Origin of the sequence: Pseudarthrobacter sp. B4EP4b, assembly GCF_006680095.1 — a bacterium.
Lineage (GTDB): Bacteria > Actinomycetota > Actinomycetes > Actinomycetales > Micrococcaceae > Arthrobacter.
On record NZ_VHIJ01000030.1, the window covers coordinates 1 to 57214 of the forward strand.

General features: G+C 65.0%; 51 protein-coding genes, 1 tRNA gene and 1 pseudogene (1 of these 53 cut by a window edge). 18 read left to right on the forward strand and 35 right to left on the reverse strand.

Features of this window, described 5'->3' with window-relative positions; genetic code table 11:
* The first annotated feature begins 248 nt into the window (after window positions 1-248).
* Window positions 249-1769 carry a sodium:solute symporter gene (locus FNL14_RS10580; protein WP_142059865.1) on the forward strand — a complete coding sequence of 507 codons (1521 nt, stop codon included), beginning with the start codon at window positions 249-251 and terminating at the stop codon, window positions 1767-1769.
* Window positions 1770-1888: 119 nt separating this feature from the next.
* Here FNL14_RS10580 and FNL14_RS10585 read toward each other — a convergent pair whose 3' ends face one another.
* Window positions 1889-2113 carry a hypothetical protein gene (locus tag FNL14_RS10585; protein ID WP_142059867.1) on the reverse strand — a complete coding sequence of 75 codons (225 nt, stop codon included), beginning with the start codon at window positions 2111-2113 and terminating at the stop codon, window positions 1889-1891.
* A gap of 256 nt (window positions 2114-2369) precedes the next feature.
* On the opposite strand from FNL14_RS10585, the gene FNL14_RS10590 reads away from it, so the two are divergent.
* Complete coding sequence (locus tag FNL14_RS10590) at window positions 2370-3503, forward strand: VIT1/CCC1 transporter family protein (RefSeq protein ID WP_142059869.1); 1134 nt, start codon at window positions 2370-2372, stop codon at window positions 3501-3503.
* Between the two features lie 135 nt (window positions 3504-3638).
* A complete protein-coding gene (locus tag FNL14_RS10595) occupies window positions 3639-4481 on the forward strand; it encodes a matrixin family metalloprotease (protein ID WP_142059871.1) in 843 nt (280 codons plus the stop codon).
* Between the two features lie 37 nt (window positions 4482-4518).
* Here the strand turns inward: FNL14_RS10595 and FNL14_RS10600 are convergent, their stop codons facing one another.
* On the reverse strand, window positions 4519-5652 hold the full coding sequence (locus FNL14_RS10600) for an LOG family protein (protein WP_142059873.1): 1134 nt from the start codon (window positions 5650-5652) through the stop codon (window positions 4519-4521).
* A gap of 114 nt (window positions 5653-5766) precedes the next feature.
* Window positions 5767-7182 carry a sugar porter family MFS transporter gene (locus tag FNL14_RS10605; protein WP_142059875.1) on the reverse strand — a complete coding sequence of 472 codons (1416 nt, stop codon included), beginning with the start codon at window positions 7180-7182 and terminating at the stop codon, window positions 5767-5769.
* A gap of 285 nt (window positions 7183-7467) precedes the next feature.
* Between FNL14_RS10605 and FNL14_RS10610 the strand changes: the two genes are divergently transcribed.
* The 3 genes from FNL14_RS10610 to FNL14_RS10620 are packed head-to-tail and all read left to right on the forward strand — an operon-like array spanning window position 7468 to window position 10173.
* On the forward strand, window positions 7468-8208 hold the full coding sequence (locus tag FNL14_RS10610) for a GntR family transcriptional regulator (protein WP_091417333.1): 741 nt from the start codon (window positions 7468-7470) through the stop codon (window positions 8206-8208).
* A 17-nt stretch (window positions 8209-8225) separates the two neighbouring features.
* On the forward strand, window positions 8226-9119 hold the full coding sequence (iolB, locus tag FNL14_RS10615; protein ID WP_142059877.1) for a 5-deoxy-glucuronate isomerase: 894 nt from the start codon (window positions 8226-8228) through the stop codon (window positions 9117-9119).
* Between the two features lie 43 nt (window positions 9120-9162).
* Window positions 9163-10173 (forward strand): LacI family DNA-binding transcriptional regulator, encoded by a 1011-nt coding sequence (locus FNL14_RS10620; protein ID WP_091417328.1) that lies wholly within the window; start codon window positions 9163-9165, stop codon window positions 10171-10173.
* On the opposite strand, the gene FNL14_RS10625 is transcribed toward FNL14_RS10620, so the two are convergent.
* Window positions 10108-11328, reverse strand: coding sequence for an MFS transporter (locus tag FNL14_RS10625; protein WP_142059879.1), 1221 nt, complete (start codon window positions 11326-11328; stop codon window positions 10108-10110). The two genes, FNL14_RS10620 and FNL14_RS10625, sit on opposite strands and share 66 nt — an antisense overlap.
* A 175-nt stretch (window positions 11329-11503) precedes the next feature.
* Between FNL14_RS10625 and FNL14_RS10630 the strand changes: the two genes are divergently transcribed.
* Window positions 11504-11953 carry a MarR family winged helix-turn-helix transcriptional regulator gene (locus tag FNL14_RS10630; protein ID WP_091417323.1) on the forward strand — a complete coding sequence of 150 codons (450 nt, stop codon included), beginning with the start codon at window positions 11504-11506 and terminating at the stop codon, window positions 11951-11953.
* Between the two features lie 11 nt (window positions 11954-11964).
* On the opposite strand, the gene FNL14_RS10635 is transcribed toward FNL14_RS10630, so the two are convergent.
* The 17 genes and pseudogenes from FNL14_RS10635 to FNL14_RS10715 all read right to left on the reverse strand — a co-directional run bounded on the left by FNL14_RS10635 (window position 11965) and on the right by FNL14_RS10715 (window position 30908).
* Window positions 11965-13008, reverse strand: a complete 1044-nt coding sequence (locus FNL14_RS10635; protein WP_142059881.1) for a Gfo/Idh/MocA family oxidoreductase — start codon at window positions 13006-13008, stop codon at window positions 11965-11967.
* Window positions 13005-13790 carry a TIM barrel protein gene (locus FNL14_RS10640; protein ID WP_142059883.1) on the reverse strand — a complete coding sequence of 262 codons (786 nt, stop codon included), beginning with the start codon at window positions 13788-13790 and terminating at the stop codon, window positions 13005-13007. Before FNL14_RS10640 ends, FNL14_RS10635 begins: the two co-directional genes overlap by 4 nt.
* Window positions 13790-14878 (reverse strand): Gfo/Idh/MocA family oxidoreductase, encoded by a 1089-nt coding sequence (locus FNL14_RS10645; protein WP_142059885.1) that lies wholly within the window; start codon window positions 14876-14878, stop codon window positions 13790-13792. The genes FNL14_RS10640 and FNL14_RS10645 overlap by 1 nt, the downstream gene beginning before the upstream one ends.
* 37 nt (window positions 14879-14915) lie before the next feature.
* Window positions 14916-15938 carry a Gfo/Idh/MocA family protein gene (locus FNL14_RS10650; protein ID WP_181762603.1) on the reverse strand — a complete coding sequence of 341 codons (1023 nt, stop codon included), beginning with the start codon at window positions 15936-15938 and terminating at the stop codon, window positions 14916-14918.
* Between the two features lie 17 nt (window positions 15939-15955).
* Window positions 15956-16954, reverse strand: coding sequence for a Gfo/Idh/MocA family oxidoreductase (locus FNL14_RS10655; RefSeq protein ID WP_091417311.1), 999 nt, complete (start codon window positions 16952-16954; stop codon window positions 15956-15958).
* A 99-nt stretch (window positions 16955-17053) separates the two neighbouring features.
* A complete protein-coding gene (locus FNL14_RS10660; RefSeq protein WP_091417309.1) occupies window positions 17054-17989 on the reverse strand; it encodes an ATP-binding cassette domain-containing protein in 936 nt (311 codons plus the stop codon).
* Window positions 17990-17998: 9 nt separating this feature from the next.
* Window positions 17999-19042: an ABC transporter permease gene (locus FNL14_RS10665; protein WP_050056213.1), complete on the reverse strand. Its 1044-nt coding sequence runs from the start codon at window positions 19040-19042 to the stop codon at window positions 17999-18001.
* A 62-nt stretch (window positions 19043-19104) separates the two neighbouring features.
* Window positions 19105-20102 (reverse strand): annotated as a pseudogene (locus tag FNL14_RS10670) (substrate-binding domain-containing protein).
* Between the two features lie 295 nt (window positions 20103-20397).
* Window positions 20398-21813 (reverse strand): sugar porter family MFS transporter, encoded by a 1416-nt coding sequence (locus FNL14_RS10675; protein WP_142059889.1) that lies wholly within the window; start codon window positions 21811-21813, stop codon window positions 20398-20400.
* Entirely contained in the window at window positions 21810-22685 is an 876-nt protein-coding gene (locus tag FNL14_RS10680; RefSeq protein WP_142059891.1) for a sugar phosphate isomerase/epimerase, read from the reverse strand. Before FNL14_RS10680 ends, FNL14_RS10675 begins: the two co-directional genes overlap by 4 nt.
* Window positions 22686-22789: 104 nt before the next feature.
* Entirely contained in the window at window positions 22790-23803 is a 1014-nt protein-coding gene (locus FNL14_RS10685; protein ID WP_142059893.1) for a Gfo/Idh/MocA family protein, read from the reverse strand.
* A gap of 31 nt (window positions 23804-23834) precedes the next feature.
* Window positions 23835-24746: a sugar phosphate isomerase/epimerase gene (locus tag FNL14_RS10690; RefSeq protein ID WP_142059895.1), complete on the reverse strand. Its 912-nt coding sequence runs from the start codon at window positions 24744-24746 to the stop codon at window positions 23835-23837.
* A gap of 67 nt (window positions 24747-24813) precedes the next feature.
* Window positions 24814-26328 carry a CoA-acylating methylmalonate-semialdehyde dehydrogenase gene (locus tag FNL14_RS10695; protein ID WP_142059897.1) on the reverse strand — a complete coding sequence of 505 codons (1515 nt, stop codon included), beginning with the start codon at window positions 26326-26328 and terminating at the stop codon, window positions 24814-24816.
* Window positions 26329-26363: 35 nt separating this feature from the next.
* A complete protein-coding gene (iolD, locus tag FNL14_RS10700; protein ID WP_142059899.1) occupies window positions 26364-28313 on the reverse strand; it encodes a 3D-(3,5/4)-trihydroxycyclohexane-1,2-dione acylhydrolase (decyclizing) in 1950 nt (649 codons plus the stop codon).
* 29 nt (window positions 28314-28342) lie between these two features.
* Window positions 28343-29281 (reverse strand): deoxyribose-phosphate aldolase, encoded by a 939-nt coding sequence (locus tag FNL14_RS10705; protein ID WP_142059901.1) that lies wholly within the window; start codon window positions 29279-29281, stop codon window positions 28343-28345.
* Window positions 29278-30312, reverse strand: coding sequence for a 5-dehydro-2-deoxygluconokinase (gene iolC, locus FNL14_RS10710; protein WP_142059902.1), 1035 nt, complete (start codon window positions 30310-30312; stop codon window positions 29278-29280). Before iolC ends, FNL14_RS10705 begins: the two co-directional genes overlap by 4 nt.
* A 191-nt stretch (window positions 30313-30503) precedes the next feature.
* Window positions 30504-30908 carry a tautomerase family protein gene (locus FNL14_RS10715; RefSeq protein WP_142059904.1) on the reverse strand — a complete coding sequence of 135 codons (405 nt, stop codon included), beginning with the start codon at window positions 30906-30908 and terminating at the stop codon, window positions 30504-30506.
* A 152-nt stretch (window positions 30909-31060) separates the two neighbouring features.
* On the opposite strand from FNL14_RS10715, the gene FNL14_RS10720 reads away from it, so the two are divergent.
* The gene (locus FNL14_RS10720; RefSeq protein WP_142059906.1) at window positions 31061-31420 is read left to right on the forward strand and encodes a helix-turn-helix transcriptional regulator; all 360 of its coding nucleotides are present in this window, start codon (window positions 31061-31063) and stop codon (window positions 31418-31420) included.
* Window positions 31417-31899 (forward strand): SRPBCC family protein, encoded by a 483-nt coding sequence (locus FNL14_RS10725; protein ID WP_142059908.1) that lies wholly within the window; start codon window positions 31417-31419, stop codon window positions 31897-31899. The genes FNL14_RS10720 and FNL14_RS10725 overlap by 4 nt, the downstream gene beginning before the upstream one ends.
* Before the next feature lie 146 nt (window positions 31900-32045).
* Here FNL14_RS10725 and sucD read toward each other — a convergent pair whose 3' ends face one another.
* From sucD to FNL14_RS10755, 6 genes are all read right to left on the reverse strand, one after another.
* A complete protein-coding gene (gene sucD / locus FNL14_RS10730) occupies window positions 32046-32948 on the reverse strand; it encodes a succinate--CoA ligase subunit alpha (protein WP_091417276.1) in 903 nt (300 codons plus the stop codon).
* A 12-nt stretch (window positions 32949-32960) separates the two neighbouring features.
* Complete coding sequence (sucC, locus tag FNL14_RS10735) at window positions 32961-34130, reverse strand: ADP-forming succinate--CoA ligase subunit beta (protein WP_050056227.1); 1170 nt, start codon at window positions 34128-34130, stop codon at window positions 32961-32963.
* A gap of 222 nt (window positions 34131-34352) precedes the next feature.
* Entirely contained in the window at window positions 34353-35060 is a 708-nt protein-coding gene (locus tag FNL14_RS10740; RefSeq protein ID WP_142059910.1) for a hypothetical protein, read from the reverse strand.
* 19 nt (window positions 35061-35079) lie between these two features.
* Entirely contained in the window at window positions 35080-36387 is a 1308-nt protein-coding gene (locus FNL14_RS10745) for a glycosyltransferase (protein ID WP_142059912.1), read from the reverse strand.
* A 105-nt stretch (window positions 36388-36492) separates the two neighbouring features.
* Window positions 36493-38985 carry a DNA helicase PcrA gene (gene pcrA / locus FNL14_RS10750; RefSeq protein WP_142059914.1) on the reverse strand — a complete coding sequence of 831 codons (2493 nt, stop codon included), beginning with the start codon at window positions 38983-38985 and terminating at the stop codon, window positions 36493-36495.
* A 91-nt stretch (window positions 38986-39076) separates the two neighbouring features.
* Complete coding sequence (locus FNL14_RS10755) at window positions 39077-39907, reverse strand: inositol monophosphatase family protein (RefSeq protein ID WP_142059916.1); 831 nt, start codon at window positions 39905-39907, stop codon at window positions 39077-39079.
* Between the two features lie 32 nt (window positions 39908-39939).
* Between FNL14_RS10755 and FNL14_RS10760 the strand changes: the two genes are divergently transcribed.
* The 4 genes from FNL14_RS10760 to FNL14_RS10775 all read left to right on the forward strand — a co-directional run bounded on the left by FNL14_RS10760 (window position 39940) and on the right by FNL14_RS10775 (window position 43380).
* Window positions 39940-40572 (forward strand): hypothetical protein, encoded by a 633-nt coding sequence (locus FNL14_RS10760; RefSeq protein WP_142059918.1) that lies wholly within the window; start codon window positions 39940-39942, stop codon window positions 40570-40572.
* 107 nt (window positions 40573-40679) lie between these two features.
* Window positions 40680-41492, forward strand: a complete 813-nt coding sequence (locus tag FNL14_RS10765; RefSeq protein ID WP_142059920.1) for a hypothetical protein — start codon at window positions 40680-40682, stop codon at window positions 41490-41492.
* Between the two features lie 2 nt (window positions 41493-41494).
* Entirely contained in the window at window positions 41495-42961 is a 1467-nt protein-coding gene (locus FNL14_RS10770; protein WP_142059922.1) for a hypothetical protein, read from the forward strand.
* Between the two features lie 128 nt (window positions 42962-43089).
* A complete protein-coding gene (locus tag FNL14_RS10775; protein ID WP_255470787.1) occupies window positions 43090-43380 on the forward strand; it encodes a hypothetical protein in 291 nt (96 codons plus the stop codon).
* On the opposite strand, the gene FNL14_RS10780 is transcribed toward FNL14_RS10775, so the two are convergent.
* The gene (locus FNL14_RS10780; RefSeq protein ID WP_142059924.1) at window positions 43342-44130 is read right to left on the reverse strand and encodes a DUF998 domain-containing protein; all 789 of its coding nucleotides are present in this window, start codon (window positions 44128-44130) and stop codon (window positions 43342-43344) included. The genes FNL14_RS10775 and FNL14_RS10780 overlap by 39 nt on opposite strands.
* A gap of 84 nt (window positions 44131-44214) precedes the next feature.
* Between FNL14_RS10780 and FNL14_RS10785 the strand changes: the two genes are divergently transcribed.
* The 3 genes from FNL14_RS10785 to FNL14_RS10795 all read left to right on the forward strand — a co-directional run bounded on the left by FNL14_RS10785 (window position 44215) and on the right by FNL14_RS10795 (window position 45196).
* Window positions 44215-44287 (forward strand) — tRNA-Arg (locus FNL14_RS10785).
* Window position 44288: 1 nt separating this feature from the next.
* Window positions 44289-44783: a DUF6314 family protein gene (locus tag FNL14_RS10790; RefSeq protein WP_181762601.1), complete on the forward strand. Its 495-nt coding sequence runs from the start codon at window positions 44289-44291 to the stop codon at window positions 44781-44783.
* On the forward strand, window positions 44780-45196 hold the full coding sequence (locus FNL14_RS10795) for an NUDIX domain-containing protein (RefSeq protein ID WP_142059926.1): 417 nt from the start codon (window positions 44780-44782) through the stop codon (window positions 45194-45196). Before FNL14_RS10790 ends, FNL14_RS10795 begins: the two co-directional genes overlap by 4 nt.
* A gap of 42 nt (window positions 45197-45238) precedes the next feature.
* Here the strand turns inward: FNL14_RS10795 and FNL14_RS10800 are convergent, their stop codons facing one another.
* Both FNL14_RS10800 and FNL14_RS10805 read right to left on the reverse strand, forming a co-directional pair.
* Window positions 45239-47152, reverse strand: a complete 1914-nt coding sequence (locus FNL14_RS10800) for an ABC transporter ATP-binding protein (protein ID WP_142059928.1) — start codon at window positions 47150-47152, stop codon at window positions 45239-45241.
* A complete protein-coding gene (locus FNL14_RS10805; protein ID WP_142059930.1) occupies window positions 47149-48792 on the reverse strand; it encodes an ABC-F family ATP-binding cassette domain-containing protein in 1644 nt (547 codons plus the stop codon). The genes FNL14_RS10800 and FNL14_RS10805 overlap by 4 nt, the downstream gene beginning before the upstream one ends.
* 246 nt (window positions 48793-49038) lie before the next feature.
* On the opposite strand from FNL14_RS10805, the gene FNL14_RS10810 reads away from it, so the two are divergent.
* Both FNL14_RS10810 and FNL14_RS10815 read left to right on the forward strand, forming a co-directional pair.
* Window positions 49039-49776, forward strand: a complete 738-nt coding sequence (locus FNL14_RS10810) for a hypothetical protein (protein WP_142059932.1) — start codon at window positions 49039-49041, stop codon at window positions 49774-49776.
* Entirely contained in the window at window positions 49773-50510 is a 738-nt protein-coding gene (locus FNL14_RS10815; RefSeq protein ID WP_142059933.1) for a hypothetical protein, read from the forward strand. The genes FNL14_RS10810 and FNL14_RS10815 overlap by 4 nt, the downstream gene beginning before the upstream one ends.
* Window positions 50511-50764: 254 nt before the next feature.
* Here the strand turns inward: FNL14_RS10815 and FNL14_RS10820 are convergent, their stop codons facing one another.
* The 5 genes from FNL14_RS10820 to FNL14_RS10835 form a co-directional block, all read right to left on the reverse strand.
* The gene (locus FNL14_RS10820; RefSeq protein ID WP_142059935.1) at window positions 50765-53806 is read right to left on the reverse strand and encodes a glycoside hydrolase family 38 C-terminal domain-containing protein; all 3042 of its coding nucleotides are present in this window, start codon (window positions 53804-53806) and stop codon (window positions 50765-50767) included.
* A gap of 143 nt (window positions 53807-53949) precedes the next feature.
* On the reverse strand, window positions 53950-54837 hold the full coding sequence (gene fdhD / locus FNL14_RS10825) for a formate dehydrogenase accessory sulfurtransferase FdhD (RefSeq protein ID WP_142059937.1): 888 nt from the start codon (window positions 54835-54837) through the stop codon (window positions 53950-53952).
* A gap of 76 nt (window positions 54838-54913) precedes the next feature.
* Window positions 54914-56293 (reverse strand): molybdopterin molybdotransferase MoeA, encoded by a 1380-nt coding sequence (locus FNL14_RS10830; RefSeq protein WP_142059939.1) that lies wholly within the window; start codon window positions 56291-56293, stop codon window positions 54914-54916.
* A complete protein-coding gene (locus tag FNL14_RS23610) occupies window positions 56290-56583 on the reverse strand; it encodes a DUF6457 domain-containing protein (protein WP_170850692.1) in 294 nt (97 codons plus the stop codon). The genes FNL14_RS10830 and FNL14_RS23610 overlap by 4 nt, the downstream gene beginning before the upstream one ends.
* A gap of 15 nt (window positions 56584-56598) precedes the next feature.
* Window positions 56599-57214: the 3' portion of a molybdenum cofactor guanylyltransferase gene (locus tag FNL14_RS10835; RefSeq protein WP_255470788.1), read on the reverse strand. 32 nt of this gene lie beyond the right edge of the window; 616 of the gene's 648 nt are visible here — the last part of the coding sequence; the start codon falls outside the window, past its right edge — the gene reads right to left on this strand; its stop codon occupies window positions 56599-56601.

Genomic DNA, 57214 nt, shown 5'->3' on the forward strand with positions numbered 1-57214 from the left:
GCTCTGGAGCAATACTAATGGCCAGCCGCTTCTGTGACGCTCCCATGGCGGGCGTGCCCCGGCGAGCAGCAGCGCGTGCGCCAGTGCGCCCTTGACTGTTACCACGGTCACAGCCTACTCTTTGGAAACATCTGTTGCCTATCGGGCAATAATCGAGAACCTGCTCCCACCCCACCCCGTGCAGCGGTTTCCTCCCGTTCCCCCTTCCGGAAGCCTCCCCGGCTGCCGCACAGTCCAAGGAGTCCAACGTGGATTCAAGTGTCATCAACATCGCCATTGTGGTGGTGTATCTTCTCGCAATGCTGGCCTTCGGCTGGTGGGGCAAGTCCCGCACCAGGAACAACAGTGACTTCCTGGTGGCCGGCCGCCGCCTCGGCCCCTTCCTCTACACGGGCACCATGGCCGCCGTCGTCCTGGGCGGAGCCTCAACCGTCGGCGGCGTCGGCCTCGGGTACAAGTTCGGCATCTCGGGCATGTGGCTGGTGGTCGCCATCGGCGCCGGCGTCCTGCTCCTCAGCCTGCTCTTCGCCGGAACCATCCAGAAGCTGAAGGTCTACACCGTCTCGCAAATGCTCACCCTGCGGTACGGCAGCAGGGCCACGGAGGCCTCCGGCATCGTGATGCTCGCGTACACGCTGATGCTGTGCGCCACGTCCACCGGCGCCTACGCCACTATCTTTGTGGTGCTCTTCGACTGGAACCGGGCCATGGCCATCGCCGTCGGCGGCGCAATTGTGCTGGTCTACTCAACCATTGGCGGCATGTGGTCCATCACCCTGGCGGACCAGGTGCAGTTCGTCATCAAGACCGTGGGCATCTTCTTCCTGATGCTCCCCTTCACCCTGAACGCTGCCGGCGGCTTCGACGGCATCCGCAGCCGCGTGGATGAGAGCTTCTTCCAGATCGACGGCATCGGCCTGCAGACCATCATCACCTACTTCGTGGTGTACACCCTGGGCCTGCTCATCGGCCAGGACATCTGGCAGCGGGTCTTCACGGCCAAGACCCCGGGTGTGGCCCGCTGGGGCGGCGCCACCGCCGGCATCTACTGCATCCTCTACGGTGTGGCCGGCGCCTTGATCGGCATGGCCGCCAGCGTTGCCCTGTCCGACATCAAGATTGCCGCCAAGGACGACGTCTACGCAGAGGTAGCCCAGAACCTGCTGCCCCTGGGGATCGGCGGCCTGGTGCTTGCGGCAGCGGTGGCCGCCATGATGTCCACGGCATCGGGCGCCCTGATCGCCGCCGCAACAGTGGCCCGCGCCGACGTCCTGCCGTTCGTGGCCAGCTGGTTCGGCAAGGACATCAGCACCGAGGACAGTGACAATCCCGAGCACGACGTCAAAGCCAACCGCATCTGGGTCCTGGTCCTTGGCGTCATCGCCATAGTCATCGCCATCATCACCAAGGATGTGGTCGCCGCCCTGACCATTGCCTATGACATCCTGGTGGGCGGTCTCCTGGTGGCCATCCTCGGCGGCCTGGTGTGGAAGCGCGGCACCGGTATCGCCGCAGCAGCCTCCATGGCCGTGGGTTCCGTGGTGACGCTGGGCACCATGATCGTCCTGGAAATCAACGCCAAAGCCCCCTTGGACGGCATCTACGCCAACGAGCCCATCTACTACGGCCTGCTGGCCTCCGGGGTGGTGTACGTAGCGGTTTCCCTGCTGACCAAGCCCACCGATCCCCAGGTGATGCGGAACTGGCAGCGCCGCGTTTCCGGCCAGGCGGCCGAAGAGGCGTCCCCCGAAGCAGTTCCCACCGCGTAGCCGCACCTACCTTAAAACGCGTCCGACGGCGGCACCTCCTTTCGCTTTCCAGCGAAGGGAAGTGCCGCCGTCGTCCGTTTATGTTCTGTTCCGCGTGCCCTGTCCCGTCCGTATCCGGGCTATTCGGCTTCGCGGACCTCGTCATCATCCAGCGGGACCACCCGGTCCTCGGCATCTATCACCACAGGGGGCGCCTGGACCACGGGTTCTTCCGCATCCAGGAATTCATCCTCGGTGTCCCAGTCCTCTTCGCTGACGGGGACGTCCTCGGCGTAGTCGTACGCGGGATCGGCTTCTACGGAATCAAGGTGGGGCATGTCCGGGTGCTGTCCGGTGGTGTTCATTGTGCAACCTCCGTTTGTTCGTACCTGACGTGCTCTTTTAGCGGGTGCCGGCAGGGCGCCACACTTTCATCACAGCACCGCCCGGTGCCATGGTCAAGGGTGTGTTACCGGCCGCCCGAACCCCCAAAAACCAGCCAAAATTTAAGGGACGCCGAAACTCCGGAGTGAGGGATGCCAGCCGAAAAACCGCGGAATTCCGCGGTAAGCTGGCGTGTCAATGGGGCCACATCATGCCCGTCCAGCCCAGGAGTTTTCCGTGTCGCAGCACGCCCGTCCCAACCACCCGAACACCCCCGCGAGGGAAGAGTCGCGGCCGTCGCCGTCGGACATCCGCCGCTGGCGCCAGTACCTTGCCGACGAACGCGCCGAGGCTGCCGTCTACCGGGACCTGGCCCAAAACCGGCAGGGCGAGGAGCGGGAAATCCTGCTGGCCCTTGCCGAAGCCGAGGGCCGGCACGAGGACCACTGGCTCCGCCTCCTGGGTGAGCACGCAGGCAAACCGCGTCCGGCGTCCATCCGCAGCCAATTGCTGGGTTTCCTGGCCCGGCACTTCGGCTCGGTCTTCGTCCTTGCCCTGGCCCAGCGGGCAGAAGGCCGCTCCCCCTACGCCAAGGACCCCAACGCCACCGAGGCAATGGCCGCCGACGAACAAATCCACGAAGAAGTGGTCCGCGGCCTCGCCACCCGCGGGCGCAACCGCCTGGCAGGCACCTTCCGCGCCGCCGTCTTCGGTGCAAACGACGGCCTGGTCAGCAACCTCTCCCTGGTGATGGGCATGGCGGCGTCCGGTGTGGCCAGCACCGTGGTCCTCCTCAGCGGCATCGCCGGCCTTCTTGCCGGCGCCATGTCGATGGGCGCCGGCGAATTCATCTCCGTCCGCTCCCAGCGCGAGCTCCTCGCAGCCACCCGTCCCACCCAAATTACGCTGGCAGCGGCGCCGAAGCTGGACCTCGAGCACAACGAACTGCTCCTCGTTTACCTGGCCAGGGGTATGTCCCAGGAAGCCGCGCAGCACCGGGTAGCCGAACGCATGGGCCTGCTGTCCTGCGACTGCGACCCCAGCCTCTCCCTCCAGCCGGAGCTGCCCGAGGCCGAGGACGAGCACGAGGCCGTGGGCACCGCCTGGGGAGCAGCACTGTCCAGCTTCTGCTTCTTTGCCTCCGGCGCCATCGTGCCCATCCTGCCGTTCCTGTTCGGCCTGACCGGACTCCCGGCGCTGGTGGTTGCCGGCGTACTGGTGGGCCTTGCCCTCCTGGTCACCGGCGGCATTGTCGGTTTGCTCTCCGGCACCTCACCCCTGACCCGGGGACTGCGGCAACTTGCGATCGGCCTGGGCGCCGCCGCGGTTACCTATCTTCTGGGCCTCGTCTTCGGCACAGTTGTTGGCTAGCACCCCGGCCCGTTGGCAGTAGGCTCCATACACGATAGAGCTCACTGAGCAGATGGGGGTGCAGTAGTGGAGGACCAGCCGCGACATGGCGGGAGGCGGGCGCGTGCGGGAAGTACCCGTGCAGCCGCCCGGTTCGTGCTGACGGGTGCATTGTTCTCCGCAGCACTCTTCGGCACCGCACTGGTGCTGGACAATCCGCGGTTCAGGGATCTCCTTGATATCCGTCTTGGCCAGGGAGGCCAGCAGGAGGGGCCACGGGCGCCATCTGCCGGCGAGGCCGAAGCCAATGCGCCGGCCGAGGCGCGGACTCAGGCTCCGCCCCCGGGATTCGAGGAAGCGGATGCGCCCTTGGCTGAGCCCGTGCCCCCGCAGACAGGGAGCGATTCCTACAAGTTCCTCGCCGTCAACGGCGATGGCAGTCCGGTGGGCTACTCCCCCTGCCGGCCGCTGCACTATGTGGTCAACGATGACCTGGCCCCGGCCGGCGCACAGCAGCTGGTATCCGATGCCATCAACGCTATCTCCGCAGCCACGGGCATCACGTTTGTCTATGACGGCACCACCAGCGAGCAGCCGTCGCCGCAGCGTCCCCCGTACCAGCCGGATGCCTATGGCCAGCGCTGGGCGCCGCTGCTCATCGCGTGGACCACCCCGGACGTTGCACCGCAGCTCAAGGGAAAGGTCATCGGAACCGGTGGCAGCACGCATTACAGCTACGACGACGGTGCCAAGACTTTTGTGACCGGCGGCCTGGACCTGGATGCACCCCAGATCGGTACCGAACTCCTGAACCCCGACGGCCATCTGTACGCGACGGCCGTGATCCTGCACGAACTCAGCCACGTGATGGGGCTGGATCATGTGGAGGATCCTACCCAGCTGATGTATCCGGAGATCGGCACTCCCGAGGGGTTGTCCGCCGGGGACCTCAACGGCCTGTACGAGTTGAGCAAGGCGCAGTGCCGGAAGGACCTGTAACCGGTCCGGGGCGCTCTGCTGGCAGCCGGTGAACTGGTCAGCGGCGCAGGACGGCCGCCGCCTCCTCCACTGAGTCCACCAGGAAGATCCGCTCTTCCATGCACCGTCCCGCTGCCAGGCTGCGCAGCATGGGCCATGCCGGGTACTCATGCTCCCAGTGACGCTTGCCCACGAGCACCATCGGGGTAACCTTCGCGTCCGCGGCGTAGTAGTTCTCGCACGCATCCTGGAAGATCTCCTGGATTGTTCCGGCCGCGCCGGGCAGGAACACGATGCCGCCGTGGCACAGCTCCAGCAGGATGGCCTCCCGGATGGCGTTCGCGAAGTACTTGGCGATGTGCGTGGCGAAATAGTTGGGCGGCTCGTGGCCGTAGAACCAGGTGGGGATTCCGAGGGACGGGGTGCCGTCCGGAAAGAGTTCGACGACGGCGGCCGCCGCACGCGCCCACGCTGACACGGAGGGACGGAAGCCAGGGACGGAGGCGAGTGTCCGCAGCGCACCATGCAGCGCGCCGTCGTCGGCCTGGCTGAGGTAGGCGCCCAGGTTGGCAGCCTCCATGGCACCGGGCCCGCCGCCCGTCGCCACCACGTGGCCGTCCCGTGCCAGCAGCCTGCCCAGCAGTGCCGCCTGCGCGTAGTCGGTGCTGCCCCGCTGGGCGGCGTGCCCGCCCATCACACCCACCATTTTCCGGCCGGCCCACGCATTCGAGCGGTGAAGCTCGTCCAGCGCATCGCCGATGGCGTGGTCGTGGAGGGCCGAGGCCAGGGTGGCATCGAGCCGGTGCCGCAGCCCGGGCTGGATGCTCCACTGGTAGATCCGCGCGTCGGGCAGTTCCTCGTAGGGAGAATTTTCCAGGCCTGCGTACAGCTCCTGCGGCGAGTAGAGCCCTGCCCGGTACGGGTTGAAGGGTACGCCTTCGAGGCGCGGAAAGATCAGGGCGCCCCGGCGGCGGAGCGCGTCTTCCATCCCCTCATCAAATATGCAGCCCAGGAAGATGGCGCCTTCAACGCGGATCCGGTCCAGCGCCGTGGACCGTCCGCGGAGATCAAGGGACTGGGCGTGCCAGCCGTCCATCTCTTCGGCTCCGGCACTGACCAGCCGGTCGAAGCTGGCCAGATCCTCCACGTCGAGGCTGCGGGGACTGGGCCCGAGTTTTCCGGACAGATTCACGGCCGGCCCTTCATGGTGCTCATCCACCAAGCGTAGGTCACCTGCACAGGCAACGCGGGGTCAGTCCGCGCCCCTCCGGAGCTCCGGGATGGGCCGGAACTGACCCCGCGTTGCTTATGCCGGCAGGCGGACCGGCTCGTCAGTTCCGCGGAAGTGGGCCTCGAGCTCTTCGAGGGAACGGCCCTTGGTTTCGGGAACGCACTTGATAACAAAGGCGAGCGAGGCCAGGTTGACCAGGACAAACAATCCGAAGGTGCCTGTGGACCCCAGCGCACCCACCACGATCGGGAACAGGAAGGAGATGGCCGCATTGACCGTCCAGAGCGCAAAGACCGCGATTCCCATGGCGAAGCCGCGGATGGCCAGCGGGAACATTTCGGAGAGGAGCAGCCACACGCAAGTGCCAATGAAGCACTGGACGAACGCAACGAACAGCATCATGGCGGCGAGGATGGTGTAGCTGGCAAGGTCGGACTGGGGCAGCAGGAAGACGAGCGCCAGCAGTGCCTGCGAGGCCACCACGCCGGAGAAACCGATGACCAGCATCCTTCGCCGGCCAATGAAACCCAGCAGCCAGATGCCCAGGACGGTCATCAAGACTGAGGTCAACCCGACGCCGATGGTGGCCACGAGCGAAGCGCTGACACCGAGGCCGCTCTTTTCCAGGATGGTGGGAGCGTAGTAGTTGACGGTGTTGATGCCGGTGGCCTGCTGGACGGTGGCGAGTCCGATGCCGATCCACAGCAGCCGGCGCATCCACGGGTTGTTGCGGAGGTCGCGCCAGGCGTGGCCACGCTCCTTTTGGGCCGTCTGTGCCGCTTGGGCGATCTCTTCGAACTCCCGGGCTGCTTCCTCCGGGTTCCGGCTCAGGTTGAGCACGCGGCGGCTGTCCTCGAGCCGGCCGCGGATGGCGTACCAGCGCGGCGACTCGGGGAGCATCAGCATGCCTGCGAGCAGGGCCAGCGCCGGGAGCGATGCGATGCCCAGCATGGTGCGCCAGACTTCGGTGTCGTGGATCAGGGCGTCCAGGAGGGCGTTGATGGCGAAGGCCAGCATTTGGCCGGTCACGATCATCAGTTCGTTGATGGTCACCATCCGGCCGCGGAGGTGGGCCGGTGCCATCTCCGCCAGGTAAAGGGGGCAGGTGACGGCGGCCGCGCCAACGCCCAGGCCCAGCAGGATCCGGGCGGCAATCATAAAGGAAACGTTAGGTGCGGTGGCGCAGCCGATGGCTCCGAGCAGGAACAGCAGGGCGCACACCAGCAGGGAACCGCGCCGGCCGAGCTTGTCAGCCATCCGGCCGCCCGCGAGGGCGCCTGCTGCCGCACCGGGAAACAGCAGCGCGCTCACTACTGTTGCTTCCTCGACGGCGTTCATGTTCAGGGAGTCGTTCATGTACAGCAGCGCGCCGGAGATAACACCGGTGTCGTAGCCAAACAGCAGGCCGCCGAGGGTGGAAATGACAGTGAGCCGGGCGAGGTACCCGCGGTGCTGGCCGGGGACGCCTTGGGACGGTTTTTGCAACAGCATTGTTGCCTCTCAGGTTCTCAGGGGGACCGTAAGGACGACCGGTGAATGTGATGGGTGGCACTAACGTTAGAGCGCTCTAACGGCATCGTCAATAGAAAGACTTAATGTCAGAACATTTGCTTTCGCGGCGCTCCTGCCCCTTGAGGGCGCGTCAAGGCCTTTGACCGGCAATTCCAGCCTGCTACGATCGAGGAGGAACTATGTCCTATCAAGAGAACATATAGTGGCAAAGCAGCCGGCGCTCACAGGCCCGAACGGACTGCCACCAGGAACAGGAACGTAAAAGTGGCGAACAACCTGGGTCTCAGCATCGATCGCTCCTCCCCCGTCCCCCTTTACCACCAAGTGGTGCAGGGCATCGAGGCCGCCATTTACAGTGGAGTCCTGGAACCTGGAAGCCGGCTGGACAACGAGATCGATCTTGCAGCCCAGCTGAACCTGTCCCGCCCCACCATGCGCAAGGCTATGGACGAGCTGGTTCGGTCCGGCCTGCTGGTGCGCAAACGCGGGGTGGGAACCCAGGTGGTGTCCAGCCAGGTGCGGCGTCCCCTGGAGCTCTCCAGCCTCTATGACGACCTCACCAACAACGGCAAGAAACCCACCACGGAAGTCCTGAGCTTCTCCCATATCGAAGCCGACGACGCCATCCTTGCCACACTCCAGCTCCCCGCAGGCTCGAAGGTGTACCACTTCACCCGGCTTCGGAAAGTGGGGGGCAAACCGCTCGCCCTGATGGAGAACTGGGTGCGCGACGATATTACGGAGATGGATCAGGCCACGCTCACCGCGGAAGGCCTCTATGCGATCCTCCGCCGAGGCGGCGTCAACTTCCGGCTCGCCAACCAGCGGATCGGGGCCATGACGGCCAATGAGTACCAGGCGTCCATGCTGGAGACCGGCGAAGGGTCGGCCCTGGTCACGATGGAGCGTACCGCCACGGATGACACCGGCCGCCGCGTGGAGACAGGCCACCACGTGTACCGCGCCGATTCCTACAGCTTTGAAATGACTCTCGTACAGCGATAATCAAAGGAGCCAACTCCATGACCAACTGGGTCTACCCCCTGGGCGCCGCCGCCGACGGCAAGTGGGATGTCTCGATCGGAACGTCCGACTCCACCCTTACCGTCGACGGCTGGGCGCATACCGGACTGAAGGTCGCCACCCTCACCGCCGGGGCCGCCGTCGAACTTCCCACCGCGGATGAAGAACGAATCGTAGTCCCCCTCAACGGATCCTTCACCGCCACGGTGGACGGGGCGGAATACCAGCTGACCGGCCGCGCGTCAGTGTTCAACGGCCCCACGGATGTCCTCTACTCCGGCACCGGGAGGGCTGTGACCATCAGTTCAGCCGACGGCGGCCGGGTGGCTGTTGCCACCGCCCCGGCCCATGCCTCCTACCCCACCCGGCTGGTGACGGCTGGCGAAACCCCGGTGGAGCTCCGCGGAGCCGGCAACTGCTCCCGGCAGGTGCACAACTTCGGCACGCCGGCCGCACTGGAGGCCGACCGGTTCATCGTCTGCGAGGTCCTGACCCCGGCCGGCAACTGGTCCTCCTATCCCCCGCACAAGCATGACGAGGAGAAGGACGGCGAGACGCACCTCGAGGAGATCTACTACTTCGAGACGCAGGTGGCCGCCGGCTCGCCGGCGCCCGCAGACGCCGACGCCATCGGCTACCAGCGCGTCTACGCCTCCGACGAGCGTCCCATCGATGTCTCCGCCGAGGTCCGCACGGGTGACGTGGTCCTTGTCCCTTACGGCTGGCACGGCCCCGCAATGGCGGCGCCCGGCTACGACCTGTACTACCTGAACGTCATGGCCGGCCCGGGTCCCGTGCGCGACTGGCTGATCAGCGATGACCCCCACCACGGTTGGGTCCGCCAAAGCTGGGATGGCCAGGAGATCGACCCGCGGCTGCCGTTCGGCGCCTGAGCCCCGTCCGCGCGGCAGCGGCAGACTGGCATAGTGGAGTCTTGTGAAACAGAGCCCCGTTGCGAACCGCTCCGTCACCATGGAGGATGTGGCGCGTGAAGCCGGGGTGAGCCGCGCCCTGGTGTCCCTGGTGATGCGGGACTCCCCCAAAGTCTCATCCGCCAAGCGGACGGCGGTCCTGGAAAGCGCCGCCGCCCTGGGCTACTCGCCGAACCGGCTCGCCAGCCGCCTCGCTAGCCGGCGCACGAACACCCTGGGCGTGCTGTTCCTGGACCTGCACAACTCGGTCTTCGCAGACATCTACGACGGCATCACCGAAGGACTCGCGGGCAGCGGCAACCAGGTGATGGTCGCCGTCGGCTCCGCCGACCCCGGCACCGAGCTGGAAGCTGTGAGGTCGTTCGTGGACTTGCGTGTGGACGGCGTCATCCTGGCCGGCTGCACCGGCTCCTCCGCCGAACTGGCGGCGGCACTTCGCGGGACTCCCGCCGTCGTCATCACGCGGGAACTGGAGGTCGACGGCGTTGATTCAGTCCTGTGCGACGACTTCCGGTCCGGGGTGCTGGCGGTGGAGCACCTCCACGAGCTGGGGCACCGGCGCATCGCGCACGTGGACATCTCGGACTGGCTGCCCTACACCGCCCGCCGGGAAGGCTACCTGGCGGCGATGAAAAAGTTCGGCCTGGAGCCTCTGCTGGTGCACAGCGACATGACGGAGCGGGGCGGCCGGGCGGTGATGGAGAACTTCCTGGCCTCTGGCGCCACCCTTCCCACGGCGATTTTCGCCCACAACGACCTCACCGCCATTGGCATCATGGAAGCGCTGGCCGCCCATGGCCTGCTGGTCCCGGACGATGTGGCCATCGTGGGCTGCGACAACATTGAGGTGGCGGCATCCCCGCTGATAGGGCTGACGTCCATCGACCAGCACGCAGGTGAACTGGGCAGGATGGCGGCGGGGCTCATGCTGGAACGGGTGGCCGGAACGTCAGGACCGGCCGTGACCCGCAAGCTCGAGCCCACCCTGATGGTCCGCCGTTCCTCCGGCGCCTAGCGTGTTTTTGGGCTTGGCAGCAGCTGCCGCGAACGCCATCACCGCCAGGCCCAGCAGCGTGATGCCGGCGCCGGCCCAAATGGGTGAGGTGTAGCCCAGGCCTGCGGAAATGGTGACGCCGCCGAGCCATGCGCCCAGTGCATTGCCCACGTTGAAGGCCCCAATGTTGGCGCCGGAAGCCAGGGTGGGGGCGCTGCTCGCGTAGGTCATCACCCGCATTTGCAGGCCCGGAACAGTGGCGAAGCCGAAGCCGCCCATCAACACCAGGGATGCCACCGTGAGCACCTGGCTAGTTGCGGTGAGGGCAAAGAGGACGAGGATAGCGGACAGGACGGCGAGCACCACCAGCAGGGTGCGGTCGATGTTCCGGTCTGCGGCCTTCCCGCCAAGAGTGTTACCCGCGAAGAGGCCCACACCGAAGACGATCAGCAGCCATGGCACCGTGGTGGGGGCGAAGCCGGTGACCTCGGTCAGGGTGTAGGCGATGTAGGTGAAGGCGCCGAACATTCCACCGAATCCCAGGATGGTGACCGCAAAGGAGAGCCATACCTGGCCCGATCTGAAGGCCCGGAGTTCGCGGCGCAGTCCCCCGGCTTCGGCTTTGCCGCCGGCCGCCCTGGGGACGAGTGCCAGGATCCCGGCGAGCGCAGCCACGCCGATGACCGTAATTGCCCAGAAGGTGGCCCGCCAGCCGGCGGCCTGGCCAAGGAGGGTGCCGAACGGGACGCCCAGGACGTTGGCTGCGGTGAGGCCGGTGAACATCAGTGCGATGGCTCCTGCTCTTTTGTTGGGCGGGACCATGCCTGCGGCCACGACGGAGCCGATGCCGAAGAACGCTCCGTGTGCGAGCGCGGCGATAACGCGCCCGGCCATCATGGGCCAGTAGCCGGCCGCAGTGGCGGAGAGCAGGTTGCCGGCAATAAACAGGACAAGCAGCGCGGCCAGCACGGGCTTGCGGTCAAGCCGGGTCACAGCTGCCGTGAGCCCGAGGGCGCCGGCCACTACGGCCAAGGCGTAGCCGGAGATGAACCAGCCCGCCTGCGCCTCGGTGACCTGGAAGTTGGCAGCCACTTCGGGCAGGAGGCCCATGATGACGAATTCGGTGAGTCCGATGCCAAACCCGCCAAGGGCGAGGGCTATCAGTCCGACGGGCATGCCGGTGCTCCTTTGGGTTGTGTGGGGTGCGGTGGGCGCCTAAAATAGTTGCAGACGCGGTATTTATTGTTGCACATGCAAATATCCCGCGCAAGCAACTATCTCGTGTGCACTCTCGGGCAGGTTGGCTGCCGTACCCCACGGCCGCCCGGCTGTCCCCCTTAAGGAGCAATGTATGGGCATCAAGGACGACGCCGTTGAGGTCCGCGCGCAAGGCTGGCGCACTTTGGCCGCCCTCCACGGGCTGATCGAAACCGAGCTGGAGCGCGCGCTCCAGGCGGAATCAAAGCTGTCCGTGGTGGAGTACACCGTCCTGGATGCCCTCAGCCGCCAGGACGGGTGGCACATGCGGATGCAGCAGCTCGCCCGCGCTTCGGCACTGAGCCCCAGCGCCACCACGCGCCTGGTGAACCGGCTGGAGGACCGCGGCCTCCTGACCAGGATCCTGTGCGCCGATGACCGCCGCGGCATCTACACCGAACTGACACCCGCCGGCCTCAGCCTCCTGGCGGAAGCCAGGCCGGTGCACAACGCCACCCTCGAACGTGCCTTGGGAGAGGCGCGCGACATTCCGGAACTGGCTCCCCTGGTGGACGCGCTCCCCAGGCTGCACGCAGTGTCCTGACCTGCTGTGGCCTAAGACGCCGGGCTGGTCACAGCTCCTGCCACCCGAACCGGAAGGCCGCTGGCCAGGGACTCCTGCGCGGCGTCGGCCACCCGGGACGCGGCCACGGCGTCCTCGGGCGTGCACGGGTTATCCCGCTGGCCAAGGACAAGCTCAACAAAAGCGGCCATCTCGGAACGGTATGCCTGGTCGAAACGCTCAGCAAACGTCCTGTGCGCCTGACCCGAGGGAAAAACGACTGCCGGCTCCGCCGATGCCATGGCGGTCTTATCGTCAAGGCCCACCATGAGCGACCGGAAGGAACCCTGGATTTCCAGCCGCACATCGTGGCCGGCCCCGTTGTACCGCGTCGCCGAGACTGTTCCGACCGTGCCGTCGTCGAACGTCACCAGCGCCAGCGCGGTGTCCACATCCCCCGCAGCGCCGATCGCCGGATCCCCGTTGTTGGATCCCCTGGCATAGACTTCCACGATTTCACGGCCGGTCAGCCAGCGCAGGATGTCAAAGTCGTGGACCGAGCAATCGCGGAAGAGCCCGCCGGAGGTTGCCAGGAATTCCACGGGCGGCGGGGCCATGTCGCAGGTGACCGCACGCAGGGAGTGGATCCATCCCAACTCGCCGGCCTGGTAAGCCCTCCTGGCTTCCAGGTACCCGGCATCAAATCGGCGCTGGTGGCCTATCTGGACCACGCCGTTCTTGTCCCTGATGTAGTCCAGGACGGGCAGGGCGTCTGCAACGTTCAAGGCCACGGGCTTTTCGCAGAAGACCGGGATGCCCGCGTCCACCCCCGCCCTGATCAACTCCGGATGAGTGGCAGTCCCCGTGGCTACCACCAGGCCGTCGATTCCGGAGGCCAGAAGCGCGTCAACGGACGGCTGGTACCCGGCACCGAGGCCGGCGGCCACGTTCCGGGCATGCTCTTCGGCCACATCCGTGAGCCGGAGCCGGACGTTGATGTTCTTCGGGTTCAACACATCATTGAGGGCCGCAATATTATTGGCGTGCATCACGCCGATCCTGCCGACGCCCACCAGGCCAAGCGTTACATCTTTCATCGTTTTTCCCCTGCATAGACGGTAAAGGCGGTGCGGAAGGCCTCGAGGGCTGCATTGCTGTCGTCCTTGGCCCACGCCTCCAGGCCCACTGTGCCCTCATATCCGGCGTCAGCAAGGGCCCGTGCAACAGCTGCGTAGTTGATTTCCCCTGTACCCGGCTCGCAGCGTCCAGGAACGTCGGCCACCTGGATTTCACCGATGTACGGCAGGGCCGCCCTCACAAGTTCAATAAGGTTCCCCTCCCCCAGCTGTGCATGGTAGAGATCCAGCATCAGTTTGGCGTTCGGATGGCCTGCCGCTTCCACGAGCATGAGCGTGTCCTTGGCCCGGGCCAAAGGGATGCCGGGGTGGTCCAGGACGGTGTTCAGGTTCTCCAGGCAGAATGTCACGCCATGCTTTTCGCCCAACCTCCCGAGCTTTTCCAGGGTCCGCGCGCCTGTCGCCCACATGCGGCCTGAGGAACGGTAGACGGGTCGTGCGGCTTGGCCCTGCACCAGTTCCGCGGGGTGCACCACCATCCGGCTCACGCCCAGTTCCAGTGCTGTGGGGATCAGCGCTTCAGCCGTCCGGACCACGTCATCGGCCGTATCCGGGTCCACGAGACTGCCGGACGAATAACCAGTCATGGAGGAGAAGACGGCTCCCGTTGCCTTCAGCGCCTGGATGTCCTCGTCCCGGGCATCCCACAGTTCCACGTCGAATCCCGCCTCGTTGATCCGGCGTACCCGTTCCACAAACGGAAGGTCCGTAAAGACCATCTCCGCGCAGACGGCAAGCCGCATCAGACGCCTGCCCTCTCTGCTACCGCTACAGGAGCGCCGCTTTTGACCGATTCGATGCAGGCCAGGGCCACCGCCAGGGCGCGCCGGGCGTCGGCGCCCACGGGAGTCAAAGTGAAAGCGGACGACGGCGAGGGGCCGCCGTCGCGCTTTGCCCGCACGGTCGCGGCAAAGTCGGCGAGTTCGTCTGTGTAGGCCTGGCTGAACAGCTCGACATTGAGCCGCGGGGTGTCCGCGGCGAGCCCCTCCGCCGTGTACCTGAGGGCCGCAGTTTCCGTGGAACGGCCGGCCTGCACCATACCTTTGGAACCGAAGACTTCGCCGCGGACGTCGTATCCGTACAGGGCGCTGAAGTTCGCTTCCGCCACCGCGATGGCACCGTTGCTGTACCTGATGGTCACTACCGCTGTGTCCAGGAACCCCTGTTCGCGCAGGGAAGGCTCCACCAGCGCATCCGCCACGGCGTACACCTCGACGGGCTCGGCCCCCTCATTGAACCAGTTGAGGGTGTCGAAGTCATGGATGAGGGTTTCCAGGAAGATGGTCCAGGCCGGCACCCTGGCGGCGTTGGGGATGCTTCCCGTCCCGGGATCGCGCGTCAGCGAGCGCAGGAGCTGTGGCGTTCCGGCAACACCGGCGGACAGGTCCTTCTTGGCCGCCTGGAAGTCTTCGGCGTACCGGCGGTTGAAGCCGACCTGGAAGTGCACGCCCGCTTGCTCAACGGCGGTGAGCGCGGCGCCAAGTTCCTCCAGCCCCTGCGCGGCCGGCTTCTCGCAGAAGACGTGCTTCCCGGCGGCCGCGGCCTGGGCGATCAGCGACGCATGGAAGCGGGCCGGGCTGGCGATGATGACGGCGTCGATTTCCGGGTCCGCGAGGATATCATCAGCGCTGGCCGTTACTTTCGCGGCACCCAGTTTCCCGGCCAGGGTTTGGGCGGATTGCACGTTGGGGTCTGCGATGGCCGCCAGGGATGCGCCGGGGACCCGCCGGGCGATGCTCTCAGCATGGAAGGCTCCCATCCAGCCGGAGCCGATGAGACCAATCCGCACCGGTGCGCAACCTGGTGTTGGATCTTGGGTGATGTAGGCCATGTGACTCGTCCTTTCAATAGTCGGAACACAATTGGATTCAGGCGGGCTGGTTGCCTTCGCCTGGAAACTCGATGGAAAGCTGGCGTCTGATGTCGTCGGCTACTTCCAGGGTCTGGATGGAGGAAGCGAGCAGACGCTGAGGGCTTTCTGTCTCTCCAGCCGCGATGGAGCGGGCCACAGCAGCCGCTTCATAATGCAGGCCTTCGAAATGGCCACCCGGCGGTTCCTCATACCGCAGCCGTTCCCCATGGGGGAACCGAAGCTCGAAGCCTCCCGGCATATTGAAGGGACCGTCCACGCTCAACGTCGCCTCGGAGCCGGCGATCACTGCGCAGGTGGGTGTGAAGTTGTGGACATGGGTGTTCACCACGGCCTGGGCACCGCCCTCGAACTGCATCACCGCGGAAAGCTGGGCGTTGACACCGGAGGGGTGGGGCTGGCCCATTGCGTGCAGCCGTTGGGGCCTGCCCAGGACCTCAGTGACCAGGGCAAGCGGGTACGTGCCCAGGTCCAGTAATGGGCCACCAGCCAGGGCCGGATCGAAGATGCGGTGGGCGGGTTCAAAGTGTTCGCCGTATTCCGCAAGCACCGTGGTAATCGTGCCCAGGGTTCCGGCATCCAGGACCTGCCGGATCACATCGAACTTTGGCAGGAAGAAGCTCCACATGGCCTCGGCGGCGAAAACTCCCGCAGTTTCAGCGCGCCTGGCAATGTCGCGCGCCTGCTCCGCGTTGAGCGCGAGGGGCTTCTCGATCAGCACATGCTTGCCGGCGCCGATGGCCAGGACCGCCGCCGCGTGGTGGGCGGTGTGGGGCGTACACACGTAGACGATATCGATGCCCGGATCGGCCACCAGTTCCTCATAGCTGCCGAAGGCTGCGGGGATGCCGAAGGACTCGGCGAACGCCTTGGAACGATCGAATGAACGGGACCCGACGGCGGCGATCACCTGGCCGGTGTGGGCTTGGACGGATTCAGTGAAGCGCTGCGCGATCCAGCCGGGCCCCAGGATTCCCCAGCGCAGCACGGGGGCATCGCGTGAATCAGGGATGCTGGACATCGGCAGTGTCAGGCTGCTCACGAGTAGTTGACCTTGGTGAAGGCACCATCGCTGTGCATCGATTGGATCATCGCGTGTGCCACCAGCGAGGCGTGCAGACCGTCCATCGCAGCGGCGAGCGGTGGCTGGTCGCCATGGCGGAGTGCCGTGACCCAGGCCTGCAGCTGCAGCCTGTAGGCATCCGCAAAGCGGGGGCGCCAGTCCGCGGGCACGGCGGTGCGCCGGGTTCCGTCCTCTTCCATGCCTAAGAGGGCAGGGTCCCTTAGCCCGGTGACCCCGCGTTCGGAAACAACTTCGCAGCGGGTCGTGTAGCCGTACTGTGCGTTCAGGAACAGTTCCAGCGTGGCCAAGGTACCGTCGGCGGTGCGGAGCAGCATAAACGCGGGGTCCTGCAGTCCGCCTCCAGCGTGGCGCGTGGTCCTCCCTGCCTGCCAGGAGACTTCTGTAATGGGCGAGCCGAGCAACCACGGAATGATGTCCAGTTCGTGGATGGCAGAGTTGGTGACGGCGGATTCCGCGGTTGACCCCGGGCCTGCGGTGGCATTACGGCTGGTGCAATGGATCATCAGCGGCTCGCCCTGGATGCGGTCCTGGACTGCACCCCGGAGGGCGGCATAGCCAGGGTCAAAGCGCCGCATGAAGCCCAGCGACAGCAGCGATGCCCCGGTTGCCGCGACGATGTCGGCGTCGGCTGCCACCACCTCACGGCTTTCAAGCAGGGTAGGTGCCAGCGGCTTTTCGCACAGCACCGGCGTCATGGCTTCGAAGCACTCCAGCACCAGGCCGGCGTGGGTGGAGTCGTGCGAGGCAACAACGACGGCGTCAACCTCGCTGGAGTTGATCAGTTCGGAAGGGTCCGTGGTGGTGCGGGCCGATGGTGGCGCTGCCGCAGCGGCGCGGCCGCCGTCGAGGTCTGCCACGAAGGTGACTTCAGCCCCGCTGATAGTGGTGGAGAGGTTTTTGATATGGTCTGCGCCCATAACACCGGCGCCGATAACGCCAACCCGGATCGGCATGCTGTCTTCCCGTCTGCTGTTCGTTTGTTTCGCCGCGGCAGGCGGCCGGGCCGGCCCGTCTTTCGGGCGGGTCAGTCCCGGTCCTGCTGCACCGCCCTGCTACACGTGCCGCGGGCTGCTGTTCCCTGGCGTTTCTGCGCTGTAGGCAACATCGGCCACCTCGGCCTGAACCTCCTTGATCACATCGCTGTGTCCGCCGAGCTGCTCCAGTTCATGGGCCAGTTCTGCCAGCTCGGCACCGCCGGCCATCTGGGCCGTGAGCTCGTCCAGGGAAATGTCCTTTTTGTCGTAGTAGCCGATGGACTTGCCGCGCTTGAGCAGGAGGAACCGGTCCCCGACAGGGAACGCGTGGTGCGGGTTGTGGGTGATGAAGATGACCCCGAGTCCGCGGTCCCTGGCCTGCAGGATGTAACGCAACACCACACCTGACTGCTTGACGCCGAGGGCCGCCGTCGGCTCGTCCAGAATGAGGACCTTGGCGCCGAAGTACACGGCCCTTGCGATGGCGACGCATTGGCGTTCGCCGCCCGAGAGCTGGCCGATGGGCTGTTCCACGTCCCGAAGGTCGATCCCCATTTCGGCGAGTTCTTTTTTGGTGATGTCCTTCATCTTCTGGACATCCATGCTCTTGAAGGGACCGAAGCCGCTGGTGAGCTCAGAACCGAGGAAGAAGTTCCGCCAGATGGGCATCAACGGGACCACGGCCAGGTCCTGGTAAACGGTGGCGATTCCGGCGTCGAGTGCATCGCGGGGGGAATTGAATTTCCGTTCCTCGCCCATGATGTTCAGCGTGCCTTCGTCGTGCTGGTGGAGGCCCGCGATGATCTTGATCAGGGTGGACTTGCCTGCCCCGTTGTCGCCAAGGACGCAGGTGACGCGTCCGTTGTCCACTGCCATGGTGACATCCCGCAGCGCCACGATGTTTCCGTAGTGCTTGCCCACCCCTTCGAGGGAGAGCAGGTGCACAGGTGTGTGGGTCAGCGGGTCCTTTTCATTCTTGAGCAGGGTTTGTTGGTCGATCGCTTCGCTGTTCATTTCCGGCCCTTACTTCAGTTCCGCACGGCGCTTGACGATGAGGTTGACGATGGTGGCCAGCAGCAGCATGAGGCCAAGGAAGAACTTGAACCAGTCCGGGTTCCACTGTGCGTACACAATGCCCTTGTTGGCCATACCGAAAATGAAGGCGCCAATTGCTCCGCCAACGGCCGATCCGTAGCCGCCGGTCAGGAGGCATCCTCCGATGACGGCGGCGATGATGTAGAGGAATTCATTGCCCACTCCTTCGCCGGACTGGACCGCGTCGAAAGCGAACAGGTTGTGCATGCCCAGCACCCAGCCGCAGAAGCCGACGGCCATAAAGAGTCCGATCTTGGTTGCCTTGACGGGAACGCCCACAGCGCGGGCCGCATTGGCGTCGCCGCCCACGGCGAAGATCCAGTTGCCCACCTTGGTCCGCAGCAGGACCCACGAGGCCACCGCCACCAGGGCGATCCAGATGAAGACGGTGTTGTTTACCGCCACACCGCCGATGGTGACGGAGGAGGAAAAGACCGCCTGGGCCGACTTGTACCCGTCCATGTTCGAAATTGACGGCGAAGAGACACCGCCGCCGATCATGCGGGTCAGGCCCAGGTTCAGGCCTGTCAGCATCAGGAAGGTCGCCAGCGTGACGATGAAGCTGGGCAACTTGGTCTTCATCAGGATCCAGCCGTTGATGAATCCGATGCCGAGCGATACGAGCAGGGCAAGCACCACGCCTACCCACACGTTCATGCTGAAGTACCAGCTGAACATGGAGGCAGTCAGTGCCGAACTGATGACGGCAACACCGGTGGAGAGATCGAACTCGCCGCCGATCATCAGCAGCGACACCCCTACGGCCATGATTCCGATGGTCGAGCTGCCGTACAGGACGGTGGCGAAGGAGGCCGGCTGGATAAACGTCTGGGATACGGAGGCGAAGAAGATAAAGAGGACAATGGCGCCCACCAGGGCACCTACCTCGGGCCTGCCGAGAAGTTTCTGGAAGGGGTTCTGCCGGGCGATTCGTTCGTCCACCGGCTTGAGTTGTACCGCTACTTGAGTCATGTGGGTTTCTCCTGCTTGGTGCAGGTTCCGGGGCCGGGGCCCCGGAACCTGCGGCGGCGTCCTTAGCGGACGCCTTCCTGGGCGAACTTGAGGACATCGGGAGCGGCAGTCTTGTCGACGATCGAGGGGCCGGTCAGCACGGGCTGCCCGCCACCGACGTGGATGCCTGCGCGCTTGGCCTGCCAGAGGGCATCGATTGCGCCATAGCCCTGCAGCCACGGCTGCTGGTCCACGGTGAAGGCCACCTTGCCGTCGATAATTGCCTGGGCCAGTTCACCATTCATGTCGAATGAGGCCACTTTGACCTTGTCCTGCAGGTTCAGTGACTGCACCGCTTTGTTGATGGTCAGGGTGAACGGTGCCCCCAGCCCGATGATGGCGTCAGCTTCGGACGTAGCCTGCAGCTTGGCGGTGACGGTCGAGGAAACCTGCGTCATGTCCGTGCCCTGCACGAAGAGGTTCTCCGTGGCGGGAATCTTGGACTTGACGCCTGCACAGCGGGAGTCAAGGGCAACGTTTCCCTGCTCCATAATGACGCAGATGGGCCGTTTTACGCCCATGGACGTCAGCTTCTCGCCTACGGCCGCACCCGCAAGGTTCTCGTCTGAACCGAAGTGGGTGAACGCACCCAGGCCCTGCCAGACGTCGGCGCCGGAGTTGAGGCTCACCACGGGGATTCCCGCTTCCGTCGCCTTCTTCAGCACGTCCTTGAGGGCATCCGGCTTGGCCAGGGTCACCGCAATCCCGTCAACCTTCTGGTCAATGGCTTGCTGGATCAGCTGCGACTGGCGTCCGCCTTCCGGGTCGGAGGTGTAGAGCAGCTCCACATTGTCTTTTGCTGCTGCTTCCTCGGCACCCTTGCGCAGGATGTCCCAGAAGGTGTCGCCCGGAGCCGCGTGGGTGACAAGCGCAATCTTCATCCGCGCAGTGGTTGCAACCTGCCCCCGCCGGAAGTACCGCCCTGCTCGGTCTTGCCGCCTGTGCTGGAGCAGGCGCTCAAGGCCATCATGGGGACAACGGCTGCTACGAGCGCCGCCTTCCGCCAGGAAAACTTCTTCACGATAAATCTCCTTTGATTTTCGGGCTGTTCCGCGCGTTTCGTTACGCACTGCCGAATGCCTTCTCCTAGATCATGGTGACCTCACTCACAAAAGTCAATACTTTGTCCTGTCATTAGCATGTTCTTACGTACGCAAGTTTCAGTCCTGCGCCTCGCGGCCCGCAGATCGTGGGAACGAGGTGCTTCGGCTATGCCCCGGACACAGGAAATGCCCCGTTGAGACAATCTCAACGGGGCATTAGCCCTCAATTAGTGCTGGCGGGAAGTGGGGCAAACGGGCTGGCCCACGGGCAGGCTATGCTTTCCCGGCCGCCGCGTTCTTAAAGTAGTGCTCCAGGTCTTCGAGGCTCTTGTCCTTGGTTTCCGGCACGTATTTCGCGGCAAACGCGATGGCGCCCACCCCCAGCACTGCAAACACGAAGAACGTATTGGAGATGCCGATGGCGGCCAGGAGCTGCGGGAAGCCGAACCCAATCAGGAAGTTGACGATCCAAAGCAGGAAGGCGGAGGCACCCATGCCCAGGCCACGGATCTTCAAGGGAAAGATCTCGGAGAGCATCAGCCAGGTGACCGGCGAAATGGCACCCTGCTGGAACGCCAGGAACGTGACGGTCAGCGACAGGATAACGAAACCGCGGACGGAACCTTCCGGCAGGATCAGCGAGAAGAGCCCAATCAGCAGCAGGGCCGACGTCGTGCCCACCTGTCCGGTGATCAGCATCCTGCGGCGCCCCACCTTGCCCAGCAGCCAGATGCCCACAAACGTGGCGAGCACCGAGATCACTCCGTTGGCAATGTTGGCGGTCAGGGCCGCCTCCCGGCCAAAGCCGGACTGGGACAGGATCTGGGTGCCGTAGTACATGATGGAGTTCACGCCGGTGATCTGTTGGATCACTGCCAGGCCCAGGCCCACCACGAAAATCCTTCGGAGCCACGGGATCCCCAGGTCCTTCCAGGAACCCATCTTGGACTTGTAGTCCTCCACGGCCATGGCCTTGACTTCTTCGAATTCCGCCCGGGCATCAGTCTGGGAACGGATGCGTTGCAGGACGCTGAGCGTTTCGCCGAAACTGCCCATCGAGGCGAGCCAGCGGGGGCTCTCGGGCATAAAGTTCATCCCGATCCACAGCGCGATGGCGGGGAGGGTGGCGATCACCAGCATCCAGCGCCAGATGCCGCCGGCTTCGCCAAAGGTGTTGCCAAGGTAGGCGTTGAAGATGAAGGCCAGCAGCTGCCCGGTGACGATCATCAGTTCGTTTTGCGTGACGATCCGTCCGCGCCGCGCGCTGGGCGAGACCTCGGCCAGGTACACGGGGACGGTCACGGACGCGCCGCCCACCGCCAGGCCCAGCACGAAGCGGGCCGCGATCATCACTTCGGTGCTTGGCGCGAAAGTACATGCCAGGGTGCCGACGAGGAAGATGACCGCCAGGACCATGATCATCTTCCGGCGCCCGTTCCGGTCCGCCAGGCGTCCCCCGAACAAGGCGCCGAAAGCGGCGCCGAACAGCAGGGAAGAAGTGACCAGGCCTTCGGTCAGCGGCGTGAGACCCAGGTCTTCCTGCATGTACGGCAGCGCACCGTTGATCACGCCGGTGTCGTAACCGAAGAGCAGCCCGCCGAAGGTGGAGACGATGGTTACAGTGCGCAGTGCCCGTTTGTGGTTCGCGGGCTGCCCCGTCTGGAGGGAGGCCGGAGCAGGGCCACTCATAGGCTGACCTTCTGCACGTACTGCTTCATGGCGTCCAGCTGGTACCGCGAAACGTCCTCGGCATTTTCATCCTCGGCGAAGACGCTGGACACCATCACAGTGTTGTCCCGGTCCAGGAAGCCGATCTCCTTCAGTCCGCCGAAGAACTCGTCCCAGTTCACGTCGCCGTCGCCGATTTTCAGGTGCTGGTGGACGCGGACGGGGTTGCCCGGCGGGTTGGTGATGTAGCGCAATCCGTGCGAGGCGTGGTGGTTCATGGTGTCCGCCACGTGGACCAGGCGCAGCTTGTCCCCCGCTGCCCGCATGATGTCCAACGGGGAGTTCTTCATGTGGAAGCTGTGCGATGCCACGTAGACCATGCCCACGTTCTTCGAGTTGAGCCCGCGGATCACGCGGATGGCGGCGAGGCCTTCCTCGACAAAGTCGTCAGGGTGGGGGTCTATAAGGAGGTCGATGCCCTCGCGTTCGATAATGGGCAGCAGTTCCTCCATGGAACGGTAGAAGGCGCGCTCGGACTCCTCCGCCTTCTCGGGCCGGCCGCTGAACTCGGTGTTCATGGTGCTGACGCCCAGGTCCACCGTGATCTGGATGGCACGCTTCCAGTAACGGACTGCGGCCTCGCGGGCGTCCTCATCCGGCCCGGACCAGCGGAGCACCGGCAGGACGGATGCGATTTCGATCCCCGCATCCCGGCAGGCCTTGTTCAGTTGGCCCACCAGTTCGTCGTCCGCTTTGGGGTGGTTGTAGAAGGGGATGAGGTCCGCGTGCGGGGTCATCTGCATGTACTTGTATCCGAGGTCCGCAACCACCTTGGGGAACTCGAGCAGGCTGTGCGAGTGGTGGAACGGTGTGGGGTCAAGCGCGATTTTCACGTAAAACACTCCATTGTGGATCAGTCACGGGTGCGAGTTCTTGTCCAGATATGCAGGGCTAAAGGGCCTGAAAGTCTGCATATCTGGACAAAAACTCCTAGGGGCTATTTGTAGAGGTCGGGCTTTGCAGCGAGCTTGACCGCCACCTTTTCGCCGTTCTTCTGGGCTTCGACGCCGGCTTCGCAGCAGGCTGCCGTGGCGTATCCGTCCCAGGCGGAGGGGCCGCCGATTTCGCCCTTCAGTGCCGCGTCCACCCAGGACTGGATCTCGACGTCGTAGGCGGCGCCGAAGCGCTCCTCGAAACCGGGAGTGACGTTGCCGCCCCAGCGGCCGGCGCTGCGGGTGTAGGGTCCCTTGTCGCCGCCGATGCTGATAATGCCCTCTTCGAAGGAGGCCTGGGTGGCCACCTCGTAGCCGAATTTGGCGTTGACGTAGATTTCCACGTCGGCCAGGACACCGGACTCGGTCTCGAGCAGGACGTGCTGGGGGTCGTGCTGGCCGGAGGGCGCGTTCTTCGTGGCCTTGCCCAACCGGACCTGCACGGAAGTGATTTCCTCGCCGGTGAAGAAGCGGATGGCGTCGAACTCGTGGACCACGGAGTCGTTGATGAGCATCTCGTTCGTGAAGCCCTCGGGCGTGCTCGGGTTGCGGTGCTGGTGGTGCAGCATCAGCAGTTCGCCCAGTTCGTGGTCACGGATGATCTTGCCCAGCGACGCGTATTCGGCGTCGAAGCGGCGCATGAACCCGACCTGGATGCGCTTGTGGCCCAGCTGCACCTCGGCTTGGACGATCTTCCAGGAGGATTCGGCGTCGGGGGTGAGGGGCTTTTCGCAAAGGATCGGGATGTCTTTGGCGATCGCCTTGAGCAGGATGTCCTCGTGCAGGAAGCCGGGCGTGGCGATCAGGACCGCGTTGACGTCGCCGTTGTTCAGGGCCTCGTCAGCATCGGCCAGGGCCTCGGCGCCGGGGATGCCTTCGATGGCAGCTTCCGCGCGGGCCAGGTCAACGTCTACGACGGCGGCAACTTCAGCTCCGTGAATGCGCTTGTGGAGGCGCTGGATGTGGTCGGCACCCATGCGGCCTGCGCCGATGACGGCGACGCGGAGGGTTTCAGTCATTGTTTTCGTCCTTTTGGTGTCTGTGGCGGGGTCAGCTGACGGCGGTGCGGGAACCGCAGGACAGCAAGTAGTTGCGCGTGCGCTTGGCGATGGGCATGGGCACGTCGAAGGCGACGGGATACATGTCCTGCTCCACAATGCCGAAGATGGGGCGATTCAGGGCTTCCACGGCCTCGATAACCGCGCGAAGGTCCGGCAGCCCGTTCGGCGGTTCGGTCATCACGCCGGCCAGGTTGGCGGCAGCCCAGGTCATGTTTTCCTCGTTGACCTTTTTCAGAATCTCCGGGTTGATCTGCTTCAGGTGCAGGTAGCCGATCCGGTCCGGGTAGTTCTTGATCAGTTCCAGGCTTGAGGCGCCGCAGTATTCAGCGTGGCCGGTGTCCAGGCACAGGTTCAGGTATTGCGGGTCCGTTGCGCCGAGCAGCGTTTCAATGTCCTCCTGGGCGCCCACATGGGAGTCGGCGTGGGAGTGGAACTGCTGTTTCAGGCCGAAGTCCTCCAGCAGGGTTTTGCCCAGCCGGTTGTGTCCGGTGAACAGGTCGCTCCAGGCCTTGTCGCTGAGCGTGCCGCTTTCCACGGCTTCGCCGGTAACGTCGTCGCGCCACATGGCGGGAATGACCACGATGTGCTCGCCGCCCATCGCGGCCGTCAGTTCGGCAACCTTGCGGGCTGGCTCCCAGGCCGTTTCCCACTGGTCCAGGCCGCGGTGGAAGGCGGTGAACACGGTCCCGGCCGAGATCTGCAGATCGCGGGCCTTGAGCTCATCCGCCAGGCGGGTGGGATCCGTTGGGAGGTAACCGTATGGGCCCAGTTCAATCCACTTGTAGCCGGACTCGGCCACTTCGTCCAGGAAGCGTTCCCAGGGGGTCTGCTTGGGGTCATCCGGGAACCAGACGCCCCAGGAGTCCGGGGCAGTGCCGATGATCAGCTTGTTCTCAGTCATTGTCACTCCTTGTGGGTTTCGACAGGCTCTACCAGCGGTGGTTGAGCCTGTCGAAACGGGTAACGGGCTAGTTGGAGGGGAAGTTGTACGAGGCGCCGGAGGCGTGGTGGGTTTCGGGCCAGCGGGACGTGATGACCTTGCCGCGGGTGTAGAAGGATACGCCTTCGGGACCGTAGATGTGCTTGTCGCCGAAGAGGGACGCCTTCCAGCCGCCGAAGGAGTGGTAGGCCACCGGGACGGGCAGGGGCACGTTGATGCCGATCATGCCTACAGTGACGGAGCGCTGGAACTTCCGGGCGGCCGCGCCGGAGGACGTGAAGATGGCGGTGCCGTTGCCATAGGGGTTGGCGTTGATGAGCTTAATGCCGTCTTCGAGGGTGTCGACGCGGACCACCACGAGGACCGGCCCGAAGATTTCCTCGGTGTAGGCGGTCATTTCGGTCTTGACGTGGTCGATGACGGTGGGGCCCACCCAGAAGCCGTCTTCGTGGCCGGGAACCACCAGGTCGCGGCCGTCAACCACCATTGCTGCGCCGGCCTGTTCGGCTTCGGTGACGATCCTGACGATGCGTTCCTTGGAGGCGGGGGTGATGACCGGGCCCATTTCGGCGTCGGGGGCGGTGCCGTTGTTGACCTTCACCGCGAGGGCCCGTTCTTCGACCTTCTTGACAATGAGGTCGGCGGCGTCCCCGACGGCGACGGCGACTGAGATGGCCATGCAGCGTTCGCCGGCGGAGCCGAAAGCGGCGGCGGCCAGGTGGTCGGCTGCGTTGTCCAGGTCGGCGTCGGGCATCACGATGGCGTGGTTCTTTGCCCCGCCCAGGGCCTGGACGCGCTTGCCGTGCCTAGTGGCAGTTTCGTGGACGTACTGGGCGATCGGAGTGGAACCGACGAAGGAGATGCCATCCACATCCGGGTGGGTCAGCAGGCCATCGACGGTTTCCTTGTCGCCGTGCAGGACCTGGAACACGCCGTCGGGCAGGCCGGCCTGCTTCCAGAGCCTGGCCAGCAGCAGTGAGGCGGACGGGTCGCGTTCGGAGGGCTTGAGGATGAAGGCGTTGCCGGTGGCGATGGCCATCGGAGCCATCCACAGCGGCACCATCACGGGGAAGTTGAACGGCGTGATACCGGCGACCACGCCGAGGGGTTCGCGGAAGTTGAACACGTCGATGCCGGTGGAGACCTGGTCGGAGTAGTCACCCTTGAGCAGGGTAGGGATGCCGCAGGCATATTCGATGACTTCCAGGCCGCGGCCGATCTCGCCCTTGGCGTCGGAGATGACCTTGCCGTGCTCGGCGGTGACCAGCTGCGCCAGCTCCTCGACGTGGGCGGCGACGAGTTCCCGGAACTTGAACAGGACCGCGGTGCGCTTCGCCAGGGAGATGTCCCCCCAGGAGTCGGCGGCCTTGCGGGCGGCCGCGACAGTGGCCTCCAGGTCGGCACGGTTTGCCAGGCGCAGGGTGGCGGACACAGCACCGGTGGCCGGGTTGTAGACCGGGGTGGTGCGGTCACCCTCGCCTGCGGTTTCGGCGCCGTTGATGAAGTGGTTGATGACGGTGGTCTCAGTGGTCGTGGCAGTCATGAAGGACTCTTCCTTGAGTGGGTCAGGAGGGGGTGTCAGCCAAGCAGTTTGCGCTGGCGGTTCTTGTGGTCGGTGTACGTCTGGAAAGCCTGTCGGGTGGATTCCAGTTCGGAGACCTGGGAGACGGGGACGTCCCACCAGGACTCGGAGGACGGTGCGTCCAGGAGCGGATCGGACTCGACGTGGATCAGGATGGGGCCGCCGCGTTCGGGGGCGGCTTTAGCATCGCGGATGGCCTGCTCGAGTTCGGCGATGACCTTCTCGCCCGGTTCGATCCGGATCACCTTTACACCCAGCGACTCGGCGTTCAGGGCAAGGTCAACGGGGAGGGTCTCGCCGTCGTCGAAGCTGTGCTGTTCCTCGTTCAGGGCCCGGTACTGGGTGCCGAACCGCTGCGAGCCGAGCATCTCGGAGAGCGAACCAATGGAGGCGTAGCCGTGATTCTGGATCAGGACCACAATCAGCTTGATGCGTTCGGCGACGGCGGTGACCAGTTCGGTGTGCATCATCAGGTAGGAGCCGTCCCCTACCATCACGACGACGTCCCGCACCTCCGCGCCCGGCGTGCCTGCCGCCGTCGTACTTGTCGCTTCGGCGAGGGCTGCGCGCTTGACGCCCAGGCCGCCGGGGATTTCGTAACCCATGCAGGAGTAGGCATATTCGACGTGGTAGCCGAACGGATCCCGGACCCGCCACATCTTGTGCAGGTCACCGGGCAGGGATCCGGCCGCGCAGATCACCACGTCGCGGGCGTCCATGGCCCGGTTGGTGGCGCCGATGATCTCGTTCTGTGCCGGCAGGGGCGTGTAGCGGGTATCGAAAGCGGCATCCACGGTGGCGTCCCAGCGCTCCTTCTCGGAAGCGATTTTCTGCTCCAGGTCGGCACCCACACGGTAGCCGCCCAGCGCTGCGTTGAGCTTCACCAGTGCCTTGCGGGCGTCGGCCACGATCGGGAGCGTGGTGCCGTGCTTGTACGCATCTATCGCAGCCACGTTGATATTGATGAACTGCACGTCCGGGTTCTGGAACGCGGTCCGCGACGCGGTGGTGAAGTCCTCGTACCGGGTGCCGATGCCGATGATCAGGTCCGCCTCGGCTGCGATGGCGTTAGCCGCCGTCGTGCCGGTGGAGCCGATGGCTCCGAGGGAGAACTTGTGGTCCCAGGGCAGGACGCCGACGCCGGCCTGGGTGTTCCCCACCGGGATGCCGGTCAGTTCCACAAACTTCGCCAGTTCGTCGTTGGCGTAGGCGTACAGGACGCCGCCGCCAGCAATGATCAGCGGCCGCTTCGCGGCACGGATGGCAGCGGCGGCGCGGGCTATGTCGTCGTCGTCCGCGTCCGGGCGGCGGATCCGCCACTCCCGTTCGGCCAGGAATTCCTCGGGAACGTCGAACGCCTCGGCCTGGACGTCCTGCGGCAGCGAGATGGTGACGGCACCGGTCTCGGCCGGGTCCGTCAGGACGCGCAGGCCGTGGTGGAATGCCGAGAACAGCTGCTCGGGCCGGTTCACCCGGTCGAAGAATTTGGACAGCGGCCGGAACGCGTCGTTGACGGTGATGTCATAGGCGTAGGGCTGTTCCAGTTGCTGGAGCACCGGGTCCGCAGCGCGGGTGGCGAAAGTGTCACTCGGCAGCAGCAGCACCGGAAGCCGGTTGGTGGTGGCCAGCGCGGCACCGGTCAGCAGGTTCGATGAGCCCGGGCCGATCGAGGTGCTGACCGCGTAGGTCTGCCGGCGGCGGGTGTGCCGGGCGTATCCCACGGCCTGGTGGACCTGGGCCTGCTCGTTCCGGCCCTGGTAGTACGGCATGATGGCCGGATCCATCTGCTGGTACTGCTTCAACGCCTGGCCAACGCCTGCAACGTTGCCGTGTCCAAAAATACCGAACGTGCCCGGAATGAGCCGCTCGCGGTAATCAACACCACCGATGGAATCGACCGTGTACTGCTTGGAAAGGTACTCGACGACGGCCTGTGCCACCGTCATTCTGCGCGTTCCTGTTGCTGTGCCCATTGCTAGTTCTCCGGGATTTCGGTGGTGTGGTGCAGGAGCGAGGCGGCGCTGGCAACGGCGCCTGCGACATCCCCGTCGGCAGGGTAGAGCAGGGTGCGGCCCACGGTGAGGCCCTGGACGCCGGGCAGCGCCAGTGCGGACTGCCAGGTGGCGAAGATTTCGTCCTGGCTGCCGTCCGGGTCCCCGCCCAGCAGAACGGTGGGCATGGTGGTAGCAGCCATGACGCGTTCCATGTCGGCCACCACAGGAAGCTTCATCCAGGTGTAGGCACTGGTGGAGCCCAGGCCCTCGGCGATGGCGATGGACTTGATCACCGCGTTGGTGGACAGGTCGTTGCGGACCTTTCCGTTCTCGCGGACAGACAGGAATGGTTCCACCATCGCGATCAGCTTCCGCTCGGCGAGGGAATCAATGGCCTTCGCGGTCGCCTCCAGGGTGGCGACGGTGTCCGGATCACCCAGGCAGATGCGGGTGAGCATTTTGCCGCCATCTGCCCTGAGGGCTTCCAGTGCCGCGGCCGTGTGGCCGGTGAACCGGTCGTCGAGCTCGTTCACCAGCCCGGACAGGCCGCCGCGGTTCATCGAACCAAACACGAGTTTGCCGTCAAGTGCGCCCAGCAGCAGAAGGTCGTCCATGATATCCGGGGACGCCAGGACTCCGTCGACGGCGGGGTTGGCGAGCGCGATCTGCAACCGGTCCAGCAACTGCCGCCGGTCGGCCATTGCCACCGGGTCGCTGCCGACGGCGAGGGCACCGCGGGCGGGGTGGTCGGCGGCGACGATGAAGTTTTGCCGGCCCGCCTTGAGGCCGGGGTGGCGGCGGCGGGACTTCGCGGCGCGGGCGACGGCTTCCGGGTCTTCGAGCCGGATGGTACTCAGGTGCTCGTAGCGGCGCGGATCGTCGTTGAGCGCCTGATTGGCGGCGATCGGGGTGAGAGTCACAGTGCTGCTCCTTCGGCGGCGAACTGGGCATTTGCCTCGGAACCAGCAGCACCTGCGCCGTGAACCGGCCGGCCGCGTTCGGCCAGCAGCGAGGTGACCTCATCCGGCGTCGGCATCGCGTCGGCGCACGAGAGTCGGGAGGCGACGATGGCACCCGCGGCGTTGGCGTAGTCCAGGACCTGGGCCAGCGGCCAACCGGAGAGCAGCCCATGGCAGAAGGCGCCGCCGAAGGAGTCACCGGCACCGAGGCCGTTGAGGGTCTCCACGGGGACAGGGGCGGAAACCACACGCTCGGAACGGGTCTTCGCCATCACGCCTTCAGGGCCGAGCTTGACGACGGCGATCTCCACGCCGGCTGCAAGGAGCCTGTCTGCCTGCTCATCAGGGGTGCCTTCACCTACGGCCACGGCGCATTCCTTGTCATTGCCGATAGCAACGGTGACATGCGGCAGGATCCTGGCGACCTCGGCACGGGCCTCCCCTTCCGAAGCCCAGAACATGGGCCGGTAGTCGAGGTCCAGGATGGTGAACTGCCCCTCGGCTAGGCCGGTGCGGGGGCGGGCCTCGTGCGCGGCGATGTGGGCGCTGCGGCTGGGCTCCTGGCACAGCCCGGTCACGGTGGACCAGAAGATGCCGGATTCGCGGATGGCGTCCAAGTCCAGTTCCCCGGTCTTGATCTGCAGGTCCGGTGCAGTGGGGAAACGGCCGTAGAAGTACAGCGGGAACTCGTCCGTCGCCGGCTTGATCGCGCAGAAGGTCACCGCTGTGGGCCAGTCCTTGACCGGTGTGACATAGGTGTCATCGACGTTGAACTTGCGCAGCTCACGGTGCAGGTATTCACCGAACGGGTCATCGCCGGTACGGGTAATGACGCCGGCGCGGCGCCCGTGGCGGGCGGCGGCAACGGCAACATTCGACGGCGAACCGCCCAGGTACTTGCCGAAGGAATTGACATCCTCCAGGCCAACCCCGATGTCGTTCGGGTAGATATCAACGCTGATGCGCCCGATCGTAAGAAGCTCGTGGGTCACGGTGATCGTGGACCTTTCTGGTGTGGAACTCGGATCCTTTGAAGCGGCAGGAGTTCCTGGACTGGCAGGCCGTGGTGTGGGCCACAGGCACTACTTTGCCCTAGATCGCATGTCCTGTCAAAGGTTTGTACTGACATACTTACAACATTGCTTTCCCCTCCCAGCATGGCCACAGGAAGGGGGTGCAGGAGCTACTTTTTGGGGACGGACAGCTCGCCCGTGACGTACTGCGCACGGCCGAATCCGAACGACCAGTCGCCGGCGCTGTTTTCTACGTAACCGATGAACACATCCTCACCGGCCACCCCCACCCCGGCGAGCTTGTCGGCAACAGCGGCAAAGAGGCGCTGCTTCGCCTCCTGTGAACGCCCGCCCTGGGTAAAGATCTGGATCATCACTACTCCCCCGGTCCGCTCGAAGCCCAGCCCAGCGTCCTGGGCGAAAATTTGCCCCTGCGGGTGCTCGGTAAGGATGTGGAAGTAGTCACGTTCCGGAATGCCGTACTCAGCAAGGATCGCATCGTGGATCCCGCGGCTAAGCCGCTGCAGGTCTTCGGCGGAACGGCCGTCATTGACATCAATACGGACGAGGGGCATAAGTCTTCTCCTTCAAGAGTTTGTACTGACATACTAACAAAGTTCACCAGTTCGAGACAAGGCCTACGGGTCTTGAAGCGTAGACCTGCCAGGAGTACTGTTAGACAACCGAAAGGTTGATAAACAAGAAGGTTGACTAAGAGAGGCCCGTCATGATCTCCGAAAGCGCGGCACTGGACTCGGCCTTTATGGCCCTGGCCGACCCCGTACGGCGGAGCATCATCGCCCGGCTCAGCCGGGGCCCGGCCACTGTTAATGAATTGGCAGAACCGTTCGCGATCTCCAAACAGGCGGTCTCGAAACATATCCAGGTGCTCGAGCAGGCCGAACTGGTGACCCGGACCAGGGATGCGCAGCGCCGGCCCGTCCACCTGAACCCGGCACGGCTTGAGGCCCTCACCGCCTGGATCGACCAGTACAGGCTGGTCCGCGAAGGGCAGTTCCGCAACCTCGACGCCGTACTTAGATCAAAAGCTGCGGCCCGCAGCGACAAACCCAAGGAGTCATCATGAGCAATTCCCTGAAACTCAGCGTTCCTGAGGGCGTCCCCTTCATCGATCACGAGCGCGAGTTTGATTTCCCGGTCGCGGACGTGTTCCGGGCCCACAAGGAACCGGACCTGATCGTCCAGTGGCTGGGCCCCCGGGGCTACAAAATGGACATCGACCACTACGATTTCCGCACCGGCGGCAGCTACAGCTACCTGCACACCGGGCCCGAGGGCGTGCCCTACGAGTTCAAGGGCATCTTCCACACCGTCCGCGAGAACGAGTTCGCCATCCAGACCTTCGAGTTCGGCGGTTACCCGGACGTGGTCAGCCTGGAATTCATGACGTTCGAGGACCTCGGCAACGGCCGGACCCGGCTGCGCGGCCACTCCGTCTACCCCAGCCAGGAGGCACGCGACGGCATGGCGCAGTCCGGCATGGAGGGCGGCATGAGCGAAGGCTACGAGCGCCTGGAGGAGCTGCTCAGCGGCGCCAAGGTGTAAACAAAAAGTACGACGACGGCAGGTCGCCTTTCCTGGAAAGGTGACCTGCCGTCGTCGTACTTAAACAGCAACGCGGGGTCACTTCGCGCCCATCCCACTGTGTGGATCGGGCGTTAAGTGACCCCGCGTTGTTCTAAACGGAACTTCTAGAGGGCTGCGTAGACTTCGCGCAGCAGCTTGGCGGTCTCGGACGGCGTCTTGCCAACCTTCACGCCTGCAGCCTCGAGGGCTTCCTTCTTGGCCTGTGCGGTACCGGCGGAACCGGAGACGATGGCGCCGGCGTGGCCCATGGTCTTGCCTTCGGGAGCGGTGAAGCCTGCCACGTAGCCGACGACCGGCTTGGTGACGTTGGCCTTGATGAAGTCGGCTGCGCGCTCTTCGGCGTCGCCGCCGATTTCGCCGATCATCACGATCGCCTTGGTCTCGGGGTCAGCCTCGAACGCGGCGAGGGCGTCGATGTGGGTGGTGCCGATGACGGGGTCGCCGCCGATGCCGATGGCGGTGGAGAAGCCCAGATCGCGCAGTTCGTACATCATCTGGTAGGTCAGGGTGCCTGACTTGGAAACCAGGCCGATGGGGCCCTTGCCCGTGATGTTGGCCGGGGTGATGCCCACCAGGGCTTCGCCCGGGGTGATGATGCCGGGGCAGTTCGGGCCGATGATGCGGGTGACCTGGTTGCCGTCGGCGTCCAGCTTGGACTGGGCCAGGGCCCAGAATTCGGCGGAGTCCTGGACCGGCACGCCTTCGGTGATGACCACAACGAGGCCGATGCCGGCTTCGATGGCTTCCACAACAGCGTTCTTGGTGAATGCCGGGGGTACGAAGACGATGGATACGTCAGCGCCGGTTTCGGCGATGGCTTCCTTGACGGTGCCGTAGACGTTGATTTCGTTGTCGCCGTGCAGGACGGTGGTGCCGGCCTTGCGGGCGTTGACGCCGCCCACGATGTTAGTGCCGGCCTTCAGCATCAGGGCGGTGTGCTTGGTGCCTTCGCCGCCGGTGATGCCCTGGACGATGACCTTGGAGTCCTTGTTCAGATAGATAGACATTGTCGCGTCCCTTTACTTCGCTGCGTTGGCGAGCTCGGCGGCCTTGTCGGCGCCCTCGTCCATGGTGGCGGCCAGGGTAACCAGCGGGTGGTTGGCCTCGTTCAGGATGCGGCGGCCTTCTTCGACGTTGTTGCCGTCGAGGCGGACCACCAGCGGCTTGTTGGCGGTGTGGCCGAGTTCGGCCAGTGCGCCGACGATGCCCTTGGCGACAGCGTCGCAGGCGGTGATGCCACCGAAGACGTTGACGAAGACGGACTTGACCTGCTCGTCGCCGAGGATGACGTCCAGGCCTGCAGCCATGACCTCAGCCGAGGCTCCGCCGCCGATGTCCAGGAAGTTTGCGGGCTTGACGTTGCCGTGGTTCTCGCCGGCGTAGGCAACGACGTCGAGAGTGGACATAACCAGGCCCGCACCGTTGCCGATGATGCCTACTTCGCCGTCCAGCTTGACGTAGTTGAGGTCCTGCGCCTTTGCCTTGGCCTCAAGGGGGTCCGCTGCGTCCTTGTCCTCAAGGAGGGCGTGCTTGGCGTGCCGGAAGTCGGCGTTCTCATCGAGGGAGACCTTGCCGTCCAGGGCCACGATCTCACCGGCGCCGGTCTTGACGAGGGGGTTGACCTCCACGAGGGTGGCGTCTTCCTTCTTGAAGACGTCCCAGAGCTTGAGGATCACGTCGGCGACTTTGCCGCGGAGTTCCTCAGCGAAGCCTGCGGCTGCGACGATTTCGTCTGCCTTGGCCTGGTCGATGCCCACGGCGGGGTCGATGGCGATCTTGGCCAGCGCTTCGGGGCGTTCGACGGCGAGCTGTTCGATTTCCATGCCGCCTTCAACCGAGCACATGGCCAGGTAGTTGCGGTTGGCGCGGTCCAGCAGGACGGAGAAGTAGTACTCCTCGGCGATGTCAGCACCCTGGGCGATCATCACCTTGTTGACGGTGTGGCCCTTGATGTCCATGCCCAGGATGTTGGTGGCGTGCTCAAGTGCCTCGTCAGCGGACTTTGCGACCTTGACGCCGCCGGCCTTGCCGCGGCCGCCAACCTTGACCTGGGCTTTGACGACAGTTACGCCGCCGATCTTCTCGGCAGCTGCCTTTGCTTCTTCTGGGGTGTGCGCCACGATGCCGGCAAGCACGGGTACACCGTGCGCCTCGAACATATCGCGCGCCTGGTATTCAAACAGGTCCACGGTTTAGTGTCCTTCTACGTCGAAGTAGTTTCTGTACAGTCGGACACCATCGAAGACGATGACCGGGCTGCGGAATTGCACGCACCGGCGGCCTGTTGGAAACGAGCCACGCGGCGTGATGCTCCACTGGGAACTCTAGTCCTTTGGAGGGACCGGCCCGTCCCAGAGTACCGCTTATGTGAGTAAGGACACTATTCTATGGAGCGTAGAAAAACCGCGGAATTACGGGGTTTTTGAGGGCTCCTGAGGGGCCGGGGAGGCAGTCTCGTCCGGCTTGTAAATCAGTTCGTAATGGTCCGGGGAAACAAAGAATCCGACGCCGGCGGAGACATTTCCGCACGCCACGCCGCCGTTATAGGCCGAACAGCGCAGCCCGTTCCCTTCGAGGTTCTGACCCTCCCCCAGCACCTGCAGTTCGCTTATGTCGCCGGTCTTGCTTCCCCCGGGACCGTACGTTGCCTCCATTTGTGTGACGCCGGAACGGCATTCGCCGTACCGCGCGCTGTCCGGCGTGAGCAGGGCAACGCCGCCCAGATAGCCCAGGTTGGTTCCCGCACAGTCGTCCTTGGCGTCCTCGGCCTTTGGCTGCGGGTATTTGGCAAGTTCGCAGTGTGCCACGGGCACCGTCGCCAGCTTGTTGTTGGCCGAATCACTGTAGTTGTTTTGCTCGTAGGGCAGATTCACATGCTCTCCCCTGGCGGCGGTCAGGGAACAGGCAACAGTACGGTCTGCAGTGATGAAGGAGACAACACCTTCACCGTTGGAGAAGCCTTTGGCATCCACCAAACGGGTCTGTTCCAGCTGTTCCAAAGGCGGCAGCGGGGGCGGGGGGACGTAGCCGGGATCCTGCGTGGTGATGGTGCAGGCCGTGGCCGCCGCCAGGATGAGGGCGGCGAAGATCCCCAGAACAGTCCGTCGCATGCGCCCCATTATGCTTTACGCCGACGCTTTACCTGTTGCTGACTACGCCTTCCACCACTTTGGCGGCAGCCCTGGCAGGATTGTCGGAGCCAAAATCGCGGCGCATCTGCTGGGCCCGGTCCTTCCATGCCGGATCGGCCAAAATGTTGTTTACGGCCTTGCCGATGCTCTCCGCCGAGGGGTTGTCCGTCCGCAGGTTGATGCCCGCCCCGGCGTACTCCACCCTGGCGTTGACATCGTTCTTTCCCTCGTTGATCCCGGACACCACCAGGGGGACCCCCTTGGAAAGCGCGAGCTGCACGCCGCCAAACCCGCCGTTGGTGACAAAAACGTCCGTATGGTCGAAGACGGCGGCAAAGTCGATATAGTCGTGGATCTGGACGTTCGCTTGCGGATAGCGTTCACGGAGTTCCGCCGTACCGCGGCCTGCCGTCGCCACCATCACCATGGTGTCCGTGTCCTTCAGTGCCTCTATTGCGGGAATGATCAGTTTGTTCAGGTCCAAGTTGTCCACCGTGCCCTGGGTGACCACTACTGTCCTGGCAAAACCTGTTCCGGCGGAACCTTGCGGATCCACGTGCGGTTCCAGTTGCATGGCGGCCGTATCCGATAGCCGGTAGGGCAGTAGCGCCCCGACGTAGTGGACGTTAGGGTTGTCATTTTTTCGCGGGAAATCGAGGGACCTGGAACCGGTTTGGATGACGGCGTCCGAGCAGCGGTACGGCTCGTCGGTGAGCCGGCCTCTTTTGGGCACCTCCTGGCCATAGAACGCGTGCTGCCGCCGGTAGCTTTGGCTGGCCGGACGAAGTATGACCTTGTCGGAAAGAAGCCCGGCCGCGGCCTGCAGGACCTTTTCCCGGGCGTTGCGCGCGGGGAGGAAACCGAAAAAGAGCGGGGGCACCAGTGGATCGCTTTCCATATTGGGAATCGCAACAAAGGCCACCACCCGTTTTCCCATCAGGTGCACGACGAGCCGGTGGATGAACATGGAACTGTCTGCCACCAGGACATCAAAAGGGAAGGCCCGGTCCAGTTCCCGGATGTCCTCGAAGAAGTTGCTGATGTTGCTGGCGAAGATTTTCTCCCCGTCGAAGCCGATGGCGCGGGGACCTTTCAGCTTGGCGCGTTCCGGGTAGAGCTCGCTGAGGTTGTCTGCGCGGTGCTCGATGGCGCGCTTGAAAGGGAACAGCGGAATCCCAAGTTCGCGGAGCTTGCCGGCGAGGACCGGGCCTGTGTACCAGCGGACATCGTGGCCGCGTTCTTGAAGCTCCTTTGCCACCCCGGTCATGGGGTTGAAATGACCGTCGATTGCCTGGCTGGCGAACAGAATGTTCATGGCCCGCTCCGTCGTGTTGGTACGGCTCTGGGGAAACGTTCCTGAACTGTAGACCCGCGCGGGGAGTCGGACAAGGGCTGGGCGTTGTGTCCGGCTCCGCCGCTCTTAGGCGTCGAGCTTGGTCAGGGGCGCGTAGCGCAGCAAGAGCCGTTTCTCGCCGACGTCGAATTTCACCTTTGCCACGGTCTTGTCCCCGGCGCCTTCGAGGGCAAGCACCGTTCCGTTGCCGAAACTCGTGTGGTTGACCTTGTCCCCCACACTGACCGCGACGATCTCTTTTTGCGGCTGCACGCGGTTGCGGGCGATCACAGCGGGGACATCGGCGTTGAAGCCGGCCGAGGGGTCGGCGGCAGCACCGCGGGAGGTCCCGGCGCCCCAGAAGGATCCGCTGTAGCGGCCCGAACTGATGGATCCGCCGCCCCAGTTGGACTGCCTGCTGGTTCCTTCACGCTTCCATTCCAGGAGATCAGCCGGGATCTCCTCCAGGAACTGGCTGGCAGGGTTGTACTGGCTCTGCCCCCACATGTTGCGGACCTCGGAACGGGTCACGTAGAGCCGCTTCCGGGCGCGGGTGAGCCCTACGTAGGCGAGGCGGCGTTCTTCCGCCAGTTCCTTCGGATCGGTTGCTGAACGCTGGTGCGGGAACAGGCCATGTTCCATGCCGGTCAGGAACACCACCGGGAATTCGAGCCCCTTGGCGGTGTGCAGGGTCATGAGGGTGACCACACCCAGCCGTTTTGCCTCCGCGACGGCGGCATCAATGTCCGCGCCGGGGGCGTCCGGGATCTGGTCGGCATCCGCCACCAGGGACACCTGCTCCAGGAACGCTTCCAGTGACCCTTCCGGGTTCTCCTGTTCGTATTCACGGACGACGGCGACGAGTTCGGCGAGGTTTTCCACCCGGGACTCGTCCTGCGGATCCGTGCTGGAGCGCAGCGCGGCGAGATAGCCGGTCTGCTCCAGGACGGCTTCCAGTGCTGCCGCCGCGCCCGAGCCGGCGGCCACTTCTGCCAGGTCATCCAGCAACTTCACGAACCCGAGCACGGCATTCACGGACCGGGTTGCCATACCCGGAGCCTGCTCCGCCCGGCGTGCGGCCGCCATAAACGAGGTCCGTTCGCGCTGGGCAAGCGCGGCCACGGCGCCCTCGGCGCGGTCACCGATGCCGCGCTTTGGTTCGTTGAGCACCCGCCGCAGGTTGACGTCGTCGTCCGGATTAACCAGCACACGCAGGTAGGCGAGGGCGTCCTTGATCTCCTTGCGCTCGTAAAAGCGCGTGCCGCCCACCACCTTGTAGGGAAGGCCGACCCGGACCAGCACGTCTTCGATGGAGCGCGACTGGGCGTTGGTCCGGTAGAAGATGGCGACGTCCCCGGGACGTAGGTTCTCCTCGTCCTGGAGCCGGTCGATTTCCTTGGCGATGAACTGGGCTTCGTCGTGCTCGTTCTCGCCCACGTAGCCGATGATCTTGTGACCTTCGCCCTCGGCGGTCCACAGACGCTTTTCCGGACGGTTCGGGTTCCGCGAGATCACCGAATTGGCCGCGCTGAGGATGTTCTGCGTGGAGCGGTAGTTCTGCTCCAGCTTGATGGTCCGCGCCTGGGGGTAGTCCTTCTCGAACTCCACGATGTTGCGGATGTCGGCACCGCGGAAGGCGTAGATGGACTGGTCCGAATCTCCCACCACGGTCAGCTCGGAAGCCCCTGGGCCCTCCCCCACAATTTCGCGGACCAGGGCGTACTGGGCGTGGTTGGTGTCCTGGTATTCGTCCACCAGCACGTGCCGGAACCGCCGGCGGTAAGACTCGGCGAGGGCCGGGAAGGCACGGAACATGTAGACGGTTTCGGCGATGAGGTCGTCGAAGTCCATCGCATTCGCCTGCCGCAGCCGCTGCGTGTAGCCCTTGAAGACATCAGCTACAGCCTGCTCGAAAGGATCGTTGTAGTTCGCGGCTGAGGCGTAGGAATCGGCATCGATGAGCTCGTTCTTCAGGGCCGAGATCTTGTGCTGAATGGCTTTGGGCGCGAACTTCTTGGGGTCCAGGTCAAGTGTTTTGGAGACCTGGGTGACCAGGCGCAGGGAGTCGGCGGAGTCGTAGATGGAGAAGTTCGATTTCAGCCCCACGTTGGCTGCCTCCTGCCGGAGGATGCGGACGCAGGATGAGTGGAAGGTGGAGATCCACATGATCTTGGCGCGTCCGCCCACCAGTTTTTCGATGCGTTCCCGCATTTCCGCGGCGGCCTTGTTCGTGAAGGTAATCGCCAGGATTTCCCCATGGTGGGCCCGTCCTGTGGCGATCAGGTAGGCAATCCTGTTACTGAGCACGCGGGTCTTTCCCGAACCGGCACCGGCCACGATGAGCAGGGCGCCGCCTGCATGTTTGACGGCTTCCTCCTGCTCGGGATTGAGCCCCTCCAGCAGCTTGGCCGGGTCCATGCCGTGGCTTCGATGGGCCTTCGCTTCAGGCACGCCAGCGCGGACGCTTCCGCCCGTCCCCGGAGCCGCAGCTGCGCCCTCGGAAGGCGATTTGGTGCGGGCAGCGGCGGTGGGAGCGGCTTTGAAGGGTCCGTCAGAGTACGGGTCAAACAACATATCCATGGTGCCTACAAGTCTAGGCGGTGGGGCAGACACCTAGCTCCAGCCTGTGGATGACGGGACGTTATCCACATACGGCTGATGTGATGATCCTCTATGCCACCGAGCCGGACTCGAGGGCGGCACGCAACTCACGAACCGCCGTCGTTCCCCCGGCCATGAACCATTCGAGGCCGTTTACGTGAACGGTGTCCACTGCTCCGCCGGCAGCCCGGACGATCGCTTTGCCCGGCAGCCAGTCCCACTCAGGGCAGCTGTGCTGGAACCAGCATCCAAGCTGCCCGTCAGCCACCCTGCCCAGGTCGCAGGAACCGGAGCCCAGCATGCGCAGTGCGGCGGCGGATGTAGCGGCGGCGTGCCACGGCATCGCGCACAGGGGATCCATCAGCCAGCTGGGGTGGATGTAGGTGGCGGCGCCAAGTTCGGCAACGGCTGTACTGTTGCGCGCGCCCCGGTCCTGGTGGAACACCGTGAGGGGTTCACCATTCAGCGTTGCCGGGTGGGCCTTGCCCCCGAGCCAAAGCTTGTCCTCCTCCGGCTGGAAGATGGCTCCGAGCATCACATCGGAGGAATCCTTCAGGGCAATCGCGGAGCACCAGTAGGTTGAGCCATGCAGGAAGTTGTAGGTGCCATCCACCGGGTCAATCACCCAGGTCCGGCCACTTGTCCCCTGGACCGAAGCGCCCTCCTCCCCCAGGATGCCGTCCTCCGGCCGGCACCGCCGCAGCTGCCCAAGCACGTAGGCCTCGGCGGCATGGTCGGCAGCTGTCACCACATCGGAAACCGACGTTTTCTGTTCGGATTGCAGGCCCGCCATCCGCATCAGCAATGCAAGCTGCCCTGCTTCGCGGACCAAAGCCGCCGCCAGCTCGTAGTCGTCCAGGGAGGGGTCAAGTTCAACAGCGCTGTGCCGGCCAATGGTCATGGCTTCAGTTTATGGGGCGGGATAATGGTGCCATGGCCAAAACCCCTGCCCAGCGGATCAAGAAGCACGGCTCCAAGGCGGCGGTGCCGCAGCACCACCTTCCGCCGGTGGTGAACCCCAGCACGAACCGCACGCCGCAGAAGGCCGAGAACAACAGCAACCTGATCCTGATCGCCGGAGTGGTGGCCAGCCTGTTCCTGTTCTGGTACCTGCACCTGCTCACACTGGACCAGCTGCGGCAGCTCACCACGGGCGGCCTGGCCATGCCGGACTCCCTCATCGGCGGGTTCGATGCCAACTACATCGGCCAGCTGCACACCGCCATGGATGACGACGGCCGCGGCCAGCTCAACTACGTCCACAAAACCGCCGGCACCCTGTTTCCGCTGATCTTCGGGTTCACCTGGCTGCTGCTGATCGGGACAAGTGTTGCCAGGAAGGCACTGCGCTGGGCGCTGTGGGCCCTTCCGCTGCTTTTTGTTGTGGTCCGGCTCTGGGCCAACGTGGCCGTCGACGGCGTGCTGGCGTCAGCAACCCCTGACGCCGGCCAGGTGGCACTCGCGTCCGGCCTTACCGTAGCCGGCTGGGTCCTGCTGGTCCTGAGCCTGCTCGCCGGCGCCGCCGCTGTGCTCCTGCGGAAAAGGCCGCAGCGGCAAGTGGCCTGATAGAACTCCCCATTCCGGTTCCTAAGAGGGCCCGGATAGGGTATTGGCTACGGGCGCTGGATGCCTGTTGCGGACACTTCATTGGGGGATCCTTGGGGGAATCACAGATGGACGTTGCCCTCAACGTCTTTAAAATCACCGGCGTAGCCTGGGCCTTGACAGTCCATAAGGCGGCCGAGGCACTCGCGCACGGGTCGGAGGCGGACCTGTCCGCCTATCTTGACTCCATCGACGCCCAGGCGTTCGTTGCGCTGGATTCGGAAGCACTGGAGATGGCCGAGGCCGAACTCCGCCAGACGGGAATAGTTGACGGGGACGGTGCCATCAGCCGGCATTGGGTGTTGGCAGTCTGGATTTCGGCATTCGGTCCCCTACGGGCGGCAGCCGTGGTCCAAACACATGAGACGTCCGTTCACACCGAGCTCGCCTTGTCAGGCGGCCGGGGCGTCGGACTCACTTACTTGCGGCGTATCCGGCATGGCGGCAGTGGCATAAACGTGACTGCGACCAGCAACGCCGTCGAAATAGCCTTCTTCGCTGAGGAAAATGCCTGGGCCGCGCTCAGGCGCCACCTCCCGGACCTCGCGGAAGTCCCCGAGGCCGCAGGACTGGCCAGTCCGCCGGCCGCCGGGCTCAGTGAAATAGTCGCCCGTGCGAGGTACACGATTCATCTCGACGTGTCGGCCCACCCAAGTGGTTCCCGCCCAAGTGGACCCGGGGCAGCCCCGGTCCAGGCCCCGGACTATCTAAGCCGGGATGTTTGGGCACTGGCGGAGCGCCTCTATTCAGTCAACGCCAGTCCATCCGGTGAGGGCTTCGCCCTGACTCCCGTTGCGTCCGATGCCATCGGCCACGGGTTGGCCTGGCGCCTGCTGGGCGCCAGGGAATACCTGGCAAGCGTGGCGGGACAGGTGGCCTGATAATGACCCTCTACGGGATGGACGTCGAGAGCGGGCGGCGCCTCAGCGAAGAGCTGGCACGCGCCAGCGACCGGCTGGTTGCCCTGGGCCGGAACCTCACACCCCTAATCCAGGGCTCGCACTGGAAGGGTGCTGACGCGCAGAAGTTCAGTGCCGAATGGACCGGCCACAGGGCAATGCTGCTAGGCACAGCTGATGCGCTCGCTGCCGCCTCGGATACCGTCAAGCGCAACGTCCAGGAGCAGATTGCGGCCAGCACCGAGGGGCCGGCTGGAACGTCTGCTCCGCAGGCCCCGTCATTTCCCGACTCGCTGCTTGACTCCATTGCCGGCACCGCGGGCGACCTGTGGGACACCGCCGGAAAAGTAACTACTACTGTCCAGGACGCAGTCGGTACCGCATGGAACTTTGTCCAGGACTCAGCTCCGCTTCCCATCCGCAACCTGATGGACGCCCAAGGAAATGTCCTGGACCAAACCGGCAATGTGACGGACATGGGCTGGCGGTGGCTGACATCCGGCGAGCCGCCATCGATAACAGAGCTCTTCTCTAACGGCGTGTTGCTGGCGGTCGCCGTAGACAACCTGCGGGCAACCACCTACAATCTGGGCTTGTCCAACCCCCACTTGCTGGATGACGGCCGGCCGGTGGCCGGGGAGCCTATTCCTGTTGGCGTTGGAGATCCCACGAAGGTGGATACCAACGGCAGGGGCAATACGCCTGTCCCGTCCAGCATCAGCGCTGTACTGGCCACAACCAACATGGCCTACGGGGACCAGGGAAAGCCCGGTACGGAGGACACGGGTGTCCGCATCAACAGGATCGAGAAGCCGGGTGAGCCGCCGGCCTACATCATCAACATTCCCGGCACCACGCGGTGGATGCCTGACGGCGCGGCAAATCCCACCGACCTTACTGGAAACCTCCAGTTGGCCGGCGGCAACCTGTCCACCGCGGCGGAGGCGGTCCGGCTCGCCATGGAGCAGGCCGGCATTCCGGAAGGTGCACCGGTGATGCTGTCTGGGCACTCCCAAGGCGGAATGATTGCTACGGCACTTGCATCCGATGCGGGGTTTACTGACCGCTTCAATGTCACCAACGTGGTCACGTTCGGTTCACCCGTGGATTCCACGCAGATCCCGTCGTCCATCGATGTTTTGGCACTTCAGCACGCCGGAGATCCGGTACCGAAGGTGGACTTGGCCGACGCCACGGCATGGCCGGGCGGGATGGTTTCCGCTACCCGCGACAATGGGGCCACCATCGTGGAACTGCCAAACCCCGGCGGAGATCCCGGGATTGCCGGCATCAACTACCACGACGGCTCCGCCTATGTGGAGTCAGTCCGGAACCACGAAGCCGGCGGCCCGATTGCCCAGTACAGCCAGCAGCAATCGACCCAGCGATTCCTGACCTCGGATGCCAGCCAAGTAACCTCGACAGTGTCCAACATTTCCCGAAAGCAGTGATGATGCGCCGATTTAGAACCGTTTCCGGGATGCTCGCGCCGGCGCTGGCATTCCTTGCTCTCACTGGGTGCGGCCCCGGCCCCGCATCATCGGCTGAAAGCCTGAAAGCTTCCATCGAGGACGCCGCCATGTCAGTTCAGGGAATTGCATCGGCGCAGGTCCACGTGAACATGAACACGTCCGGAAACTTCATCACCGCGAAGCTCGTGGGAACCGGCAACGACGAGGCAACGCTCACCCGGGCCCTGGAAGGAGCCCTCCCTGCAATGCTCGAGAAAACCGAAAACCTTCAGTCCGGGACCTTCTCCACCACCATCTTTTCACCCGATGATGCCGTATCGGTGGGAGCGGATGCCCTTGGCTATACAGGCGGCACCGGTTTAACGGACTTCAGGGAATTCTTCCTTAACCGGCCCTGATCCCTGTGCGGCTGCGGCCCGGACCAGCTTCCGGTGCCGGTGGACGCGCTGGGCGATGACCAGTCCGGCCGCGGCCATCCCCACGGTGACCGGGTAGCCCATGAGCCGTTCCAGCGTGCCGGGTTCCGGCACAGCCATCCGGGTCAGTCCGCCGGTGACCAGGGCAGCGAGCGAAACAGCACCGCAGGCCAGGATGAACCACGCCATGGCGGTTTTCCGCAGCCAGAGGAATCCCAGCACCAGCAGGGCGGCCGCCCCGGAAATGAAGTACATCACGGCACCCGTGTAGTGCCACCCGGAGCCCGCATCCTCCGGCACCAGTCCCACAATCACCGTCCCGGCCCCGGCCGTTCCGGTCAGCAGCCGCACCCAGACAGCCGCGAGCCAGGGCCGCCGCCGCTGTACACGCGCCCCGGCCAAGGCGGCCACGCACAGCAGTCCCGAGCTCAGCAGCAGCGCACCGAGCAGCATCCCGAGTCCCTGAACCACAAAGGAGGCGTTCATCAGCCAGTTCAACGGAGAACACACCGAGCGCCCGTCAAAGACACCACAGCGGAGGGCTCCGAGGTCGCTGATGTAGCCCGTGCGCAGGTCGTAGGGCTGGAGACCTGCCCAGGCCAGGATCACCGCAGCCTCCGCCGCGAAATACTGCAGCACGCTGAGCACTGACCAGGCTCCGATGTACTGCCGGGTGGAGGTGGTGTCCGGAATAACGGCAGCGGCTGACGATGTGGACGGCGCTGAACTCATGCATTGAGCGTAGTACGGCTCCACACCTTGTATGCTTGTATCCGTGTCCGACGCGGACCGGCTCTGCCGATCCAATGGATGCCCGCCCTCGTAGCTCAGTGGATAGAGCACGGCTCTCCTAAAGCCGGTGTCGTTGGTTCGATTCCAATCGAGGGCACTTGGACTTTCCTCCCCCGGAGTTCGACCTCCGCGCCTACCTGCTGGGCCCCGCCGCGGCCATTGGGGACACTGCTCCGGGAACCGGACTGTGGACCGTCCAGCGGGACCTGCTGGACCGGGCCCAGGGCACTGCCGGAACCTTCTCCGGCGTCGTCCATTTTGCTTCCAGGGACGACGGCGGCCTGGACCTCCGCGAGGAAGGCACCATGCACTGGCCGACTTTCACCGGCCCCGCCACCCGCGAATATGTCCTGGCAACCACCCCGCGCGCAGACACCATGGATGTCTTCTTCCCGGACGGCCGCCCCTTCCACAGCATGAGCTTCACTCCCCGCGAAAATTTGGACCAGCACTGGTGCGATCCGGACACCTACCGCGTCACCTACAACTACCAGGGTCCAGACAGCTTCAGCTACAGCTGGGACGTCGCCGGGCCACGGAAGGATCTCCTGCTGACGTCACGGCTGGTCCGGCTGCAGAAAGAGGAAGCATGAAAAACCGCATCGTCGTCTCGGCAGTCTGCGTCTTTGACAACACCGGCCGGCTCCTGACCGTCAGGAAGCGCGGCACTGCCATGTTTATGCATCCGGGAGGTAAGCCCGAAGCGGGCGAAAGCGCCGTCCAGGCCGCTGCCCGTGAGCTCGCCGAAGAGGTGGGCATTGTCCTGGACCCGGGCGAACTGCAGCTGATGGGCGTCTGGATCGCCGATGCCGCCAACGAAGCCTCCACGGATATCGAGGCAACGGTGTTTATGGCACCGGGGACGTGGGAGGCGCATCCTTCCGCCGAAATTGCGGAGATCCGGTGGCTTGACCTGGCAGCTCTGGGGAACGGATCCGACCCGCCCGCGGACCTTGCCCCGCTGCTGACGGACCACATCCTGCCGGAGCTCGCCCGCCAGGCCTGAACCGCCGGGCCTGGAGCCGTCAGTCCGGCAGCCGCAGGACATCTAGAACTCCGGGACCGCTTCCTGTGCCACTGCGGTGGCTTCCGCGAATTGCGTCCTGTACAGCTCGGCATACCGGCCTTCGGCGGCCAGCAGTTCGGTGTGCGTGCCGCGCTCCACAATCCGGCCGTCCTCCACCACCAGGATTGCGTCCGCGGCGCGGATGGTGGAAAGCCGGTGGGCGATCACGACGGCGGTGCGCCCCTCGAGTGCAGCGCCCAGGGCAGCCTGGACGGCGGCTTCGTTGGTGGAGTCCAGCGCCGCCGTCGCCTCGTCGAGGATGACAACGCGGGGCTGGGAGATGAGGAGCCGGGCGATGGTCAGCCGCTGGCGTTCCCCGCCGGAAAGCCGGTAGCCGCGTTCACCCACCACCGTGTCCAGCCCGTCAGGCAGTGACCGGATCATTGTTTCGAGCCGGGCTTGGCGGACGGCCTCCCACATGTCTTCCTCGGTGGCGTCCGGCTTGGCGAGCCGGAGGTTGGAGGCGATGGTTTCGTGGAAAAGGTGGCCGTCCTGCGTCACCATGCCCAAAGTGTCCCGGAGGGAATCGAAGGTGGCGTCGCGGACATCGAGTCCGGTTCCCGGGACGGTGCCGCCGAGGCGTACGGCGCCGGAATCGACGTCGTACAGCCGGGCAAGCAACTGCGCGACGGTCGACTTTCCTGCGCCGGAGGATCCCACCAGCGCCACGGTCTGCCCGGGCTCAACCCGGAAGCTGATGCCGTGCAGCACCTCCTCGCCCCCGCGGGTGTCCAGCGTGGACACCTCCTCCAGCGAGGCAAGCGACACCTTGTCCGCTGAAGGGTAGGCGAAGCGGACGTCGTCGAACTCCACGGAAACCGGGCCCGACGGAACCGCCACGGCGTCCGGCTTCTGCTGGATCAGCGGCTTCAGGTCCAGGATTTCAAACACGCGCTCGAAGCTGACCAGCGCGCTCATGATCTCCACCCGGGCGTTGGACAGTGCAGTGAGCGGGGCGTAGAGCCGGGTAAGCAGCAGTGCCAGCACCACAACGTCGCCGGCTGCCAGCTGGCCGGTGATGGCGAGCCAGCCGCCCAGCCCGTATACGAGGGCCAGCGCGAGCGCGGAAACCAGTGTCAGGGCGGTCACGAAGGTGAACTGCAGCATGGCTGTGCGGACGCCGATGTCGCGGACGCGGCCGGCGCGGACGGCGAATTCGCGGGATTCCTCATCCGGCCGGCCGAAGAGCTTAACCAAGGTGGCCCCCGGGGCGGAGAAGCGCTCGGTCATCTGAGTGCCCATGGCGGCGTTGTGTTCGGCAGCTTCGCGGCGCAGGTCCGCAAGCCTTGAACCCATCCGCCGGGCGGGAATGAGGAACACGGGCAGCAGGATCATGGCCAGGACGGTCACCTGCCAGGATGTCCCCAGCATCACCACGAGCGTGAGGATCAGTGCCACCACGTTGCTGACAACTCCGGACAGGGTGCCGGCGAAAGCGGACTGGGCGCCGATGACGTCGTTGTTGAGCCTGCTGACCAGGGCGCCGGTACGGGTGCGGGTGAAGAAGGCGATGGGCATCTTCTGCACATGGTCGAAGACCCGGGTGCGCAAGTCCACGATCACGCCTTCGCCAATGGTGGAGGAGAGCCAGCGGCTCACCAGTCCCAGGCCCGCTTCGGCTACTGCCACGACGGCGATCAGCACCGCGAGGCGGACCACCTCCTCCGTGGCGGCCTTTGCGACGATCGCGTCCACCACTTGCCCTGCCAGGACCGGGGTTGCCACAGCCAGGAATGCCATCACAACGGACAACGCCACGAACGCCACGAGTTTGCCCTGATGCGGGCGGGCGAAGCCAAGGACGCGCTTCAGCGTGGCCTTGGAAAAGGGTTGGGAACCGCTTTTGGCCCGGGTGATCTTGTACAGCGAGCTCCAGGCCACCCCTTCCATGCTCATTGCTGCTGCTCCTCTACCGTTCCGTTCTCCACATTCCAACGTACATCCAGCCGGACGTTTTCCAGCAGCCGCCGGTCGTGCGTCACCAGCAGCAGGGCGCCGTCGTAGCTTTCGAGGGCCTCCTCCAGCTGCTCGATGGCCGGCAGGTCGAGGTGGTTGGTGGGCTCGTCCAGGACCAGGAGGTTCACGCCGCGCGCCTGCAGCAGGGCCAAGGCGGCCCTGGTGCGTTCCCCCGGAGACAGCGAATCGATGGTCCGGGCGGTGTGGTCCGCTTTGAGGCCAAACTTTGCCAGCAGCGTCCGGACCTCCGCGGGGGTCAGGTCCACCAGGACCGCTTCGACGGCGTCAGCCAGCGCAAGGTGGCCGGCCAGCAGTCCGCGGGCCTGGTCGATCTCCCCGATGGCCACCGAAGCACCCATGGCCGCGCTGCCGGACTCCGGGAGGATGTCGCCCAGCAGAAGGCGGAGCAGTGTGGACTTGCCGGCGCCGTTGGGGCCTGTGATACCGATCCGCTCCCCCGCGTTGAGCTGGAGATTGACGGGCCCCAGGGTGAAGGTGCCCTGCCGCACCACGGCGTCGCGGAGGGTGGCCACTACTGAGCTGGAGCGGGGCGCCTGGCCGATGGAGAACTGAAGCTGCCATTCCTTGCGCGGCTCTTCGACGACATCCAGCCGGGCAATCCGCGATTCCATCTGCCGCACTTTCTGGGCCTGCTTTTCCGAAGACTCGGTGCTCGCGGCGCGGCGGATTTTGTCGTTGTCGGGACTCTTCTTCATGGCGTTACGCACGCCCTGGGAGCTCCATTCGCGCTGGGTCCGGGCACGGGACACCAGATCCGCCTTCGTGGCAGCAAAATCCTCGTATTTCTCACGTGCGTGCCGCCGCGCAACGGCGCGTTCTTCGAGGAAGGCATCGTAGCCGCCGTCGTAAACTGCCACCGAATTCTGCGCCAGATCAAGCTCCACCACGGTAGTGACGCAGCGGGCCAGGAACTCCCGGTCGTGGCTGACCAGCACAACACCGCCGCGCAGGCCGCGGACAAAATCCTCCAGCTTCGCCAGGCCGGCCAGGTCCAGGTCATTAGTGGGTTCATCGAGGAGCACCACATCGAACCGGCTGAGCAGCAAGGCCGCGAGCGCCACCCGGGCTGCCTGCCCGCCGGACAGGCCGGTCATCACGGCATCGGCACCTGTGTCGAGGCCCAGTTCGGCCAGGACGGCAGGGATACGCTCATCAAGATCCGCGGCGCCTGAGGCCATCCAGCGGTCGAAGGCCCGGGAATAGGCGTCATCGGCACCGGGCGCGCCGGAACCAAGGGCTTCGGCGGTGGACTCCATCTCCTCTGTCGCAACCGCACAACCGGTCCGCCGGACAATGTATCCGGCCACGGTTTCACCAGGAATGCGCTCGTGTTCCTGGGGCAGCCAGCCCACGAATGCGTCTGCCGGGGCAAGGCTGACCGTTCCATCCTGCGGCTGGTCAACGCCCGCCAGGAGCCGCAGCAGGGTGGACTTGCCGGCACCGTTGGCACCCACCACGCCCACCACGTCGCCCGGGGCGACAGTCAGGGAGAGCCTGGAGAAAAGCTGCCGGTGGTCATGGCCGCCGGAAACATCCTTGGCAACAAGGGTCGCAGTCATGATCCATCCTTTCGCCGGCGCATCCGCAGCCGGTCTTCCCCGTTGCAGTGCGCAAGTGGCTTGCAGATCCGCAGGAGGAAGGGCGCCAGAGCCGGCGGACATAAAAGAACCCGCTGGTCCGGACTTGGGGGGTGTACGGACCAACGGGCTCGACCATCAAGCATAGTCGAAACCGGGGCGCGGGTAAAACTGGCGGCAAATCGCCAGCTAAAATCGACACACCACCCGTTCTGCAGAGAGCCCCTTATGACCCTCCCCGCCAAGGCGTTCCAGCGCTGGCTGCAAGGCGTTGCGCCGGAGGCCAGCACGGCCGACGTCTGCAGGATCTCCGGGATCAAGCGGACAACACTCGCCCAGCAGCTGGTGCGCGGGAAAGTATCAGTCTCCACCGTTGTCAGCATCAGCCGCGCCTACGGCATCAACCCGGTTGCTGCCCTGGCCGATTTCGACGCTTACCGGGAGCTCGCAGATCCCCAGCCTGGTCCCACGCGCTGTGAACTGGTGAGCCAGATTTCCACTGCGGACCTGCTGCACGCCATGCTGGCGCGTCCCGCGATGGACCCGGGACGAAAAGCCGGCCCCGAGCCGCCCGCTCTTTCGCCGGCGCCGCACCCCACCTCGGTGAAGAACTGGGTTGATGCAATTGACGACGGCGAGGTGCGGCACCGGGTGTCTGCCGCCACGGGCATCGCCCCGCAAAACTATTCAGCGCAGCTGACTGCCAACCGCCTTACGGCCGAGCTGGCCGTGGCCACGGCACGGGCTGCCGGCGTTGGCCTGGCCAACGGCCTGGTGGCCACCGGACTGGTCACCGAGGAAGAGGCCGGCTGGACGCCCGGCGCACGCCGGGCCGCATTGGACAGCCTGTCCGACGGCGACCTTGCCGTTCTCGCCGGTGACAGGCTGCAGGCATTGGGCAAGGTGTTGCGACGCCAGGAGCAGGACCAGGCGCAAACGGAAAAGATCTGGGAGAACCTGGGATGATCGAAATACTTCAATGGTCAACGTTGGCCACGTGCGGCCTCATCGCGGCAGCCCGCGTGCCCAGCGCCATCCGCGGCGAGAACAGGTCCCTCTTCTACATTTTTGCGTTGATGACCGCCGCCATCCTGTTGAGCATCGAGGCGCCGTACGTCGCCGTGGACACCGCACTGGGTGGCATCAACCTTGCCAACCTGCTGTTGCGCTTCATCATTTTCGCTGCCATCTACTTCGTGGGCATCCGGGTGACCCGCGGTTTCGGCGCCGACCATGCTTACCGGCTCATCACCGGCAAAACAGGGAAGACCGTCCTGCTGGTGATTTCCCTGGTGCTGATCGGGGTGTTCTTCCTGATGGATACTGCGGGATCGTCCGCAGGTTTGAGTGCGGTGGCGGGAAAGGACCCGTGGCATGCCGCCCTGGTGGAGTACTACGGGGCTGCCGGCCGCGCCTATCCCTCCTATGTGTCCCTGGTGCTGTTGCCGGCAATGGTCCGCGCCGTGGGCAGCAGGTTGCCGGTGCTGGTGCGGCTTGCCGCCGGGCTCCTGGCAGTAGGTGGGGTAGCCATAGCGCTGACCCTGCTGTTTCCAGTGGTGCCACCGGAGCTGGGCGCGATTGAGTTCATCGTCAACTACACGGCAGTGCTCTGCTTTGTGGTTGGCCTGGCGCTGATCTGGGCTGCACGGGTGAGGAACAAGAGGGCCGCAGGCGCCAGAAGGACATCTACCGAAAAGTAACCTTACTGGCTTTCACATATTCATTAGAATGTGGAATAATCATGGATGTGTGAAGGTGGGGGTTGCGGGGCGTTTACGAACGGGGATAATTTCTTGAACGTGGCAGCTCCCGGGGGCCTTTGCACGCTTTGGGGGGATGAGTGGTGGCGGCCGTTGGGGACCGCCCCCACTCAGCCATTTAAGGCCCCTTTTCACCTTCATCCGAAGCTTTTCCGCCTCTGGAGTCCGTCTCCCCGCAAGCCGGAAGCTTCGGCCTAACTCCCGGCCGCAGCGCGGACAAACCGCAGCGTCACCAGCTGGAACGGGCGCAGGAGCAGCTCGGCACCGCCGGACCCGGCCTCCACCCCTGCGGACTCGATGGGCCGCTCCAGCAGGTCTACTGAAGCGACGTGGTGGAACGGGAAATTGGCGGTGATACTGCCGGCCGAACGCTGGCCCAATGACTCGTACAACCTGACGATCACGTCTCCGGAGCCATCCTCGGCAAGCTTCACCGCTTCGATGACAGCGGCCGGGTTGGACACGGCAAACAGTGGCTCTGCTGGTGAACCGCCCCTGACCAGGCGGGGCGCCAGATTGGTCCGGTAACCCTCTTGGACCGCATCGGCGATATCGGCTCCCGGGCGGATGGTCATCGTCAGTTCGTGGTGCCCGCGGTCCGATTCCGGGTCAGGGAACTTCGGGGCACGCAACAGTGACAAACGCACTGTGGTGGTGGTGCCGCCGTCGGCCTCCCTGATGCTCCTGGTGACATCGTGCCCGTACGTGGACGAGTTGGACACGGCGACGCCGTAACCTGGTTCGGCCACGTGGATCCAGCGGTGCGCACAGATTTCGAACTTCGCTGCTTCCCAGGATGTGTTGGTATGGGTGGCGCGGAAGACGTGCCCGAACTGCGTCTCCGCAGCGGACCGGTCAGCCCGCACATCGAGGGCAAAGCCGAGCTTCAGCAGCTTTTCGCGCTCCTGCCAGTCCACAGAGGTGGTGATGGACAGTGATGGGCTTCCGGCGGCAAGGCTGATCCGCTGGGTGATGGCCGAGGATCCTGACAGCCGCTCCACCACCACGGCGACTTCGTCCCCGTCCTCATGCAGCCGGACACACTCCGCGCTTGTCAACGGCGTGACGTTCCGCCGGTAGAACTCGTCGATGTCCCAGGCATCCCACTCGTTGGGCGTGTCCCGGTGCAGCTCAAGCAGGTTGCCGCGCTCCCCCGGGGCAATCGCTTCGCGGCCGCTCGCATAGTCCCTCAGGGAGCTGATCAGGCCGTCGGCATCCACCACAGCACGGATGATGCCGTTGTCCAGGACGTAGCCGCCCTTCTGTGCGGCGGCCCGGACCGGCAGCGCCGGCATGGTCGGTTCCCCCGCTCCGAGCGCCTCGACTCCCGCCCGCGGGTGCGGCGCGGCATTGAGCAGGAAGGTCCGCTCCCCACTGCCAAGCACGGCCGCGGCCGCCTCGGCGATGAGGGCTTCGAGGGCAGCCTCAATGGCCTGGTAATTGCGTTCGGCATCCTGGTGCACCCAGGCGATGGAACTGCCCGGCAGGATGTCATGGAACTGCTGCATCAGCACCAGCCGCCACAACCGCTTGAGTTCGGCCGCTGGATAAACGAACGAGTCCGTCCGGACAGCGGCAGTGGCACACCACAATTCCGCTTCGCGGAGGAGGTGCTCGCTGCGCCGGTTGCCCTTCTTGGTCCGCGCCTGGCTGGTGTACGTGCCGCGGTGCAGTTCGAGGTACATCTCACCCACCCAGACCGGCAGGGACGGATATTCTGCCTGGGCCTGCTCAAAGAAGCTTTTGGCCGATCCGATCCGCACCTTAGGCGAGCCCTCCAGGTCTGCAGTCCTGGCAGCGGCGGCAAGCATTTCCCTGGTAGGCCCGCCACCGCCGTCGCCATAGCCGAACGGCACCAGCGACACAGTGCCGCGGCCGTGGTCACGGAAGTTGCGCTCTGCGTGGGCCAGCTCGCGTCCGCTGAGCTGGGAATTGTAGGTGTCCACGGGCGGGAAGTGCGTAAAGAGCCTGGTGCCGTCGATGCCCTCCCAGTTGAAAGTGTGGTGCGGCATCCTGTTGGTCTGGTTCCAGGAGATCTTTTGCGTGAGGAACCACCTGCTGCCGGCAGCTTTCACGATCTGCGGCAGGGCAGCGGAGTACCCGAAGGAGTCCGGCAGCCAGGCTTCCTGGCAGTCCACTCCGAATTCGGCCAGGAAGAAGCTCTTGCCCTCAACAAACTGCCGGGCCATGGCTTCCCCACCGGGCATATTCGTATCGGATTCCACCCACATCCCGCCGACGGGAACAAACTGGCCTGCCCGCACCTTTTCCCGGATCCGGCCGAAAAGTTCGGGGTAGTACTCCTTGATCCAGACGAGCTGCTGTGCCGAGGAGCACGAGAAGACGAAATCCGGATATTCATCCATCAGGGCCACCACGTTGGAGAACGTCCTGGCACACTTGCGGATGGTCTCCCGGACCGGCCACAGCCAGGCGGAGTCGATATGGGCGTGACCGGTGGCCACGAGCTGGTGTGCCGACGCATAGGCTGGCCGGGCCAGGACTTCGGCGAGCGCTTCGCGTCCGGCTGCTGCCGTTCCTGCGACGTCGTCAGGGTCCATCGCATCCATCATGCGCTCGAGGGCGCGGAGGATCTCATGCCGCCGCGGCTGCTCCCACGGCAGTTCCGCCATCAGCCCGGACAGCGTCCAGATGTCCTGCTGGAGCTCCCACACTGTCTGGTTCAGTTCCGCAATGGCAATGGTTCCCAGGCGGTACTGCGGGGCCGTTCCCGCCGTGGACTTGTCCCCATACGGTGTGGCCGCGAAGGTCCAGCCCTGGGCGACGTCGGGGTTGGCAGCTGCCTCCACGTAAAAGTCCACCGCCATGCCGCCGCCAAGCAGCTTCAGCGGGATGTACTGGTTGCGGGGCGAGAGCGCTTTGATAATGGTGCCGTCGGCCCGCCAGGCTATCCCTTCGCACTGGAAACCCGGGACTTCAGTGGTGAAGCCCAGGTCCACCACCACTTCAACCGTGGTGTCCGGCCCGGCACCCCAGAATTCCGGCACCTCGCCTTGAAGGCGGAGCCATTTGGTGCCCCACGGCTTCCCCCATGGGGCACCGTGGTCCTGCGGGTGGAAGTCCTGCCGCATGGCTTCGAGGGCCGGGACCGGCTCGTCGGGAACATCCCAGCTGCTCAAGGCCAGAGGCAGGCTCCGGCTGTAGACGGCTGGGACGATGCGTTCGCGGACGAACCTTTCGAGGCGGACTTCCGTGATCCGGCGGTCGTCATGCAATGTTGGCCCTCTTCAGCGCTGGAAATGTGGACCAGGTGTCCATTCGGTGGATTAACTACCCACTGGTAGCTTACTAGCCATCGACTATCCGGGGAACAATTCCGCAGCGGTTTGTGGACAGATTCGCAGGACGGGCCGCTGCATCAGGGAAGTGCGCCGGCGGGAACCTGTACAGCCGGCCTGATGATGCGCTGGTCCCCGGTGTAGATATTCAGGCTGGTTCCCCGGCTGAAACCGGCCAGGGTCATGCCGCTGGCTTCCGCGAGTTCCACGGCAAGGCTGGACGGCGCGCTGACGGCTGCCAGCACGGGGATTCCTGCCAGCGCCGCTTTCTGCACCAGCTCGAAGGAGGCCCGGCCGGACACCTGGAGAACGGTCCCGCGCAGCGGGAGCAGTCCTTCACGCAGAGCCCAGCCCACGACCTTGTCCACGGCGTTATGGCGCCCTACATCCTCGCGGAGGCACATAAGCTCCGCACCGCCGTCGTCCGTGATCTTGAACAGACCGGCAGCGTGTACTCCCCCGGTGTCCTCAAAAACCCGCTGGGATTTCCGCAGCAGCCCCGGCAGCGATGCCAGGAGGCCGGCGTCGAGGTTCAGGGAATCCTCATCCAGGCTGTAGCGCGATGACTTCCGCACGGACTCCACTGAATCGGTCCCGCAAATGCCGCAGGAACTGGACGTGTAGATGTGGCGCCCGATGGAGGGAATGGTGACGTCCGGCCGCAGTTGTACCTCCACCACGTTGAAGGTCTGCACGCCGTTCTCGTCTTCGCCGGCGCAGAAACGCAGAGATACAAGCTGCTCGGCGCTCCAGATGATGCCCTCCGACACCAGGAAACCGGCCACGAGGTCAAAATCGTCACCCGGGGTACGCATGGTCACCGAGAAGGACAGCTGGCCTAGCCGGATCTCCAGCGGCTCCTCCACCGCGAGGACATCCTCGCGGTGCCGTACCGGAAATTCGAGAGCCTTCGGAGAGCCATCGAGGACATATTTGTGCACCTTGCGGCGCTGGGTCACTCGGCCCATGGCCACCCCTGTGTGTTCATAGGTCCATCATGACAACTGCCGGTGCGGGATGCCAGCGCGCTGGCCCCGGCGACGGTCAGCCAAGCAGCGCGCTCCAGTCCACGGGACCACTGGCTGCCGGCTTGGCAGGGGTCCGTCCGGGCCGCGCAGCGTTCCGGGGCTTCGCCTTCGAACCTGGCTCTGGAAGGGCCGGAATGGGCGGTCCCCAGGGCAGCGCGAAGGCGGGCACCAGTTCACCGAGCTGGACACCGTGCGGCGGCACCACCAGCACACCATCTGCCGAAGCCAGGCCCCGCATCATGCCGGGGCCAGTATGCTGCGCCGGCGACGCCATTCCGTACAGCAGGCGGAACGGCATCAGGCGGGTACGCCCCGGGTCCGGTTCGATGATGCTTCCACAGGGTACCTCCTGGGTGTCCGGCAGTTTGCCGTGGCCCAGTGCGGCGAGCAGCGGCGCCCCCACGGTGGACAGCGCCATCATCGCGGCAAGGGGATTCCCCGGCAGGCCCAGCACAAAGCGCCCGTCCGGCAGTTCCGCGAGGACGGCCGGATGCCCAGGCCGCATGGCTATGCCATCGATGATGAGCCGTCCGCCCAGTTCAGCAACCGCCTGGCGGAGATGGTCCGTGCCTGACCGTCCGGTCCCTCCCGTGGTGATGACGACGTCGGCCGGCAGGTCCGGTGCGCCCGGCGCCTCCGGGACCACATCTTCGAGTGCTGCCAGCCACTCGGCGTACGAGTCGCCGATCCGCTGCTGTTCGCCCGCGATCCCGCCGAGCATGTTCACGACGGCCGGCAGTTGCGGACCGAAGGTGTCCCGCACCTTGCCGGGAACCGGGACGCCCTTTCCGATCACTTCGGAGCCCGTCAGCAGCAGGCGCACCATGGGCTTGCCCTGGACAGGCAATTCGTCATATCCGGCCAAGGCAGCCAGGGCCAGATGAGCGGGGTTGAGCTGCACGCCAGCCTTCACCAGCACGTCCCCCGCCAGCGCTTCTTCCCCGGCTTTCCGGATGTGCTGGCCGGTGCGCGGCTCACCGGGCCTGGCGCTGCCGCCGGTCAGCAGGACCGGCAGTCCGTCCTCATCTTGGCCCAGCAGTGCACTCTCGCTGCGAAGTATTGCTTTCCCGCCCGGGGGAATGAGACCGCCGGTCACAATGGGACTTGCCTGGTGCGGCGCAAGGCGCGTGCCCGAGTCCACCAGGATCCACGGCCCCGTCCCGTTGACCGCCCAGCCGTCCATGGCCGACGACGCGTAGTGCGGCATGTCCTGCAGTGCCACGATATCCCGGTCCAACGTGCGGCCCAGGGCCAGGTGCAACGGCACCGGTCCGGCTGGAATTGGGGTTGCCGCCTCGAAGGCAGCCTGCCGCGCCTCCTCCCAGGTATGGGCCAGGTGCCGCGTCTCCTCCGGCTGGTTTGTTGAACTCCGTTCTTCCCCGGGTTCTTCAGTCATTCGCCGGAAGCCCCGGCGGCTTCAGCGTCGTAATCGGCAGCCAGTGAACGTGCCACAGCCAAGGCGTCCTCCATGGACGAAGCCTCGGTGCTTTGCCCGGAGCCCGAGGCAAGGCCGGCGGCGTAGCCGGCAATGAAGGTGGTCAGGGGTGCCGCCGGCCGCACAACAGAGTGCGCAGCAACGCCCGCGAGGGCAAGGATGGCGTTAACGTCCACCTGGACGTCCTCAAGCTCATAGGCCTGGAGGAGGGACCTGCACCATTCCTCCAGTGTTTCATCCTGGCTTTTCACTCTTTGCCTCCCAATTCAACTGCTGCCGCGCCGGTCCTGGCGCACGTCCGGCTGCCCGGCGTCAACTCCTAATGCGGCGGCATCATCCCAGGTATCCACATCATCTGTGGTGCCGGCGGGGACGGTGACAAGCTGCACGTCCAGACTAGCAAGGAGGGACCGCATGGAACCGTTGATTAAGCCGTCCCGCGAAGACAGCGCCTGAACTGCCCTTTTTAACCCGCTTGTGCCGTAAAAACCCAGCAGCATTTGGGCGGTTCCGTCTTCAGAACACGCCATCACTCCGTCCCCGGCGCCAGCCTGGGAAGCAAGGCATTGCGCCAAGGTTTCCACGGCGCCCGCGGCCCTGGGCATATCGCAGGCCAGCACCAGGGTGAAGTCGCGTCCGCCGCCTGCACGGCCCAGCGCTTCCAGCCCGGCGGCGACCGCCGCAGCCGGTCCTGCGAACTCCGGCTGCTCGCGGCAGGCGAGGACCCCCGCAGGCAACGGACCGGAATCCGGGCCCACCACGACGATGAGGGACGCCGCGGAACAGGCCGCAAGCGAATGTTGCAGCAGGGTGGCGCCTTCAAAGACGAGTCCCTGCTTGGGTACCCCGCCCAGGCGGGAGGAACGGCCGCCCGCAAGGATC

Bases quoted from the DNA above. Each gene is read 5' to 3' on its own strand.
- FNL14_RS10585 (WP_142059867.1), bottom strand. From the start codon at position 2,113: ATGAACACCACCGGACAGCACCCGGACATGCCCCACCTTGATTCCGTA.
- FNL14_RS10605 (WP_142059875.1), bottom strand. From the start codon at position 7,182: ATGCTGTTGCAAAAACCGTCCCAAGGCGTCCCCGGCCAGCACCGCGGG.
- iolB (WP_142059877.1), top strand. From the start codon at position 8,226: ATGACCAACTGGGTCTACCCCCTGGGCGCCGCCGCCGACGGCAAGTGG.
- FNL14_RS10625 (WP_142059879.1), bottom strand. From the start codon at position 11,328: ATGCCCGTCGGACTGATAGCCCTCGCCCTTGGCGGGTTTGGCATCGGA.
- FNL14_RS10630 (WP_091417323.1), top strand. From the start codon at position 11,504: ATGGGCATCAAGGACGACGCCGTTGAGGTCCGCGCGCAAGGCTGGCGC.
- FNL14_RS10635 (WP_142059881.1), bottom strand. From the start codon at position 13,008: ATGAAAGATGTAACGCTTGGCCTGGTGGGCGTCGGCAGGATCGGCGTG.
- FNL14_RS10640 (WP_142059883.1), bottom strand. From the start codon at position 13,790: ATGCGGCTTGCCGTCTGCGCGGAGATGGTCTTTACGGACCTTCCGTTT.
- FNL14_RS10645 (WP_142059885.1), bottom strand. From the start codon at position 14,878: ATGGCCTACATCACCCAAGATCCAACACCAGGTTGCGCACCGGTGCGG.
- FNL14_RS10650 (WP_181762603.1), bottom strand. From the start codon at position 15,938: ATGTCCAGCATCCCTGATTCACGCGATGCCCCCGTGCTGCGCTGGGGA.
- FNL14_RS10655 (WP_091417311.1), bottom strand. From the start codon at position 16,954: ATGCCGATCCGGGTTGGCGTTATCGGCGCCGGTGTTATGGGCGCAGAC.
- FNL14_RS10660 (WP_091417309.1), bottom strand. From the start codon at position 17,989: ATGAACAGCGAAGCGATCGACCAACAAACCCTGCTCAAGAATGAAAAG.
- FNL14_RS10665 (WP_050056213.1), bottom strand. From the start codon at position 19,042: ATGACTCAAGTAGCGGTACAACTCAAGCCGGTGGACGAACGAATCGCC.
- FNL14_RS10675 (WP_142059889.1), bottom strand. From the start codon at position 21,813: ATGAGTGGCCCTGCTCCGGCCTCCCTCCAGACGGGGCAGCCCGCGAAC.
- FNL14_RS10685 (WP_142059893.1), bottom strand. From the start codon at position 23,803: ATGACTGAAACCCTCCGCGTCGCCGTCATCGGCGCAGGCCGCATGGGT.
- FNL14_RS10690 (WP_142059895.1), bottom strand. From the start codon at position 24,746: ATGACTGAGAACAAGCTGATCATCGGCACTGCCCCGGACTCCTGGGGC.
- FNL14_RS10695 (WP_142059897.1), bottom strand. From the start codon at position 26,328: ATGACTGCCACGACCACTGAGACCACCGTCATCAACCACTTCATCAAC.
- iolD (WP_142059899.1), bottom strand. From the start codon at position 28,313: ATGACGGTGGCACAGGCCGTCGTCGAGTACCTTTCCAAGCAGTACACG.
- FNL14_RS10715 (WP_142059904.1), bottom strand. From the start codon at position 30,908: ATGCCCCTCGTCCGTATTGATGTCAATGACGGCCGTTCCGCCGAAGAC.
- FNL14_RS10720 (WP_142059906.1), top strand. From the start codon at position 31,061: ATGATCTCCGAAAGCGCGGCACTGGACTCGGCCTTTATGGCCCTGGCC.
- FNL14_RS10725 (WP_142059908.1), top strand. From the start codon at position 31,417: ATGAGCAATTCCCTGAAACTCAGCGTTCCTGAGGGCGTCCCCTTCATC.
- sucD (WP_091417276.1), bottom strand. From the start codon at position 32,948: ATGTCTATCTATCTGAACAAGGACTCCAAGGTCATCGTCCAGGGCATC.
- FNL14_RS10740 (WP_142059910.1), bottom strand. From the start codon at position 35,060: ATGGGGCGCATGCGACGGACTGTTCTGGGGATCTTCGCCGCCCTCATC.
- FNL14_RS10745 (WP_142059912.1), bottom strand. From the start codon at position 36,387: ATGAACATTCTGTTCGCCAGCCAGGCAATCGACGGTCATTTCAACCCC.
- pcrA (WP_142059914.1), bottom strand. From the start codon at position 38,985: ATGGATATGTTGTTTGACCCGTACTCTGACGGACCCTTCAAAGCCGCT.
- FNL14_RS10755 (WP_142059916.1), bottom strand. From the start codon at position 39,907: ATGACCATTGGCCGGCACAGCGCTGTTGAACTTGACCCCTCCCTGGAC.
- FNL14_RS10760 (WP_142059918.1), top strand. From the start codon at position 39,940: ATGGCCAAAACCCCTGCCCAGCGGATCAAGAAGCACGGCTCCAAGGCG.
- FNL14_RS10765 (WP_142059920.1), top strand. From the start codon at position 40,680: ATGGACGTTGCCCTCAACGTCTTTAAAATCACCGGCGTAGCCTGGGCC.
- FNL14_RS10770 (WP_142059922.1), top strand. From the start codon at position 41,495: ATGACCCTCTACGGGATGGACGTCGAGAGCGGGCGGCGCCTCAGCGAA.
- FNL14_RS10775 (WP_255470787.1), top strand. From the start codon at position 43,090: ATGTCAGTTCAGGGAATTGCATCGGCGCAGGTCCACGTGAACATGAAC.
- FNL14_RS10780 (WP_142059924.1), bottom strand. From the start codon at position 44,130: ATGAGTTCAGCGCCGTCCACATCGTCAGCCGCTGCCGTTATTCCGGAC.
- FNL14_RS10795 (WP_142059926.1), top strand. From the start codon at position 44,780: ATGAAAAACCGCATCGTCGTCTCGGCAGTCTGCGTCTTTGACAACACC.
- FNL14_RS10800 (WP_142059928.1), bottom strand. From the start codon at position 47,152: ATGAGCATGGAAGGGGTGGCCTGGAGCTCGCTGTACAAGATCACCCGG.
- FNL14_RS10805 (WP_142059930.1), bottom strand. From the start codon at position 48,792: ATGACTGCGACCCTTGTTGCCAAGGATGTTTCCGGCGGCCATGACCAC.
- FNL14_RS10810 (WP_142059932.1), top strand. From the start codon at position 49,039: ATGACCCTCCCCGCCAAGGCGTTCCAGCGCTGGCTGCAAGGCGTTGCG.
- FNL14_RS10815 (WP_142059933.1), top strand. From the start codon at position 49,773: ATGATCGAAATACTTCAATGGTCAACGTTGGCCACGTGCGGCCTCATC.
- fdhD (WP_142059937.1), bottom strand. From the start codon at position 54,837: ATGGGCCGAGTGACCCAGCGCCGCAAGGTGCACAAATATGTCCTCGAT.
- FNL14_RS10830 (WP_142059939.1), bottom strand. From the start codon at position 56,293: ATGACTGAAGAACCCGGGGAAGAACGGAGTTCAACAAACCAGCCGGAG.